We start from the raw sequence: 55359 nt of genomic DNA, 5'->3' as shown, positions 1-55359 counted from the left end.
GACGAACGGAGTTTGACCGACCGTAAAAACCAAAAGAATACCATCGTCCCGATAAACGAGAATACGATTGCTCCCGTCATCCGCATCATGAGCGACGGTGCCGGGACTAACAAGTAGACTGCCAACAACCCGAGACCGGCCCATTCAATCGTGCCGGTCGTCGTCGGTTCAACCAATCGGTTTTGTGTGATCAACTGCATAACGAGCCCCGCCATCGCCATTGCGGCACCGGTCAACATGAGCGCGACCGTCCGCGGGACCCGCGTGATCCAAAACATATCGAAGCCGTCCGCTTTACTGATGTCGTATACACCGGTGAACAGCGACAAGATCGCAAGCATCAGGACGACGAGCAATGCAAAGATGAACGACTTCGTCCAAATTTTAGAAAAGGAGGGTTGAGCACTCGTCCCAACCCTGTTTAGTATTGGATTTTGCACAACGTGGCCTCGTTACTTCGCGAGCGCTGCTGCAACGCCGTCGAAGAACTCCGAGTACGTTTGAATCGATTCGTTTAAGTACGTGTCTTTTGGTGCGTAGACGATTTGATCTTCCTTGACGGCCGTCGTCTTTTGAAGCGCCGGTGCGTTGTCGATGACGTCTTCAGCCGGGACTGCGCCTTCTGCGTCAGCGAGCGGTGCGTCGCGGTCGAGCACGAACAACCAGTCCGGGTTACTCTCGGCGATTGCTTCGACCGAGACTTCGTCCCCTTCATGGTCACCTGTCGTCTTCTCAACTTCTAGCGCTGGCACCCAGCCGAAGATGTCGTACATCGGTCCGAACACACGGCCGCTGATCGGCGCTGAGAACCCGATGTCTCCGCCCGAGACGATGACCGACATGATTGACTCTTTACCGTCGTAAGCCGTTTTCGCGTCTTCGATTGACTTGTCGAGGTCAGCGACCATGTCTTCCGCTTCTTCGGTCTTGTCGAAGATTTGGCCGAGCGTGAGCGTCGTGTCTTCAAGTCCTTGGACTAAAATCTCACCCGGTGTGCCTGAATCTTCCGGAAGTTCGATGTTCAAGTCGATGACGGCCGCATTCGGGACCAACTTTTTGATGTCCTCATAGTAGTCGGCGAAACGTTGACCGACGATGACGACGTCCGGATCGACTCCGGCGATCGCTTCTAAGTTCGGCTCGAAGTGCATGCCGACGTCGACGATGTCCTCGTCTTTGACGTATGGTGACTCAGCCGGCATCAAGCCGACCGGCGCAGCCGCGAGTTCGACGTTCCACTCTGCGAGCGTCTCGAACGTCCGGTTGTCGAGCGCGACGACCGTCTCCGGGTTGATTGGTACTTCGATCTTGCCGTGGGCGTCCGTGATCTCGACCGTCTTCGGTTTCGCTTCCGCTTCCGCGTTGCCCGTATTTTTCGCCTCATCCTCGTTCCCGCACGCCGCGAGCAACAAGACGAGTGATGTCACCATGATTGATGCTTTCAATTTCCCCATTCTTTCCATCTCCCTATATGTATTGAGTACGCTGACAACCTTCTCAGTCGAACGGCATTCCTGTTGTCGATCTTGTCTATGTAGGCAACAGACACCTGTCCTCACTGATAATGATTATCATTGTCGTTTTCATTGAGAAGCATAGCAAACAAAAAAAGGATGCGCAATGCCAAATTTACAAAAAGGGATTGGAAATCTTTTTCCTACTATTAATGCAAAATAAAAAGAAAGTGGCACTCGACCACTTTCTGAAGGGTTAGAATTCAGTTTTGCTTGTCTCGTTTTCGTTTGAGAATGCTGTAGGTGAGAAACAGAATGAACGTGTACGTGAATGAAAAGAGGATGATTTGCAGGAGGCCGTCCGGAAGCAGTTTCACGATAAAAAACAGCGAAAAGATGATGGCAATAATCAGATGAGGACCCCGGATATCCTCCGGCAAATCGCGCCAGTATATCACGACGAGTGCTAACGCGAGCGGTCCGCACAAAGCAAACAAGATGAAGAATGGGATCGGTCGCATCAGAAATGGTACGTCTTGTTTCTGATGATTCATGCTTCCGAAATTCCGTTCGCGAGTAATAACAGGAAAATCCAAATCGATAACGGTACAATCAATCCGATGTTCGCGAAGAGGCTGAATAATCTCACCATCTTCTCCTTCGAGAAAAGTCCCCAGATGAGTGTGGCAAGCAACGCGATATCCAAGGCGAGATACACCCAGATGGCGGTCAGCAAGTCTAAATTCGGAAAGACGCGGCCGTTCAACGTAAACAGTGTTAAGAACGTCAACAAAAAGAGTGCGAGCGTCATATAGAGCGGTGCGTATTGGCGTTGATTCATACAACCATCTCCTTTTCCTAATTATCCCATTCACTTATTCTATCGACAACCCTTATAGATTTTGCTACATTCACAGCAACGTACATGAAGTGATGACATTGAATTCACTACTGACATTGTTGGAGGTCACGGTTATATGGGTTTTGCTTATCTAGTTGCCGCGATTATCGCGGAAGTGTTCGGCTCAAGTATGTTAAAACTGAACGCAACGTCGACGAACCGACTGCCGATCCTCGGTGTCGCGCTCGGATACGTGACCGCGTTTTATCTGTTGTCGCTCGCGCTCTTATCCATCCCTCTCAGTTTCGCCTACGCGTTTTGGAGCGGGGTCGGGACTGCCGCGACGGCATTGATAGGCTTTCTCGTGTTCAAGGAACAAGTTCGAAAACAGACCGTCATCGGCATCGGACTCGTCATCGTCGGGCTCGTCTTGATGAAAATATGAAGGAGGGAAACGTGTGAAAGGGTATATGTTATTACTGGTCTCGATTTCGTTCGAGGTGCTCGGCACATCGATGCTGAAGCTGTCGGACGGCTTCACAAATTTGTTACCGAGCGTAATACTGCTTGCGAGTATCGCTGTTTCGTTCACGCTCATGGGCTTCGTTTTGAAGACGATCCCGCTCAGCATTGCCTATAGCGTCTGGGCCGGTCTTGGCACGGTCGCAACCGGATTGATTGGGGTATTCGTTTACGGTGAGGTGCTCTCGACACTGAATAGCATCGGGCTCATCGTCATCGTGCTCGGTGTCGTCGTCATGAACTTTGGAGGGAATACTACAAATCAGGAGGTCACATCATGAAACAAGCACTGCTCGTCATCGATTTTCAACAAGAGCTCGTCGACGGAAATGATGTTGAACGCGGAGTCGAACGAGGTCCCGAAGTCGCCGCCGTCATCAACAATCTCATTCAACAAGCTAGTTCAAAGCAAGTACCAGTTATTTTCGTTCGTGACTTAGACGTCGCCGACGGAAGAGGCGACGGGTTTGCCGTCCATCGGTCCATCATTGTCCCTGACGATTCCGTCCTATTCGACAAACAAGCAACGAACGCATTTCACGGGACACCGTTATTGTCTTACTTACGAACTCATGCCGTTCAACATCTCGTCATCACCGGTGCCAAGACGGAGCATTGTATCGATACGTCTGTCCGGACCGCTACGGTAAGCGGTTTTGACGTGACCCTTGTCTCTGATGGCCACACAACGAACGGGTCAGACGTATTGACGCCTGAACAAATTATCGATCATCACAATCAAGTGCTGCATGGACACTATAACGTCGAACACTTTGCGATCGCGCGCCCATCAACCGAAGACGTCTTTAGCCCGACGCATGACACGTATCGCTAAAAAACCCGTTTGACTCATACGAGTCAGACGGGTTTCATTTGTTACTAGATCGCCTGAATCATCTCGACCCGATTGCCGAACGGATCACGGAACTCGAACCGGTCAAATCCAGGGATTGGAATCCCTTCAATCCGCTCGATTCCTTCTGCTTCGAGTTTCCGTCCCCACTCCGCTAAACCGGTCACCGTATAGGCGACATGTGCTTTCGTTTTCAGCCGGTCGCCCCCGTCCTCGGTGCCGACATGGACGCTTTGGTCGCCGACTTGAAGCCAAAACCCGCCTCGTCCTTGAAGCGACTCCGGTTTGTCGATTTCATTCAAGCCGAGCACATCGCAATAAAACGCGCGTGCTGTTGCTTCTTCACCTTTTGGGATCGTGATTTGGACGTGATGGATGCCTGTGATCATGTCGTTTTCCCCTTCCGATACGTCAATCCGATGAACTGTAGTTTTTGGTTAAACAAGCGCGGGTACGACATATAGCCGACCATGACGGCTGAGATCGTCGCCGTCGTCAAAATGAGGAACAAGATGAGCAGTTGGTACAACACCGCCTCCATCGGGTCGGCGCCGCCGATGATAAGGCCGCTCATCATGCCCGGAAGCTGGACGAGCCCCATCGTTTTTTGCGCCTCGACGGTCGGGATCATACTCGTCCGGATGGCGTTCTTCAAGCTCCGCTCGATTGCGATTTTCGGTGCCCCGCCCATCGACAGGATGAGCTCGATGACCTCGTCGCTCCGTTCGACCTCGTCTTTGAACTTGTTCAAAAACAGGAGCGATAACACCATACAGTTACCGATGACCATACCGCTGATCGGGATGACTTTCTCCGGCTCGAACGGGATGATGCCGAGCCCGAGCATGAGCCCCATCGTCACCGATTCGACCGTGACGAGCGTGAGGACGATCATCCAGGTGATGCCCGGGATGCCGTCCCCTTTTTTGATGATGTTTTGCGTCGCCGCCCCAATCATGAGGAGGATCATGAGTAGCATGAACACCGGGTTATCACTCTCGAAGACGAACGTCAAAATGTAGCCAATCAACAACAGTTGAATGATCGAGCGTACCGTCGCGATGACGATGTCACGTTCAAGACCAAGCTTCAAGAACAACGCCAATCCGAGCGGGATCGCCACAAAAATCAAGGAAGTCATCAGTTCGATGAACGTCATAGCTCTTCCCCCCTGACGAAACGCCCGATCATCGGATTGTCTGACTCGTCGATGAACGACGCGTCCCCGAACTCGATCAATTCCCCGTTCCGTAAAAACCACATGTCATCACTGACCCGTCTCGCTTGATCGAGGTCGTGGGTAATCCAAATGACGGTCACCCCGAAATCTTTTTGAAGCCGCACGATCAAATGCTCGATCTCTTTCACCGTCCGGTAGTCGAGGCTCGACGTGATCTCATCTAACAGCAAGACGTCCGGTTTATTGACGAGCGTCCGGGCGATGGCGACACGGCTCCGCTCCCCGCCCGACAACGTCTTGATCGGTTGGTCGAGCGAGATGCCGTCCAAGTCGACTTTTCCGAGCAGTTCTGTCGCTTTATCCCGGTCGAGCGTCTCGCCGAAAATCGCTTTCGGCAAATTCAAATTGTCGTACACCGTCCCGTCGATCATCGGGGCGCTTTGGAACGCCATGCCGATTTGTTTCCGGAGCGCGATGACATCGATGTCGCGGATGTTCTCGCCTTTGAAGTAGATGTCGCCCGCATCCGGCGACAATAGCCCGTTAATATGCTTCAGGCACGTCGTCTTGCCGGCGCCGCTCGGTCCGACGAACGTCGTGATTCGGCCTTCGCGGAAGTAGCCGGTGATGTTATGTAGGATGTCGTTATGACTGACCCCAATGAATTCAATGATGTTCATAAGTATCTCCTTCGTTCACGTGCACATTTCATGTTCTAATAGCGAATACATATACAAGTCGTCATAGTTGCCACGCGTGTACTCATACCCTCGAAGCAAGCCTTCGCGTGTGAACAAGTGACGCTCGACTAGACGCTGAGATGCCTTGTTTTCCGGTTCGATCAGCGCCTCAATCCGGTGGAATCCGAGTTCCACGAACCCGTGACGAATCACAGCCTCGAGGGCTTCGCCGGCGATGCCTTGTCCCCAGTAAGCTGAACTGAGTTCAAACCCAATTTCGGTCCGATGATGTTTTGATGATACGTTTAAAAAGCCGCAGCTGCCGATTACTTCATCTTGTCCAGTCAACGTGATCCCCCAACGCATCCCGGTCCCGTCACGAACAATCGCGTCGTACCAGGCGATTTCTTCAAGCGCCTCTTCGACGGTCGTAAACGGCTCAAGCCCCATATGTCGAACGACTTCCGGCTTCGACAAATAGGAGAAGACATCCGCCGCATCGTCTGCCGTAACAGGTCGCAATATGAGTCGCTTCGTTTTTAGTGTAATCACAAACGGTTTCCTTCCACCGGATTGATGACGACTTCCCCATTTACATCTAGCAATGGCGTGATGCCACCGCTCGTGCCGACCCATGTCTGGATGTAGTTGACGCCTGTCTCCAAATCAACAAGGATCGTGATTTGACCGAGTTCCGGCAATTGTTCCGTCAATTTGACTTTGAAACGTTTCGGACCAGCTGCTTCCGCCTCTGCTTTCTTTTTGAATAACATGATATCCCACCTTCCTATAATTCTAACTGTACGCAACATGACCCCTGGTTTCAATGAATGAGCGAGGTGAAATGGGAAATACGAAATTTTACCTTTTTGACACGAAAGATGGAATCAACCTATTTGTTCAGCAAATCCTTAAACCTATTCATTTTTGCTAAAAATGAATAGGTTTACTCGTTTATGAACTAGTTTAAATACGTTATAATTCAAATAAACCTATTCATTTTTTCGAACTATGACTACGTTTAGACCATGATGACTATGAAACGGGGTAGGCAATTTTGAGAAATTATGACTACACATTCTTAACGAATATGGCTCTCCCGATGGAAACCGTTCGCCTCATCGGACGGATCAATGAGTATAAAGGAAAGCAAGACCTTTACAAACAACAAGCGCCTAAAACGTTAAATACGTTGCGCGACGTGGCGGTCATTCAGTCGACGAAAGCATCGAATGCAATCGAAGGTATCTTCGTGACGGAAAGTCGACTTCATACCATTATGGCGAAGACAGCGGATCCAGTCGATCGATCGGAATCCGAAATTGCTGGATATCGCGATGTTCTGAATTTGATTCATGCATCGGCACAGGATATTCCAATCAATCCGAACGTCTTACTTCAACTACACAAAGAATTATATAAATTCGTCCCCGTCGAAGGTGGCCGCTGGAAAAACGTCGACAATGAGATCAGCGAAACGTTTTCAGATGGGACTCGTCGTACACGTTTTGTTCCAGTTCCGGCATTTGAAACGCCTGCTACCATTCAAGAATTATGTGATAGTCTAAAAATACGACGGCAAAAAGAAGATGTCGACCCTCTTATATTGACGAGTCTCTTCATCTTAGATTTTTTATCTATTCATCCATTCAATGACGGTAATGGTCGCATGGCACGTTTGTTGACGTTGTTAATGCTGTATCAACATGGTTTCGAAGTCGGACGCTACATCAGTCTAGAGAAAATTGTCGAGTCTCGAAAAGAAGGCTATTACGAATCGTTGCGGCTATCCTCGATTCACTGGCATGAAAATCGACAAGATCCATTTCCATGGGTCAATTATCTGCTTAGTATTATCTTGTCCGCATATAAAGAACTTGAAGATCGCGTTGGCCTCCTTTCATCCGGGACGGAAACCAAGACCGTCCGAATTCGACGATTCATTGAGGGGAAAATCGGTTCTTTCACGAAAACGGATATCCGAAGCGCACACCCTGATATTAGTGAAGCGACAATCCACCGCGTGCTTCGTGAGTTACGAGATGAAGGGATGATTGTATCAACCGGTTCGGGAAGAAACGCAAAGTGGATTAAACAATGATGTGAGGAAATCCTCCACACTAAAAGCCTTACGTCCATTCGACATTAGAATGGTTGTAAGGCTTTTTTAATTTCAAACAGTCGGTTTTTCATGAGTAGCTCCGCTCGATGACAAAACTTGTCTTGTCCCCTCGGAAATATGAACGCGAGTACTCGATCGTTTTTCCTGACGCGTCCTCGGTCACCGTCTCGATATAAAAGCACGGCGTCCCGAGCGGACAGTCGAGAAGATCGCTTATCCGTTCGTCGGCGAGCGCGATCTCGAGCGCCTCGGTCGTCTTGGCGACGTGGACGTCGTGGACTTCCGCTAGCGTTTGGAACAGAGAATGCTCGGCCTGGTCTTTCGTGATACCCGGCGCGATCTGCCACGGGATGAACGAGACCTCGTACTGCGTCGGCTCCCCGTCGGCGTGACGGATCCGTTCGATCTTTTGGATCGGTGCTTGTTCGTCGACCGTGAACACGTCGGCGAGCTGGGCGTTCGCCGAGACGACCGACAAGTCGATGAGCGACACTTGGCCGCGCTTGCCTTGAACGGCGAGCTGGGCCGCGTAATTGTTCGGCGTATGCGATAACGTCTGCCGGACTTTCTTCCCGGCGACGAACGTGCCGCGCCCTTGCTGGCGGACGAGATAGCCTTCCGTCGTCAACTGGTTTAGCGCGCCGCGGACCGTCGTCCGGCTGACGTCGAACTCTTCGCATAACGCGTACTCGGTCGGGAATTTCTCGCCTTCTGTATAATGTCCGCTCTTGATGCGGGACAATAACTCTTCTTTGATGGCTGTTTGAAGCGTCGACTGCGACATTCTGTCACCCCTTTGTGTCATCCTTCTTTCCTTTATTCTGATACAGCAAACATACAAATGCAAATACAAAAAACAATTTGTATTATTTGTACTTTTTATATTGCGACAAGTTGTACTATTTGTTATATTTGTTACAACAAAAAGAAATCGCTTTCACAAGGAGGAGTTGGCACTATGGCAGTCAAGGTCGTCATCATCGGTGGAGGTTCGAGTTATACCCCCGAAATCATTGAAGGTTTGATCCAGCGGCAAGCGACGTTTCCGGTTCGGGAGATCGTTCTTGTCGACATCGAGGAAGGGAGAGACAAATTAGACATCGTCGGCCGTCTCGCCGAACGGATGATTCAAAAGGCAGGCGCTGACATCAGACTCAGTTGGACGCTCGACCGGAAAGCCGCACTTGTTAGTGCCGACTTCGTCTCGACGCAGATTCGCGTCGGTGGCCTGAAAGCCCGCGCTTTGGATGAACGCATCCCGCTCAAGCACGGCTTCATCGGGCAAGAGACGAACGGTGCCGGCGGCCTGTTCAAAGCGTTCCGGACGATTCCAGTGTTGATTGAGCTCGCTAATGAGATGGCGGAGATTTGCCCGGACGCGTGGCTCGTCAACTTTACGAACCCGGCCGGTATCGTCACCGAGGCCGTCTTGCAACACTCGGCCCACAAGAAAGTCATCGGCGTCTGTAACATCCCGTTCAACATGCGCAACTCGGTCGCTGAGATTTTAGACACGCCGGTCGAACGTGTCGCTATCGAATTCATCGGACTCAACCATTTCGTATTCGGCCGTCACGTCTGGGTCGACGGCGTCGATCGCACGGACGACGTGCTCACGTCACTGAACGCCGGCACCGACTACTCGCCGGCGAACATCGTCGGGCTCGGTTGGAGCGAATCGTTCTTGAAATCGCTCCGCATGTTGCCGAACCCGTACCATCAATACTATTTCCAAACGGCGGACGTACTCGCGAAAGATCTAGCAGCGTATGAACAGAACGGCACGCGCGCCGAGGTCGTCCAGCAAGTCGAGGCGCAACTGTTCGAGAAATACAAAGACGTCGATCTCGACGTGAAGCCTGTTGAGCTCGAACAGCGCGGCGGCGCCTATTATTCCGACGCCGCCTGCAATTTGATGGACTCGATCTACAACGATCGCGGCGATATCCAGACGGTCAACACGTTGAACCGCGGCGCGATTCGCGATTTACCGGACGACGCCGTCATCGAAGTGAACGCCGTCATCACGAAGGCTGGTCCACGTCCGATTTCAATCGGCGCGTTACCGCTCCCGATCAAAGGACTCATCACCAACTTGAAGACGTTTGAACAGCTCGCCATCCGCGCAGCGATGTCCGGCTCATACAACGATGCCTATCTCGCCTGCCTGATGAACCCGCTCATCCAAGATGAGAAGAAAATCGATCCGCTCCTCCGTGAGCTGTTCGATGCGCACGAAGCGTACTTACCACAATTTAAGAAGGAGGTTTACTCATGAACAAGTTTATCGAAATCGCTGGGCGCATCGGTTCCCAGCGACACTTAGTCGCCATCCGTGATGGATTCGTCTCGGTCATGCCGCTCATCATCGTTGGTTCGCTCGCTGTCCTCATTAACAACTTCCCGGCTATCAATTTAGGTGGCCTCTCACTCGACTTCGTCGGCATGATGAACAATGCGTTCGGCGAAGGGAACTGGCAAGGACTCGGCGGCAACATTTGGACGGCCTCGTTCGCCATATTAGGCCTTTTGGTCGCTTTCTCGATCGGGTATAACTTGGCCCGGTCATATGGAGTCGATGGGCTCGCCGCCGGTATTTTATCGGTCGCATCATACATCATGCTCGTGCCGGTCACAGAAGACTGGGGACTTAACTTCGCTTGGCTCGGTGCCCAAGGATTATTCGTTGCCATCATCGTCTCAATCGCAGTCACCGAACTGTTCCGTTACCTCATCAACACGAAATTGACGATCAAGATGCCGGAAGGCGTACCAGGCGGGGTCACCCGTTCGTTCCAAGCACTCATTCCGTCGATGCTCATCTTGACGCTCGTCGCCGGAGTTCAACTGTTCATGACACTCCAAGTCGAGCTCAGCATTTTTGAAGTCATCTTTAAAGTCATCCAGCAACCGCTTCAAGGGTTCGGCGACTCGCTCGCAGCCGGTCTCGTCATCGCTTTCTTGAACCACATCCTTTGGTTCTTCGGACTGCACGGCACGAACATCATCGGTTCGGTCATCGAGCCGATCTATCTCCCGCTCATCGAGCAAAACTTGGCCGCGTTCCAAGCAGGTGTGTCGGCTTACGACGTGCCGTACACGGTGACTAAACCGTTCCTCGACTCGTTCGTCTTCATGGGCGGATCAGGTACGACGTTCGCCCTGCTTCTCGCCATCTTCATCGTCGTCCGCAAACAGCGCAACCACCCGTACCACCAAGTTGCGAAACTGTCGGCTCCGGCCGGACTGTTCAACATTAACGAACCGGTCATCTTCGGTCTCCCGATCGTCTTGAACCCGGTCATGTTGATCCCGTTCATCTTGGTGCCGGTCACGCTCACGATCGTGTCGTACGTCGCCCTCTCAACGGGCATGGTACCGAAGACGGTCGCCATCGTGCCATGGACGACGCCACCGATCATCAGCGGTTACCTCGTCACCGGCGGTAGCGTCCGCGGCGTCTTGCTTCAACTCGTCAACTTGACGATTGCGACGGCGATGTATATCCCGTTCGTCATGGCAGGAGCGAAAGCGATGACGGCCGAAATCAATAAAAATAAAGCAGAAGTCAACGAAGGAGAGAAAATCAGTTGAAGACAGAAAGCATCCAACAATTATCGTTCATGATCATCTTGCACGCCGGAAACGCCCGCTCGTCGGCGTTCGAGGCGATCGCCGCCGCCAAACGCGGCGAAGGTGAACTTGCTGAAGCGAAAATGAAAGAAGCGGATGAGGCGTTTCTAGAAGCCCACAAGCTTCAAACCGAACTGTTGCAAGAAGAGGCACGCGGGGCGACGAGCGACATGAGCGTTTTGCTCGTCCACGCCCAAGATCACTTGATGACGGCAATGACCGTCAAAGAACTTGCGATCGAGATGGTCGATATGATCACTCGACTCAACCAATTGGAGGAATTGAAATGAACATCTTACTTGTCTGCTCGGCCGGTATGTCGACATCGATCCTTGTTGAAAAAATGCGCACCGAGGCTGCCTCACGTGGCTTGGACGCGACAATCGAAGCTATCCCGGAATCACGCTTGAAAGAACAAACGAACGTCGACGTCATCTTGATTGGACCACAAGTCCGCTACCTCGAAGGTAAGATCAAAGCATCCGTCACGGTACCGGTCGCTGTCATCGACAATATGGCTTACGGGCTCATGAAAGGCGACCAAGTGCTCGACCAAGCGCTCGGTCTCGTACAAAATGCATAAAACGCACGTCTTGATCAACGCCGACGACTTTGGACTGACATCTGGTGTGAATACCGGAATCCTCGACAGTCACCTCAAAGGGATCGTCAATTCGGCAACGATGATGATGAACGGCTATGCCGTCGATGAGGCCGTCACGCTCGCAAAACTCCATCCCGGCTTACGTGTCGGCGTGCATCTCGCCTTGACGTGGGGACGGCCGCTCGCAAAGACGAGTACACCGCTCACGAAAGAAGACGGGACGTTCCGCTACACGAACCGGTTTCTGACGGAAGCGGCACCCGACCCTGAGCTCGTCTACCTCGAGTGGAAAGCGCAAATCGAGGCGTTCCGCGCGACGGGACTGTCGCTCCATCACCTCGACAGCCACCATCACGTCCATGGCTGGCCGGCGATCCAAGACGTCATCGTACGCCTCGCCGAAGAATACGACACGACGTTTCGGGCCTTAACGATACTCGATGCACGACGGGACTTGTGGGTGACCGAGCGGTTCAGTGACCAGTTCTACGGCGATGGCGTGTCCAGGGCAACGCTCGACGCAATTCAACCAGGCGACTCGATCGAAGTCATGGTCCACCCGGCCGACATCGATGAGATTTTACCAAGCGTCACGTCTTACCTCGTGCAACGCTTACTGGAAAAGCAGCTATTGATCGACTATGAGCGCCCTGATTGGTGGGTGTAGAAAAAGAGAGTTGTTCACCGTTTACCGGCGAACAACTCTCTTTTCTGTTCGTAGATTAACCAGGTAGACCTCTTTCTTGTCTACTCATGTCTTCAATCACAATATCGTAAATCTCACCTAGCGACGCACAATATTTAACGAGATCCCACGGTTCGTTCGTGTGAAAATGAATCTTGATTAGATTTTCGTCCCCGACTGCCAACAAACAATCTCCCGCGAAGCTTGTGTTGATGTACTCAAATATCGCATCTTCGGACAGTTGCTCCCCTTCGATCAACAGTTGTGTATCATACTTGAATTCTATCATCTTGTTCACCTCCAATTTCAAAGGATAGACTAGACAGAGTGTAATGATTACCATCTAGTGCTAGATTATCTCTTTTAGTACCGATTGGCAAATCAGCCGTCGCTCTTCAAACTTCTAAAGGTTGAACTGGCGTTGAATCTGTCGCGCGACCGTTTCGGCATCAAGGTCCGTGTTATTGATCCGCAAATAGTTGTCGACATCGATCTCTCCATCACGCGAGTTCAAGCGGTACAGCGTCGCCGTCTGCTTCAACTCGGCCTCGGACCAGGCGATATCCCGTTTCGTCGGCTTATGCGCCAGCCGGTTCTCGGTCGTGTTCCGGGCGAGCCGCTCCTCGATGTCCGCTTCGAGCTCGACGTAGTAGACGTCGGCCCCGTGCGACTCGAACAGTTCCGCCACTCCTTCGATATAGGTCCGGTCTTCTTCCATATCAAACGCCCAGACGAACGTGAAGATCAAGCCGGGCTGATCGCTTTTCGCGACCGCTTCGAATAACTCGTGCCGAAATAATTGGACGAGTCGGCGCCCCTCGTCTGTCCCGTAATCAAAGAACGGGCTGACGAGATCGATCGTCATATGGTTATGTAGTAACTTCAATCCTGTCTGTTTCGCTAGCTCCTGGCCGACCGTCATCTTGCCGACGGCTTGTGGACCGATCAGTATGACAAGCTTCATTCCTTCCCCGTCCTTTATCCATTTTTTTCTAGCATACCATACGGCTCGAGTTCTCGAATAGGAACACTGAAAAGCGGGAAAACACGTACCAACGGCTGCTCAGCTTCTAAGGAGGACATTCTCATGCCAAAAGACCCCAAACTCGAACGCTTCGTCTTGCGTGTCTCAGTATTCGGTTCTTTATTCTTCGCCATCGCCGGGATCATCGTCGGTTACGCGTTATCGTCCGCTTTTATCCTGTTCGATGGCGTCTATTCGTTCTTGAGCGTCATCATGAGTTGGATCTCGCTCCGGGCCGGCGTGTTCATGCTGACGTCGGACAAGCGCTTCCCGTTCGGCAAGAGCACGATCGAGCCGTTCATCATCTTGTTCCAATATGGTGTCCTCTTATTCGTCATCGTCAACGCCTTCCTCGGTGCGATCGATGATATCCGCGCCGGCGGCAACGACCTCGTCCTCGGTTGGGCGCTCGTCTATCTCACAATCAGCGGCGCATTGACGTACGGGATCTTCCGCTACTTACGGACGTTCCAGATGAAAGCGAGCTCCGGTCTCGTCAGTGCCGAGATCGTCCAATGGCGACTCAGCTTCATCTTGACCGGTGGTGCCCTCATCGGCTATTTGATCGCCCAAGTGCTCGTCTGGCTATCATTTGACGCCATCTCCCCGTACGTCGATCCGGTCATGCTCATGCTGATCACCCTTTGGCTCGTCAAGACGCCGCTCATCGAGATGTGGGTCGCCATCAAAGAATTGATCGGGATGAACACCGAGACCCCGTACAGTAAACAGATCACACTCACCATCCTCCAAGTCGCCCATCAATACGAAGTCTCGAAAACATACGTCCGGACGACGAAGTCCGGTAATCTTCTGTTCATCGAGATCGACCTCGTCGTGGCGAAAGACTACCCGTATGACAAAATCGCCGAGCAGGACCGGATCCGTCAAAAGATCGAGGACGCGCTCGCCTTCTTGCCGTATGAGAAATGGCTGACGATCTCGTTCACACAAGACAATCGCTGGGCAGAATAATAGCGAGCGACATAACGTCACTCGCTACTTTTTATTGCTCAAACGCCCGGCGCAGAATCTCTTCTTCCTCGGCGTTTCCTAAGTTCCGGTTCACGACGCGCTCGATGTCGATGTCGAGTTCATCTTTCAATAAGTTCGCACTCCGATCTTGCCCGATGATGACGACCTCGTTCCATTTATGTTTCTTGTGTAAGGAACGAATCTCACCGGCGATATCCCGGTAAAACCGTCGGACTTGTTTTTCTTTCCGGCTGTCGAATTGGTCGATTTGGCTGCTTGACGCTGCCTCGCCACCTTTGCCGCGACCTTGGTACCGTCTCCATTGATCGGTGTCTAAATCAAGATCGAACACGACGACGTCCTCAACTTCACCGAGCCGCGTATCGTAGGCGGTGATGCTGTCGAGCTGGGCGAGCAAGATGCCCGTGTTCGGGAATTCGGCGTCGAGTCTCTCGATTTGGTCCAAGTTAGGTTTGTCACCGTAATGGAAGTCGTTCTCGACGTCAAGCTGCAGGAAGTGGAGCTCGAATAAGCCATCATTTCCTTCCGCAAACAAGACGATGCTGCGCAACAGCTTATGCTCGTTGCCCATAATCTCACGCTCGGCCCGTTCCCGGACGCCTTTGAACGCTTTCAACTTCGCCTCGTCTCCGTTCTTGATTTCTTGCTCGAGTCGGCGCAGCTCGTTCTTCAAATGAATCTCCCATTTGTCGCGCTCGCTCGGCTTCGTACTTAAGTAGAGACTCAGTACGCCCGCCTCCGCGTTATGCAGTTGCTTGATCTTTCCGAGTTCTGTTGATAATGCCATCTTGTTCCCTCCTCAGTAAATGAACGCAGCAAGTATCCCTGTGATGAACACAGATGTGATTGTGACCGTCGAGAACCCGGCGACAATCATTTTCGGTAATATTTCATCCTCGATAATATGCACCTCCTCTTCCGTCTCCCCGATATTCTTCGCCGCCTCTTCGCTCAAGATGAGTGTTCCTGGGAAACCATATAACGACGTCAACCCGATCGCCATCGACATCTCTTTCGAGTAGCCGAGGAAGCGGCCGACGAGGAGCGCAAACAACAAAAGTCCGGACACGCCGAGAACGAATGAAATCGTGATCGGCACGATCAAATCGAACAACGCACTCGGTGACAGCGTCGCGAGTGGTCCGAATATGATGAGCAGGATGGCGATCATGATGAGACCGTACGCATCGATCCCGTTCAACGCGTTCGCTTTCAAAACCTTGAAGCGGCGCAACACGATACCGAGGATCAAGGCGATGACGAACGTGTTCAGGTAACCGTTCGTCCATCCGCTGATGACGGTCGAAATCAAGACGACGACCCCCATGACGAACAACGTCCCGGCCGTCGTATGGAACGGCGCCGGCAAAATCGAGTCATCTGTCTCGTCATGGACGACGGCATGTTGTTCAGGCGTGACGAGCGTCCCGTCCCGATGTGCCGTCCGGATGCGGAGTGCCTCTTTCCGTAAGATGATCGACGTGAGCGGAAAACCAATCAGCCCTTGCGTCGCCGCGATCAAGACCGGGAATACAGCGACCGAGACGAGTCCCGCGTTGACGGCGGCGTCTTGGACGAGAATGATCGAGATCGTCCCGCCGCTGATGGCTGCGATGGCACTTAAAATATAGTTCGTATCGAGGAAAAATTGCCCGATCACGTATAGAAAAATCCCGATGCCGAGCACGGCGGAGACACCGATGACGAACGTCTTCCATTGCCGCTTGAACTCGTCGAGACTGATGAGCGTCCCGAGATGGACGATAACGAGTCCGACGACCGTCTGACCGAGGGCTAGTAAAGATGATGACGGTAACAAATCTTCCGGGAACAATCCGGATTTGAAGCCGACGAGAAAGATGACAGACGCGACAAATAGCGAGGACAGCAACGCTTTCGTTTTCTTGGCGACGAAATCACTGATCGTCCAAATGAGCATGACGATTGTGAAGGCGAGTAAGGAGTTCATGAAGGGCTCCCCTTTCCAAAGTTAGACGCGCGGTTGGTAGCTGAATCCTAATCCATGCACATCGGCGACGTTGTAGACGATCATGAACGAGCGTTTATCGATTGCGTCGATCGTTCTGAGTGCCGTCTGATATTCGCCACGTGTCAACACGATCATCAACATTTCCCGATTTTCTCCTTGAAATCCTCCTCTCACGTCAAAGACCGTGATTCCCCGGTCGACGTCCCGATAGAGTGCCTGCTTGATGTCGTCTAGGTGCGACTCGCTCATGATGAAGATGGCTTTTTTCCGGTCGAGGCCGAGCTCGATATACGCCATGACCGCCGACGTCAAAATGATCGAGGCGATTGCGAACAGGAACGATTCGATCCCGAAGACGAACAAGCTTGAGACGACGATGAGCGCATCGGTCAAAAAGAAGCCAATCGCCGTGTTCAACCCGGTGTATTTGTGCAAGATGAGCGGCGGAATCGTCGTCCCTCCGCTCGAGGCACCGATTCGGTACAGCATGGCGACCGCCGCAGCGAACAAGATACTGCCGAACACGACCGAGAAGAACCGGTCTGTCGTGACCATATATTTCGGGACGACGGCGAGAACGAGCGGCAAGAACAGGCTGCCGAGCAGCGTATTGTAAAACACTTTCTTCCCGAGAAAGACGAACGTCAAGACGAGCATGACCCCGTTCAAGACAAAGACGACGATCGAGCGGTCGATGCCGAGCACTTCTTCTAACAAAATTCCGATCCCGGTCACGCCACCGGCAGCAATCTCGTGAGGACCTAAAAACAAGTTGATCGCCAACCCGAGGACGATGATCGAGGCGAGGATGATGCCGACGTCAATGATTCGTTTTCGCACGACAACCCATCCCCTTCCCTCATGCTTTGAACGACTGCATTGTCTCAATCAACCGGAGTACGAACGTCACACTGTCCTCGAGCTCTTTGATCGGGATCGACTCATCGACCGTATGGATCGCGTCGTACCCGATGGAGACGTTGAGTGCGACTTTTCCGAACTCGTTGAACACGTTGGCATCACTCCCACCGCCGCTATGCTCATAACGTACCGGAAACGAAGTATGCGCTAGCGCTGCCGAGACGTGGCGGACGAACGGTTCGTCTTCCTCGAACCGATAGCTCCGGATCATCTGTTGTTGCTTGATGTCGACCGTGCCGCCATGGTTTTGTGCCGCTCGTTCGAACGTCTCGATCATGTGTGCGACTTGTTCGACGCAGGCGTCGTGATCGAGCGACCGGGCCTCCCCGACGAGCGTCGCATGTTCCATGACGACGTTACTGCCGGTCCCTCCCGAGATCTTGCCGATGTTCGCGGTCGTTTGTTCAGTGATGCGCCCGAGTTTCATCTGATGAATCGCCTCGGCCGCGATGACGAGTGCCGAGATGCCTTTCTCCGGTTCGAGTCCGGCGTGGGCCGCCTTCCCGTGGATATCGATATTCAGGCTGAACATACTCGGCGAACTTAAGATGATGCCGCCGACCGGTCCGCCGTTGTCGAGGATGAGCCCGTGCTTCGCTTTCAGTGTTGACATATCGAGCGCTTTCGCTCCGAGCAAACCGACTTCTTCTCCTGGTGTGAGTACGAGTTCGATCGGCCCGTGCCGGGTTCGTCCTTCACGCAACCGTTCCACCACTTCAATCATGATGGCGATCCCGGCCTTGTCGTCGGCCGCTAAAATCGTCTCTCCTTCTGAATAGACAACATCATCCCGAATGACCGGAACGATGCCTTTACCAGGTGACACCGTATCGATATGAGCCGACAGGAATAACGGTGCGATCGAGGCGTCGCCGGCTAGACGGGCAATCAAATTGTTCGAACCGAGACCGGTCTCTGCTGTCGAGTCATCCTCGTCAAGTTCGAGACCAAGTCCATCGAATCGTTCTTTTAAATACTCTAAAAATGGACCTTCGGCATAAGACTCTGAATCAATTTGGACGAGTTCCATGAACGTGTGGGTGATGCGCGAGGACATATTAGTCGCTCCTTTCGATCGGAAGCTTCGACTGTTTGCGTAACGCGTATAGTTTTTGCAAGTTGAGGAATGTGACTTTCAAGACGGCATAGAACGGGACGGCGAGCAGCATGCCGACGATACCGGCGAGGCGTCCCGCGACGAGCAGGACAAGAGTGATGGTGATGGGATGGACACGGAGTGACTTGCCTTGGACGAGCGGTGAGATGATGTTGGCGTCAAGTTGTTGGACGATGGTGATGGCGATGATGACGTAGAGCGCCTTAATCGGTTCGTCGATGAACGCAATCAAAACGGCGGGTGCGGCCCCGAGAAACGGACCGAAGTAAGGGATGATGTTCGTCGCGAAAATGAACAGACCGAGCGGCAGGAAGAACGGGACGTCGAGCAGCCAAAGAGCGATTGTCGCGAAGAAGCCGACGAACGTACAGACGATGAGCTGGGCCCGGACGTAACGTTTGATCGTCTCGTGCATGTCGTGCAAGATGTGACGGGCATTTTGTTCATACGCCTCAGGGATCCACCGCACGATCGCCGTCGCGAGCTTGCCCCCGTCAATGAGCATGAACACGTACAAGAATAGAGCGATGAACAACGTGAACAGTCCAGACACGATCAGCGCGAGCACGCGCCCGAGCGAACCGGCGACAGTACCGATGAGTGCACCGAGCGCGTCGGTCAACTGACGAATCCACGTCTCGATCGATGCCGCGTTCTGCTCGGCATAGTCCCGAAACCACGCGTATTCCTCGAGCCGTCCGTACAGCAACAAAAACTGACGGTAGCTTCCTTCAGCGAAACGTGGGAATGCGTCAAACAAGGCGAGCACCTGCCGGGTGATGAGCGGTCCGAGCGTGACGACGAACAACACGACGAGGGTGAGGAGCAACAGGAACACGCTCAAAATCGCAAGTGACCGTCGCTTCCATTTGATCTCAAGGAAATCGACGAGACCGACCGTCAAATAAAACAAGATGCCGGCGAACAAGAACGGCGTCAGTACGGTCGCGAAAAAGATACCGATCGGATAGAACAAAAATTCGACTTGTTTCGCCATGAAGATGATCGTCAAAATGAGCAGTATCCAAATACCGTTACGAAACGCACGCGTTGTCCAAAAGGGCTGCATGGACGTTTCCCCCTTTTTGAAGGATATCTATTTCTTTCCCGATTTTCGGAAGTTCATTCCCTCCCTGTCTGCTTACCCCGTCAAAATATTGTTTATCCCTGTTCCATTTAAGGTATAGCTAATCATCTATGCATATGAAGGAAGGTGTCACCCTCGTGACTTGTCCACGCTGCGGAACGAAGACCCGCTCAAAAACAACTGCTTGTCCGACGTGTGGCCATCGCCCCCGTCGCTTGAAATGGATTGCCATTTCGACCGTGATTGCACTTATCGCATTCATCTCTATTTTAACAGTCGCCTATTTGAAAGAAGCTCCTCGTTCGACGGATTCACTCGCTGACAAAGTCAACTTGAACATCGCCGAAGACACCGTCTCAGCCGATAACGCTTCGATGATTGATTTGGCGACGCTCGAGAAAAGTCTGTTTTCTGTCGGTGCCGGGACAGGATTTTTAATCAGCCCGCAAGACATTTTGACGGCTGCCCATAACGTTGAAGGTTTGACGACGATGACAATCGACCACGATGGGAAAAAAATTAAAGGGACCGTCGTCGGACGTACCGTCGACATCGCTGTCATCCGGATCAATCAAATGAAAGAGACGCCGTTCATGTTCAGCCACGCGATTGCTGCGGCGGACGAGACGCTCATCACGCTCATGCCGTCTAAACGGATCGAAGGCCAGATGACGTTCAATGAAACCGGGTATGAGCGCGAGTTCGATATCCCGAGACGGGCAATTGGCAGTCCGATTGTTGCTTCAGATGGACGGGTACTCGCCATGCACCTCAAGTCAAAAGCACTCCCGGTCGCCCTGTTCGAACAAGACGTGCTCGCGTTTCTTGAGTCGGACACACCAGCGCCACCGTTAGCTAAACTAGCACCGGTCGCACCAATCACGCCACCTCGAAATGAGCATCCTGTGACGGAACCAGCGCCAGCGCCGCAACCAGAAGCCGAGGCTCCTGCCCCGGAAGCTGCGCCAGAACCGGCCGCACCTGCTGAAGAGCCGATTGAAGACGCACCGGCAACGCCAGAGGAAACGCCAGAGCCTGAAGTCGTTGAACCGGAAGTGCCAGCTGAAGAACCAACGCCGCCTCCCGTCACAGAAGAACCGGTCACACCGGAACCTCCTGTGACAGAACCGGCAGAACCGGTGGCTCCTGAAAAACCAGCGGCTGAAGCGGAGAAACCAGTCAAAAAGCAAGAGACCAAACCGAAAGATCAGCCACAAGAAAAACCGCCGGCTAAACAAGAGAAACCGGTCAAAGAAGAAAAACCGGTTCAAGAAGAACAACCCGCTAAACAAGAAAAGCATGTTGAAAAAGAACAACCCGCCAAACAAGAAAAGCCCGTAAAAAAAGAACAACCTGCTAAACAAGAAAAGCCTGTTAAAAAAGAGCAGCCTGCTAAAGAAGAGAAATCAGAAAAGCCTAAACCGGCTGCCACAGAGCGAGACGAAGAAAGCACGCCTTCCGACTAAATCGGAAGACGTGCTTTTTACTCGCTCTTATTCAATTTGCGTTGCACGTTACCGACCGCGGCCCCGAGTAACAGCAGCAAAATCGATAGCATCCAAAACGGGATTGCGTCTTGCAAGAGCCAGACGAGAAATGCGCTCAGCGCGATGACGCCGCCGAGCCAAAGAAAATTCCACTGTCCCATATGACTCACCTCGCATCCATCATAGCACATCAATCCGGTGCGCCGCCGCCTGGGGTGGCAATGATTTCGTCATCATCTCACTATGCTTGACCCGCACGAATTGACCGACCGCGAGCGTCGATATGTCTCCAATCTGTTCATCTAGATGAAACACGATGCCGTCGAACGGTTCAGCCTCCAAATTTGGTGCGACCCGGATTCGCGCTGCCTCGAGTTCGACGATATAGCCCATGAATGTGACCACATTGATCCCTCCTTCCCCCAAATGCGCTTCCCCTCTTTTCTTTTCCCATTTTTTCAAAAAATGTTACTTCATGAAGCGATTGACTTGTATAATAAAGCGACAATCACAAACGCTGGGAGGGACCTCATTTGAAACACACCATCGACTTACACACCCCAGACTTTCAGCGCACCTTCCTTGAGATGATGCTCCTTGAAGAGTTGATCGACGACTATAACGCCGAGGCCATCGAGACGCTCATCGTCCGCGGCGAGACGGCTTTCCCGAACGACCCGTTCTTCCCGGCGATGCGAGCTTATCCGCTCATCCGCGAAGGCGACTTCAAGACAGCCAGACAAGTGCTCGAAACCGCGAGTACGATGGGTGACCATTACCTCATCCATTGCCTGCACGGCGCCCTCAGCGAAGACGCCGGGTTTACGTTTGAGGCCGAGCAACATTATTGCCGCGCCGTCGAGCGCTATCCGGACGTGCCGATGACTCGGCGCGCCCTTGCCATCCATTACTTCAATCGTAAATTCTACGGCGAAGCGGGCTTACACATCATGCACTACGTCCGTCTCGCCGGTTTCAGCGAAGAGACCGTGCCGATGTTGCTCGAATTCTTCCAAGCGTTCGACGAGATCCCGCTCGAGATGAACGACGAGCTGCTCAAAGCCGCAATCGGCTATTTGAACGCGAATCCGCGAAACCCACGGGCCCATTCGCTCTATGCCTCGATTTGCAGCCACCGCGTCGAGATGCTCGTCAAGCGTTTGCCGGAAGACGGCCAACTCGACGACGAGACGATCGCGACGCTGCTCGAAGTCGAAGAGCACGGCATGTGGAGCGCGACGTACGACGACAGTGAGGACAAAATGTTTCGCGCCATGTTCGCCGACTATATCGATAACGTCGTCTTGCCGAACACGTCCCGAACGTATGTATATCGCCTGCGCCTGCGCTACTGGTATCATCGCCTGACCCACCGCCTGACCGGGGGCTATGCGGATACGATGCGACAATCCTAAACGACAGCCCGAACTCAAAAAGAGTTCGGGCTGTCGTCTGCTTATGGTATTGAACGCTGTCTAACTCACCCCATGTACGGGTGAATCGGTCCGCGCAGTTCAAATGAGTAGTCCTCGTGATTGACGATGCCGACAGTTTGATCGCTCTCAAGCAATTGAACTAAAAACTCGGCCATCTCTTCGGCCGTATGGTACTTCGCGACGTTCTCACTGTAATCAAAGTTCTCTTCCTCGCGGGCCCGGCTCGCAAATCCGGTCTCGGTCGCAGCCGGTGCGAGCACTTTCGCCCGCAACTTGTCGCCGTTTTGGATAAGTTCTTGGGCGAGGCCTTCCGTGTAGGCGCTGACGAAGAACTTCGTCGCGCTGTACGTGACCCCTTTCGCCGCGATGCGGTAGCCGACGACCGAGGCGATGTTTAGGAGTGTCGCCCCTTCGACCTTATGGTAGTCCCGAACGTACAAGTTCGACAAGACGGTCAGTGCCTCGACGTTTAAACGAATCATGTTTTCCATTTTCCCGACTTCGGCGTCTTTCACAAGATTTGAGTCCCCGAACCCGGCGTTATTGATCCACGTCTCGATATCGAGGTCGGCGAGCGACTCATAGAGTGCATAGACGTTTTCACTATATGACAAGTCATTCGTTTTGAGGATGACGTCGCTGTCTGGTGAGATCGACTTGATCTCGTCACGCAATTTTTGAAGCTCGTCCGTGCGACGCGCGACGAGCACGAACGATTTCCCTTGCTTGGCAAGCTGCTTCGCCGCCTCGTAGCCGATGCCTGAACTTGCCCCTGTGATGACCGTATATTTCATTCAAATTCCCCTTTTCCATCTAAAATGCGTTCTATCCCGTCATTCCCGAAACGTAGCATCGTCAATCCTTTGAACGTACAAAAGCCGTCCGAGGACGGCTAAAGTCACGTATTGAATTTTCCGATCAACGTCTGCAGATCTCCCGTCATGTTCCCGAGTGACTCGGCGACGCCGTTCAACTCTTGGATCATCGCGAGCTGTGAATCGGCTGTCTCACCGACCGAACGCATCGTCTCTGCCATCTGTTCGCTCTCGGTCGCAATCCCGAGGGCGGCCGTGGCGACTTGTTTTGTCGTCAAAGCGATCTCGTTTGAGGCGACACGAATATGCAACGTGTTCTCAACCGACGTCTCGAGTTGGACGACGATTTGCTGGAACGCGTTTGTCGCTTTCTCCAACAGTTTTGTATTCGCCTCGACCCGCTTCGCACTGAGTTCGTGCCTTGCGAGCACGGCGTTCGATTGGACTTGGATCGATTCGATCAATCCGGCGATGCGCGCGGCCGACTGTTTTGACTGTTCGGCGAGTTTCCGGACTTCTTCGGCGACGACGGCAAACCCTTTGCCTTGTTCACCGGCCCGGGCCGCTTCGATGGCCGCGTTCAAGGCGAGCAAGTTCGTCTGGTCCGTGATCGACTGGATGACTTCCGTGATCAAGGCGATCTCGTCTGACTGATGTTTCAACGCCGCGATCGATTCCCCGGTCATTCGTGTCTCAGTTGCAAGGGCGAGCACTTCTTGTTTCGCTTGTTGAATCGTCTCGTCCCCTTGTTCAGCGAGCTTTAGACTCATCGCGACGTCTTCGCTGATCGTACCGATTGAACGGGCGATCTGTTCGACGCCTTCATCGGCCGCTGCGACCGCTTTGGCACTGCCCGTCGCTTCTTTCGCTTGTTGAATCGTCTCTTCGACGACCGCCTCGATCATCCGAGTCGTCTCTTCAGTTTGCGACGACATCTCTTCCGTACTGGCGTAAAGCTCTTCCGATTGCGCCGTGATCTCTTGGGCGTTACGGTTCACTTCATTGATCAACTCACGCAAGTTGCCTTTCATTTGGTTAAATCCGACCATGAGCTGCCCGATCTCGTCACGCGTCAGCGCGTCCAAGTCGGCGCGTGTCAAATCGCCATTCGCGACGACGGCGACTTCGTCTGACAACATCCGGAGCGGAACGGTCACCATTTGTTTCAAGGCGTAACCGGCCCCAATTGTCAGGAGCAAGATGAGAATCGCGATTCCTGTGGAGTACAAGACTGCCTTCTCACCTAACTTTTCAAGTCTTCGTTGCTGCTCGAACATCTCCGCCTCTGACTCGGCTTGTAACCGCTCGCCCGTCTCCGTGATTGACGCTGTCACATCCGGCATGAGTCGAAGCGCGAGTCGGTCGATCGATTCTTCGTCCCCGTCATCGATTGCTGCAATCAATTGGGTGGCTAACTCATCATAGCCGGTTGCGTAGGCTAAAAGATTCTCGAGTTCTGTCTGCTCTTCTTTCGTCTCGGCAAGTTCAATGAGTGTCTGAATCGCCTGTTTCTTATCTTCTGACCCGCGTTTCTCTGCTTCGAGACGCGAGTCATCTTGCTCGAGTATGTAACCTCGCAGTCCATACGCCTGACGCGTCATGCCGAGCGACAGGTCGTCGGCCGCCTTCATCTTCATCACGTCCTGGCTAATCATGTCTTCATACTGATTCGTCATATTTTGAAGCGTCCATAAGTTATAACCCATGCCGAACGCGACGAACAATAAAATAAGTCCGATACCACTAAATAATTTTTGCGTTAATGACAGTGTTTTCAATCGTTTCATCTCTTTTGAGGAACACGTCCTCTCCCACCTCTACTTCTCTCTAATTTTGTATTGCCACTCTTATATCGGATAACAAAACCTAATATGTACCAAATAAAAGAAGTCTGACTTCTTATTGACTACCTTTAACAGTTTTATGTTCCAATTTTTGTCACAATAAAAGACCACAGTCGTTTGACTGTGGTCCTGTCTCACAATTTGAACTGTGACACGCGATTCGATAGTTCGGCCGCCCGCTGTTCCGTCTCGTTCATCCGTTGTTGGACATCGTTGAACCGCTCGACGGATAGTTGGACTTTCTCTGAGATTGACTGCGTTCCGTCCGCTCCTTCCGTCACGGTCGTTGCGACTTCTTGGATGACGTGCAAGATGCTGTCAGTCATATGGCGGAGCTGCAACGCGTTCGTCTCGAACGTATTCGCCGTCTTGCCGAATACGGTAGCGTCCTCTTCGTACTGCGTTGCCGATTCCTCGAGCCGGTCGTAGTCGGCGAGCACGTTCGTGTTCAAGAACGTGAGCATATCTGCCGAGCTCGTATTGAGCCGTTCGACCGAATCGATGACCGTATTCGACACCGCTTGAATCTCGTTCACAGTTTGACGCGAGTTCTCGGCGAGCTTACGGATCTCTGACGCGACGACGGCAAAGCCTCGCCCGGCGTCACCGGCCCGGGCCGCCTCGATCGATGCGTTCAAGGCGAGCAGGTTCGTCTGGTCGGCGATTGTGAGGATCGCACTCGTCAAGACGCGGATCTCTTCGACCGACTGGGCACCTTTGATCGCCTCATCGAGCTCGACGCGTTTTTTCTGGATGATGGCGTTCGCTTCCGTCTTCGAGGCGATGGCTTGCGTGCGCATCGCGTGGGCACGCTGTTCGACATGTCCAGCTGTTTTGGCACTATCGTTCGAGAGATCGACGATCGTATCGATCGAGCTGCCCATCTCGGTCGTCGAGGCACTCATCTCTTGCGACGAAGCAGCCGTCTCTTCCATCCCGGCCGTCAGTTCTTCGACCGTACCTGACGTCTCTTCCATATAACGGCTCAATTGGGTCACTTCCGCGGCGACTTCTCGCGACGATGTGAGCACGACTTTTGCCGTCTCGTCGACATCGATCATAATCTCACGAAGCGAAGCGAGAAAAACGTTGAATGAACGGCTCACTTGCGCGATCTCATCGTTCGACGTGACCGGGATCGACACCGTCAAATCGCCGCCTTGCGATGCCAGTTCATCGAATTTCGTCTGAAGCATCCGCATCGGCTTGATGATTGAACGAAGTAGACTCATCCCAAGGAACAAGAGGATCACGATCGCTCCAACCGTCACGGCCAGCAAGGCGATGAGCGCTTGTTGAAACTCGCGCTCCATGTCCGCCCCGACTTGCCGCGAGCCTTCTGAGTTGTAATCGACGAGTTCGGTCAGGCGTTGCGTAAAATTATCATATGTAGACCGGGACTGGGCATCGTAGTACGAGCGGGCCATGCCGTTGTTGCCCGATGTACTAAAAATGAGCATGTTGTCTGACACGCGTTGATACATCTCCCATTGGCGAGCGAAGTTGGCGAACAGTTCTTTATCGGTCTCACCTGACGCTGTCGCCTCATATTTCGGAGCGAGTTCATTGATTTGGGTCCGAATCTCTTTCAGTCTCGCCATCAATTCTTCTTTTCCGGCCGCGTCCTCGGTCACGATATGCTCGAGTTCGAGTGCACGATAGTTCGCGGCGAGCGTGTTCAGTTCGTGGGCGTAGTCGAGCCCTTTATTCCAATTGTTGACGACATCGTCGCCTTGACGGTTCGCGTCGGCGAGTGACAACAGCGAGTAGCCGCCGACACCGGCGACCATGACGAGTGCGAGGATGACGAGTCCCCATAATTTTTTGCGAATCGTCAGGCCTTTCCCCGAAGACGCGGGTACTTCTACTTTTTGTCGTTTCCGTTGTTTCGGTTTCCATGTAAAGCGGCGGACATCGATGCGACGCAGGTTCAATCGGCGTACAGCCGCTGCCCATTTTTCTTTCCATGCCATGTATGTATTCCCCTCTCAAGTACAACGTTTCATTATTTATCGTCTTGAAGTCGAGAAGTTTAAAGTGAATTGACCAAAATAAAAAAAGATGACTGAAAACTCAGTCACCTTCCGGGTTCGGTTATTGGATGTTCAATACAGTCTCCGTACCTTCGATCATCTTGATTTCGGTCCACTTGACGACGTTTTTGCCGAGAGGGTCGTTCGCGACCATGAAGTCGGCGAGCGCTTGCACTTTCGCTGGGTCGACCGGTTGTTTGACGTTGTTCAAACGGAAGCGGGCAACTTTGTTAAACGTGTCCAAAAAGGCAATCTCTAGTTTTGTCTCAGTCATGATTCATTTCCTCCTTAGAATGTGAGTGGATTAGGCTAAGTCGTATTCGCGGACGACCGATACGGTGAAATCTTCATGTTCGAGAAGATCGAGCATGAGCTGACCGTATGAGTCGGCAACATCTGCCGTGAGCGCAGCGCGAATCGGACCGAATCGTTGCGTCTTCTTCGTCGGTTTCAAACTTTCGAGGTCATGGTGCGTCGTCAGGACGAGCGTGGCTTTCTTTTCTGTCAGCTGTGCCATAAGGGGATGGCTCCTTTCGGGGAGTGGTTACGATTCAGATGGATAGGTGGAATCCAGACGTTCGAGCAGCTGAATCATCCGCTCAAGACGTGTCTCGATCCGATGGAGCAGATAGAGCGAGACGACAATCGGGAATCCGAGGTTTGAGATGAGTTCGGGCCAGCTCATGTGACCACCTGCTCATCGTGCCGATTGTGAGCGGCGGGACGAGGGGGTATTAGCATAAGTGGGAGCCTCCAATTTAGACCGTCACGTGGAACTCACGCGACACGACGTACGTAGCGGATTCAACCGCGAGGAACGGGATCAACAAGTCGCCAAACTGTTTGATCTCCTCGGTCTCCATCCGCGCACCGAGCGGACCGAAGCGGACGAGCTGACGTTTTTCCTTGCCGTCAACGAGCCGTTTCGTGTCGAGATAAAAAACGCTTGCATATTCTCGATACACTGCCATATGTCTCACCTCCTTCGCCCTTATTAACCGATGAAGAAACCGTTTTGCTCAAAAATCGTAAATGTTCCAACCGTGACTTTTGAACCACATCGCCAAGCAGTCGCTATGTTTGTCTCAAATCATTCCTATGACTTGCATCACCATACCATTTAGGGTATTTTTATAGACGTTGTGTAAATTTTACAACCGCATCGAAAGTCCCATAAATTCATTGCCACGCTTTCAAAAAATGAACAGTTAAATTTTTGAAAATAGGGTACTATACGAGGGAGGGTACTACTACCCGGCAGACTTGAAGAAGGAGCTAACACTAGATGAACAACTTAGACATCGCACTCGCCACGCCAATTCCTTCCGCTCAATTTGAAGTTGACACGATCGATTTAACGTTCTTTGCGACCGAATGGGATGCATATCGTCCCGAACTAGGTAAACCATTTCAATATAACGGGCGCCATTTAATTGTCTATCCGCTTAAAGAATTGAGTCGCGCCTTCACCGTTGCCGGCATCCCACGCAGCCAGCAACAGTTGATCAAATGGGAGACGGACGGCGTGTTACCGCCGACCCCGTTCACGATGGGACGCAAACGTTTTTATACGGAAAATCAGATCCGGACAATCATCGATATTGCTTTGGAATGTGGATTACGACCACGTACGCACGTCAGAAAGACTAACTTTTCAGATCAAGTACATGTAGAATTGACGTACATACTCCAATACGAATTAGCCGAGCGAGAAAGTTCGCTCGCATGAGTGCACATAAAAAGCCTTTCCCAACGATCAACGTGTCGTTGGGAAAGGCTTTTTGTCAGTCAATGGCAACGGCACGTAAGTATAAGTCGAGCGACTCTTCAACTTCTGCAGAAACGAGTTCGATGAAATCATCATACGTACCGGTCGTATGTGCACGATCCAGTGCGTTGTAGTATGCCAAACGATTTTCAACTCTGATGATGACGGGCGGATATCCTGATTTCATCAATTCCAAATTGAGTAACAGGCGAGACGTTCGTCCATTCCCGTCGATGAAGGGATGGATCCCCACAAACTTACCATGCAACAACGCTCCGCGCTCCACCGGGTGAAGGTTGATTGCTTCTGTTTCGTACCAGTGAATCAGCTGCTCCATTTGTTCTTGAATCATATACGAAGGTGGCGGCGTATGGACAGCCCCGGCGATGAACACTTGTTGATCGCGGTACACACCTGCATACGCATCATCAATTCCTTTCAAAACCAACCGATGCAAGTTTTTGATTTGCCATTCTGAAAACGGTTCTTCCCGACGAACGATTTCTTCTACGTAGACAATCGCCTCTTGGTGATTGATAACTTCTAGATGTTCTCGCATCGTCTTCCCGCCAACCGTTATGCCTTCTAGGACAACTTTTGTCTCATTGATTGTCAACGTGTTGCCTTCGATGGCGTTCGAATTATACGTCCACTCTAAAAATAGTTTCTCTCTAAGACTTCGGAGTGTATACACTGGTAACGGCCGCTTTTGATCCAACTCCATTTTTTTTATTGTGATCCGTTCAAACATTCGCACCGTCTCCTTTCATGTACGCTTCTTGTTTGGTGGTAAATTAATTGTAGCATCAACGAGCTAAACGTACTTATCTCGATTTGAAATAAGTACGCGCAGCTCGTTGATGCTCTTCCTATAGTTGCTCCCGGGCCGCCTTTGGAATATCTGCGCCCGTTACTTCATCGTAAGACGTGACGACGTCTTGATCCTTCACATATAACTTCAAGTATGCCCCGCTTCGAAGCTCCTTCGCTGCCGTGAACGTGACTGTCTGCGGATCACCGTCTTTCGTCAGCGCTGGCATCGTATACTCGTAACGCCGGACGACGTCACCCGATTCGAGCGTCGTCTCCTCAACGTTTGTCGCTGCCCCGACTTGCACGTAGAGCGCTTCTTTCCCAAGCCGGTTCCAGTCAATGTTCACAAGCCCGAACGCCACGATGACGAGGGCGAAAGCCGCAATTATTAGTTTCTTCATAATATTCTCTCCTTCAGATAACGTATTTCGTAAACCGTCGAACCGTCAACACGTAATACAGGGCATAAATGGCAGAATAGACCGCCATCCAGACGAGCACCGGTACCGTGAAGTCCATAACGAGCAAGCGCGAGAACGCGAAGAGCGCGACCGAGGCATGCAAAATCCCTAACGAGAATGGTGCGAGGAACACGACCGCGATTTGTTGACGGATCGTGCGTTTAATGTCCCGCTTCGATATCCCAACTTTTCGTAGCACCGCGTACTTCGAACGGTCCTCCTCAGCCTCAGTCATCGTCTTGAAGTAGATGATGCTGCCCGTTGCGACGAGGAAGACGAGTCCGAGAAAACTGCCGACAAATAAGAGCGCTCCGTGTATCGCCATCGTCTCAGCGTATAACGCTGTCGCACTCGAGAAGTTTACTGCTACCGACAACCGGTCCGACAAGGCGGTCTGTTCTTTATAATCAGCGACGGACGCGACTTGATACATCGTCTCTTCTTCTGACAATGTCTTGAAGACGTCATCCGGTGTGACCAGCAACAGCCCGCCAAACGTCATGACGTTGAGCGGTGTCTCGTCATAGCGGGATGCGACTGCGTACGTCGCCCCGTTTAGCGTCACATCGTTCACATCTTCCGAGAAGCGTTCATCATAAAACGGATCAATCAAGAAGACGTCTTGCTCTTGGAGCGGTTCCGGCTCAACCCATCCTAAGCCTGAGGCGAGTCGTTGGAACGTCGTCTCGTCGATGACGCCATATTCCCGCTCTCCCATTTCACCAGCGACACGAACCGTCTTTTGCATGACGGTCGTCTCCGCCAACACGTCGGCGTCAATGTCTTGTTTGTCGCCTTGCCAGGCGAACGTATATGGAGCGTACGAAGTGACTTGTTGTTCCGCGTAATAGTAGACGCTGAAGATGGCCCCGCCGGCCGTGATCGCCGTCGCACTGATGATACTGATGAGCGTCAACGTCTTCGCGTTGCCCCGAATCCGGTACAACAGTTGTGACGTCGTCAATAAGTTGAGCCGGCGCCACGCCCAACGCTCGTTTGCTTTTAGGCGGGCGAGGATAAAGATGAGGACGCTATGGAACAAAAGACCGGAACCGATGACCGTAAGACCGATGATGAGGAGCGGCATCGCCGCCGCAAGATAACCCCAAAGCGGTGACGTTGCGAGGTCTTGCAGCGCAAGCGTGTAAGCCGTACCGAGGGTGAGGACTCCGATGAGCGCCATGAGCGGGCTCGCCTTCGGCACGTCCTCGCCTTTTTTGTCGGCATGGAACAGTTCGATTAATTTGAAGCGATAGATGACCCGGTAACCTTGGAACGATGTGAATAAAAAGATGGCGAGGAAGACGAGCGTCGTCTCGACGAGCGCCGAGGTCGAGACCGTGAACCCGATCGACAAGCCACTGTTCATCAAGTTGAGCAGCAGCCGCAACAAAAAGTTCGACCCAATCAAACCGAGCCCGATCCCGATCACGAGCGATACCGCACCGATGACGAGGTTCTCAAACAACAGGATGAGACCAATCTGCTTTTTCCTTACCCCGAGAAGAGAATACAGTCCGACTTCCCGCTTACGTCCTTTCAAGAAAAAGGCGTTCGAATAAGCGATAAACAGGGCGACGAAGATGAGCAGGATGAACGTCGAGGCGTTCATAAGACCGCTGATCTGCCCGGACGTCTCGGCGAGGGCACTGATCTCCCCGCTGTGTTTGAGCGTCGCGAACGTCATGTAGATGATGATCGAGAAGATCGTCGTCCCGACGTAGAGCGCGTACCGCGATAGATTGCGGGCGACGTTCTTCTTCGCCAAATCAAATAGCGTCATCGGTCGCACCGCCTTTTGCGAGCTCATCCAAAATCGCTTGATAAAACACGTCGCGCGACTTGCTGCCTCGAATCAACTCGTGCGATAGCTTTCCATCTTGAATATAGAGGACCCGGCGACAAAAGCTTGCGGCATAGGCATCGTGCGTCACCATCATGATTGTCGTCTCAGCCTCGTTCAGCCCGGCGAGTGTCTGTAACAGGTCGGTCGCCGACTTCGAATCGAGCGCACCGGTCGGCTCATCGGCGAAGATGAGTTTTGGATTGGCAACGAGCGCCCGGCATACGGCCGTCCGCTGTTTTTGTCCGCCCGAGATCTCGTACGGATATTGGTCGAGTATTGGCGTGATGCCGAATCGATTGGCGAGTGCATCGACTTTGTCGCGCGTCTCGTGGACCGGTGTCTTGGCGACGGCGAGCGGCAGCAAGATGTTCTCCCGGACCGTGAGCGAGTCGAGCAAGTTGTAGTCTTGGAAGATGAAGCCGAGATGATCGCGACGGAAGTCCGACAGCGATTCCTCATCGAGCTTGGCGATGTTTTTCCCTTCGACGAGGATATCCCCCGCGGTCGGTGTATCAATCGTCGCGAGCACGTTCAACAGTGTCGACTTTCCGGCGCCAGATGGTCCCATGATGCCGACAAATTCGCCGTGTTCGATCGTGAATGATACATCGTTGAGCGCCTTGAACGTTGTGTTGCCTTTCCCATATGTTTTTTCGATTGCGTTGACTTGTAATAATGATTCCATGAATAGCACCTCTTTCTAAACACTACGATACACGCGCCACCTTAACTGAAAATCACGCGTACCTTACGAAATCCTTAAATGATATGCTACAAGGAGAGGTGATTTCATTGGACCAACCACGTATTTTAATCGTCGACGACGAAAAAGACTTATGTATACTCATTCAAAAAGCGCTTGAGCGAGAAGGATTCACACAAATCGCGACCGCCCACACCGTCAAAAGCGGCTTGGAGACGTTCCAGACGTTCGCCCCGCACATCGCCATCCTCGACGTCATGTTGCCGGATGGTGAAGGCTATGACCTGTGCCGCCAAATCCGCGACACGTCGAACATTCCAATTTTGTTCTTATCCGCGAAGTCGGACGAAATCGACAAGATCCTCGGCCTCGCCATCGGCGGCGACGATTACATCACGAAGCCGTTCAGTCCGAAAGAAGTCGCCTTCCGCATCAAGGCGCAGCTTCGCCGTGTCTCGATGTACGACGCACCAGCACCCGTCGATACAATCGTCGGGCCGTTCCGGTTGAATGTAGACGAGACAGAAGCGTACAAAGACGGTGTCCGGCTCGAACTGACGGCGAAAGAAGTCGGCCTGCTCGCCTGCTTCATTCGTAATCCGAACCGGATTCTCAGTAAAGAAACGTTGTTCACCCGCGTCTGGGGCGAGGACTTTTACGGCTCTGACAATACGGTCATGGTGCACATGCGCCGGCTCCGCGAAAAAATCGAACCGAACCCGTCACAACCGATCTATATTAAGACGGTCAAAGGGCTCGGCTATAAGTTTGAGGCATAGGGGGCGTTTGAATTGAAATGGAAATTGACCGGACGTTACTTGGTGTCGATTCTTGCCATCGTTGCCATCGTCGTCATCTTGAACGTCGTCATTCTCGTCACGTTGCTCGTCAACGACCGGACCGGGATTGATGACGTCGAGAGCAACTCCGGAGAGACGTTCACCCGCACGTTCAACCAATACATGTCACTCGAGGACGGCGCGCCGGTCGTCAACGAAGACGGAATAACCGCCCTTGAGGAGTTCGGGGCGTTCATCCAAATCCTCGATGCTTCAGGTGACGTGGTGAGCGACGTCGGTGCGCCCGTTGACGCACCCGATGCCTACTCCCCAATCGAACTGATTCAGATTTATAAGTATAAAGACGACGACCTCGTCCTCTACTTCGTCGGTGAATTTGAAACGTATAGCTACTTGATCGGCGTACCAGACGCCAAAGAGGACCGTGCCCTGTTCATGCTCGATCCCGAGGCAATCTTCGCTTACGTGTCGCGAGCGACAGTCATCTTACTCATTGTCGATCTCGCCGTCGCCGCACTGATCGGGCTCGCCTTCAGTTCGATTTTGACACGCCCTGTCTATCGTTTGACCGAGCGGATCGCTCAGCTGAAAGCACGCGACTTCTCGACCGTCGAACCGAAACGGCCCGGCATGTACCGACCCGTGTTCGCAAACTTGAACGATGTGTCACAGACCCTGACGACATATGAGTCAGAACGGGAACAACTCGAGCGCCGCCGTAAAGAGTGGATGAGCAACGTGTCCCATGACTTGAAGACACCGCTCGCCTCGATCCAAGGCTACGCCGAACTGCTCGAGGATACAGGAATCGACGAGACGGAACGGCGCCAGTACGCTGAAGTCATCGAACGGCAAGCGCTCTATATGAAAGAACTACTCGATGACTTCAACTTGACGATGCGGCTGCAGCACGGTGATTTCCCGCTCAAACGCGAGACGACCGGGCTCGAGCCGTTCGTCCGCGAGCTCGTCATCGACGTCTTGAACGATCCACGATTTGCGACGCGCGACATCACGTTCTCAAGCACAGACGCCGCGTCACGTGACGTCGACCGTCATTTCATGAAGCGGGCTTTGCTCAACTTCATCTATAACGCCCTCCTCCATAACGACGAGTCAGTTACAGTATGTGTCACGGTCCTAGGCGGGACGATTATCGTGCAAGACGACGGGAATGGCATTGATGAAGCCGATCTGCCATATATTTTCGAACGTTATTACCGAGGGACGAATACGACCGACGCGCTCGGCAGTGGGCTCGGGATGGCGATTTCCCGGGACATCATCAAGGCACACGGGGGCACGGTCACCGTGACGAGTGATCTCGGTGTCGGGACGACGATTCAGATTGATCTGCCGTAATGAAAACAAGGATTCGCTCAACGGAGCGAATCCTTGTTTTCATTGTTATAAGCTTCAATCCATACCTCAAGCTCATCAATCGCGAGCGGACGCGAGAAGTAATACCCTTGCATCTCATCACAACCGAGCAAACGGAGCGTGTCGTGCTGCTCGGTCGTCTCGATGCCTTCGCAGACGGTCTTTAAACCGAGGCCGCGGGCGAGCTCGATGATCGATTGGACGATGACGTTTCCGGTAGGGTCGTTCTCCGTCGCTTGGATGAACTGACGGTCGATTTTGATCTCATGGATCGGATAATGCTTTAAATAGACGAACGCCGAGAAACCTGTCCCGAAGTCATCGATCGAAATCGAAAAGCCTTGCTTGCGGAAGGCGATGAACCGTTCGATGACGTGCTGTTGATTCTCCATCCCGACGCTCTCCGTGATCTCAAACGTCAAATAGTTCGGGCAGACACCCATTCTTTCAACGACACGGGCGAACTTCTCGACAACGCCTTCTGATAGGAAGTGACGGGCCGACAAATTGAGCGCCAAGTGATATGTCCGGCCAGAGGCGTGCCAGGCGTTCAATTGGCGGCATGCCTCCTCGAGCGCCCACTCCTCGAGGGCGATGATGACACCGGTCGACTCGGCGAGCGGGATAAAGTCGAGCGGCGGGATCAGCCCTTTTTCCGGATGGATCCAACGCATGAGCCCTTCAAAACCGTTGAGCCGTCCGGTCGACCCGTCAATTTTCGGCTGATAGTAGAGCGCAAACTCGTTCAATGCGAGCCCTTTGCGCAAATTCATCTCGAGCGTCAATCGGGCTGTCGCCTTCTCGCTCATCTTCTCTTCATAGAAGATGATGCCACCGCGTTGGACATGATGATGACTAGCGGCGATCCGTGTCGTGTGAATCATCTCGAGCGTCGAGCGCGCCTTATCCTCAATCGAGATAAAGGCACTCATCGTCAGGACGACATCCAGTTCATCGACGGTAAACGGCTCGTTCGTCACCGTCTCACAAAGCATGTCGGCAATCCCGTACGCTTTGATCCGGTCGCCGTACGGTGTCCATACGACGAAGCCGGATTGAGAACTCCGGGCGAACATCGCCGGATCGACGACGAGACGGAGCCGATTTGCGATTTCCTGGATTAATTGATTGGCCTTCTCGCTGCCGAGCGCGTCCTCGACAGAGCGGAACTCGTCGATTCTCACGTAAATGAGTGACCCGAGGTGATGATCGATTTCGTCCCGCATCCGGTCGACTCGTTCGATGAACGCGTTCTTATTCATCAGTCCTGTCAATTCATCCGTATAGGCGAGCCGGGCGATGTGTTGTTCGACCGACTGACGTTCGAGCCGGCTATATAAAATAGCGACAAAATCGGCGAGCGTACTCACGATCAGCTCTTCGACATACGTCCACTTCCGAAGCTCGTACGTCTCGCAGCAGATGACACCGCGGGCTTGTCCGTCCGCAATGATCGGCGCGTCAAGCATCGAGTAAACCCGCTGTCCTTCGACGAAGTATTGTTGATATAAATTTTTCACCCATTCGTGCGTCCGGACGTTCTCAAACAGGAGGACACGATTCGTGCAGAGCGCATCAAAATAGACCGGTGCATCCTGACGATAGACCGTTAATGCCGGCTTGCTGATGCCTTTATCTTTTGAATATGCGACTTGACAACTGATCGAGTGTTGCGCCTCATCGAAGTGCCAGATTGATACGGTGTCGACTTCGAGCATATCCGCGACGACTTCGCACATGTAGCTGATCGCCTGCTCGACTGTCGCGTCAGACACGTCCGGCATCCGTACGAGTTCGAACAGTTTCTCTTGATGTTTACGGTATGTTTGTGTTGAAAAGTTCCCCTCGATCATAGTCCCCTACCTTCGTTCAAACAGTTTTGCCTTAATGATAGCATGAAGCACAAATACGAGACCTTCCAAAATTCAACAGAAAGTCAATTTTTAATTTCCCTCTTTTTAGGAGTCATCTATCTGATAGACCTACCAAAAAATATTGACCTGCTTTTCAAGGAATCTCGTTCGAATGAGTCCTTTCCACCATTGCTTCCCGGTTTCTCGGCACCGTACAATAAACGTGTATCGTTACCCGTCATGAATGACTCCATTACCCTTAAAGGAAGTGACTCCATGGATCACAAGTCCGGCCTCATATATTCATTCGCCGCATTCGCCGCTGTAAGCGTCATCGCCCAGGCCGATGAAGTATCCGCCGCTAGCACCCATATCGTCCGTACCGGCGACACACTTTGGTCAATCAGCCAACAACATCACATCCCGCTCGCGACACTCAAGTCGATGAACAACTTGACGACCGACCGAATCGCCATCGGACAAACACTTCATTTGGCCGGATCACCGACCGGGCTTACGAAAGCGAGCACGGCGGTAAGCAAAAATCGAGTGACGACCGCTTCTCTCAACCTTCGAAAAGCCGCCGGCACATGGCACGACGTCCTCTTGACGATTCCGAAAGGTCAAGTGCTCACGCCACTCCGGACGAACGGTGCGTGGTCGCAAGTCACCTTCAACGGGAAGATCGGCTGGGTACATAACGATTATCTCGGTACAGTCAAGGCAGCAACGACTAAGCCGACGGCATCAACGAGCACCGTCAGCCCGGCCGCCCAATCGACGTCACAGACGACCGTCAACTTGAACCTCCGGGCTTCGAAATCGACAAAGGCGAACGTACTCGTCACGATCCCGAAAGGAAAAACGGTCACGATCCTAAAAGTCGAAGGTTCGTGGTCGCACATCAAATACGGTTCGACGACAGGCTTCGTCGCCACTACATACTTAAAGAAAGCCGCCGCAACGCCTTCACCGAGTCAGCCGGCGACACCGGCAGCGCCGAAAGAAGAGAGCGTCAATCAAGCGTTCGTCACGACGGCGAACTTGAACGTGCGAAAAGGAGCAGGCATCGGTTTCGCGCTCGTCACGACGATCCCGAACGGCGCGACCGTGCAAGCGACGAAACAGAGCGGCACTTGGTACTACGTCACGTATAACGGAAAGAGCGGTTACGTCAGTGCCGGCTACTTGAAACAGACGACGACCGCACCGAGTGCACCGGTCGCCCCGAACTTAGGCGACGCCGGGGCTGGGAACACTTCGGTCGATTACGTCGTCAACACCCCGTCCTTGAACGTCCGTGCTTCTGCGTCGACGAGTTCCGCCATCGTCGGTAGCGTCAAAGCCGGACAGACGCTCCGCGTCGTCCAGACGGCAAACGGCTGGCACCAGATTTATATCGGCAACACGACCGGCTTCGTCGCAGCGTCGTTCGTCAAAGAAGTACCGAAAGGCTCAACGACGGCACCAACATGGGTCAGCGGGTCGTTCGACTCACATACGTTCTATACGGCAAGTCCGGCCGCGATCCGCGCCCAAGCAAACGATTCAAGTCAGGTCGTCGGGTCGACGCTCCGCGGCGGACTGTTGAACGTCGTCGGCGAGACGGCGACACACTACCGTGTCAACGAGAACGGGACGCAAGGATTCGTCGCCAAAGCGTTCGTCACCCAAGTCAACGGACAAACCGCCCAAGCAACTCGGCTCGCGACGATCGCCGTCGCTAAGAAATACGTCGGGACGCCGTACATCTGGGCGTCGTCTAGTCCGGTCAACGGTGGCTTTGACTGCTCAGGCATCATCTATTACGCGTTCAACCAAGCAGGTGTCTCGATTCCACGGACGAACGTCGCCAACTATTGGGCCGGGTCTTACTTCGGTCCGCAGCTCGACAAATCGTTCGTGCCTCAGGCCGGCGACCTCGTCTTTTTCGAGAACACGTATACGGCCGGCCCGTCCCATATGGGCATCATGGTCGACGCCGATACGTTCATTCACGCCGGGACGTTTGGTCTCGGCTACAACCAAATCAGCAAAGAGCCATATTGGAAATCACGCCTCATCGGCTACAAGCGACCGTGACCTTTGACGCATTTGAAAACCCGACCTTTGTCGGGTTTTTTTTCAGTTAGCAGGATTTCACTTGAAAGACTCGAAATGCGATATAAGATAGGAAAGGTAGAAAGGGAGTGTACGATGGGAAGCAACCGATTCGCCAAAATTCCGTACCGGATCTATACGATGGTACTTGCTGTCGCCTGCCTCGTCGGTGTGTTGTTATTCGGTCTCGGATTAAGCTATTACTGGAAAGAGAAGCATGTCAGCGTCGATCAGTCCGTGACGAATTTGAACCATGCATCCGATCTTGCCGGCGTCGAGTCTTACCTTGTCCTCCACCAGGCCGCGAAACTGTACGAACTGAACTCGGGCCAGCCGACAGCATTGTTGTCCTCGCCTTATCGCGAACGCGCGCTCCAGTATAACACCCAGCTGCTCGATGATTTCGAGACCGGGGTCCACGAACGCGAACGGGATGCCCTCCTCGCTTTTTCTGAACGACTAGAAGAGACGCTCGACGGCGAGTTGAGCGAATTCGACAACGTCCCGTTTGACGTCATCGAATCGATTGACCGGCGCTGGCTCTACCAAGGCTTAGAGCGGACCGCGCAAGCGAACACGGCCTACGAGTTGACCGATGCCGTCATGCGGATGCAGATGACATTCATCCAAAACGTGACAAACTTGCTGGCGGAGACGCCGGACCGAGAAAAACTGGAAGTCGAACTCGCCTCCATCGCCACTGAAGCGCGTTTACTTGAAGAGATTATCGCGACGAATCCTACTCTCCAAACGAAATCGACCGCTGATTTAACGGAGAGCGCCCTAGCGTTGGGACGACTGGCTTCGGCCGGCTCGACGCTCGAGGCGCGTTACGTCAACGGGACCAAGTTTTACGAAGACTCGCATGAAGTGCTCCAGACCATCCGCTCGTCGACCGAGTCATTGCTCCTAGAGGAACGAAACCGATACGGGACGCTCGCCGTCCTCGTCCTGCTCGCGACGCTCGTGCTTTCGACCGGACTCTTGGCCGCGCTTTGCTATACACGTAAAATGTATGCCCATGATTTAAGTCATTTGAAAGCCCGTGCGCTCGCCATCGACCCGAGCACTGAACCGGTCGAGGCGTCATTCCCGGCCAGTCATGACTTCCGCGGCATCGAAGACGAGCTTCGAGAGATTGCGGTGAGCGTCCATTCGACCGTCAACACGCTCGAGACGCAATCGAACGACCTGCTTCGCTATCACGAGCGTTGGTCGTCCCTGTTCTCAGAGACCGGTCTCGCCATCGCGTTGATCGATGACGCCTATAACTTCATCGAACGGAACGATGTGTTCGATCAGTTCTTCGGCGAACGGAACTTGTACGAAATCAACCAGCTGTTCACCAACACAGGTCGTCGCCTGTTCCAAGAAGCACTTGAAGGTGTGACCGAGCATGGGACGAGCGCCCAATTCATTTTGCATTTAAAAGGAGAACATGCCCGCTTCTTGAACGCGAAAATCATTCCGCTCAAGCGCGGGGGAACGCTCACGTATTATTTGATCCTTGAAGATGAAACCGAACGCGTCGAGCGTGAACGGAAAGTCGATCGTCTCGTCCGATTCGACCTCGCGACCGAACTGTATAATGAGTATGGTTTTATCCGAGCCTGGGAAAAACAAGACATCGACGGAACGTTCCTCTTAATCAAGTTGAACGATTTCCATCATCTCGTCGATTGGTACGATACGATTTATGCTGACCTGCTCATGACTAAGTTCGCCCGTCACGTCGAGGAACGACTCGAGAAGTATGCGCATCATTTGTTCGGCCGCTATCGTGACGACACGCTCATGCTGTACGTCAAAGGGTTTAACACGCTCGACGAACATGAGCTGATGGAGCTGTTCCCGACTGAACTGTTGATCAATCAAAAACGGCAGACCGTCCACGTTCAAATCGGGGTGGCACACACGACGCCGAACTATACGGATTGTCTGTTCGAGGCGACGCGAGCACTCCAACACGCCAAAGAAACGCGGACGCCGTTTGTCTGGTATGACGCGAGCATCCTCGCCCAGCTACAGTGGGCCGCCTTGATCGAACAGGCGCTCCCCGAGGCGATCGAGCAAGGACACATCACCGTCGCCTATCAGCCGCAAGTCGAATTGACAACCGGACGCGTCGTCGGGGCCGAGGCGCTCGCCCGTTGGCAGCATCCGGATATCGGTCACGTCCCGCCGAACGAGTTCATCCGGATCGCCGAACGGTCAGACCAGATTTTATGGTTGTCACACTCGATCCTTGACCAAGTCATCAACCAGCTCGTCGCTTGGCGCGATACATCATTCTCCGACGTCTCGTTGTCGTACAACTTGTCCGCGCACTCGGTCGACCCGTCGATCGTCACGAAGCTGCGTGATTTGATCGAGACGTACCCGTGGCTGCCGGACCGCTTGAAAATCGAATTGACCGAGTCGGCCGACATCATGTCACATGCGAACGAGCTCGATCGGCTCGAGGACATCGCCGACCTCGGCTACTGCTTGTCGATCGATGACTTCGGCACCGGCTACGCCTCGTTCGAAGCGATTTGGCACTTGCCGATTCAAGAAGTGAAGATTGACCGGATGTATGTCAGCGGGAAAGCGAAAGACAGCACATCATTCCTCCGTGCCGTCTCACGTTTCGCGAGCGAGCAGGCGCTCACATCCCTCGCCGAAGGTATCGAGACGAAGGAAGACCTTGAACGGATGATCGCCGAAGGAGTCGAGCTCGGACAAGGCTATTACTACGCCCCGGCGCTCAAACCTGACGCATTCGAGGCTTGGGTGAACGAAAAAAAAGGACGCCCTGAGTGAGCGTCCCGATCGGCTGACGTCTAGCACGTCAGCCTTTTTTTCGTCCAATCACGTTCAGTACGAGCTTTAAGGCGATCAAGCCGAAAATGATCGGCAAGATGACTGGAAGCGTGCCGCGCGGCAATAGACCGAACACGATGAACACCGTCATCCCGACCGCGAAAAACAGTTTGATGCCCCGGTCTGTCGTAAATTTGTCCCATTGCCAGACGAGCAAGAGCAGCGCGAGCGGCGGAAAGAAGAACGTCAGGAAAAAGAACGGCATGTTGCGCGCGTACCATGGACTCATCGAGTGATCACCTCCTCATATAATTGTTCCGTTGCTTCGTTCGTTTCAAGATTTAGATAGATCGGTTTTCCGCTCCAGTCGATGCGGATGGCGGCTGTGGTGTCACGGTTGATAAAGAGAAGCACGTCTTCCTTATAAGTCGTTCGAAAGTGTCCTGTCAGTTGTGAGCTTGTAGCGGCCCCGTTCGTTCGACGCTCGACGTCCGGGACGTTGGTCAATATGACATCAACAATCTCGTCATACGGCACGGTTTGCCCGTAACTGCCTTCGATGACGAGTGCCGTATCGGTGAGTGTCACCTCGGTCGGTTGAGAGAACCAAATCAGGATTCCCGGCACGACCGTGAGCAAGAGCACAGAGACGAGGACGATCGGGATGAGTTTCTTCTTCCCGCCCGGACGAAGCCGTCCCGTGTCGTCAAAAATATTCCCGTCATACTTTTGGGCGCGCCAAAGGATGACGACGATGAACAGGATGAGCACGATAAAGAGCGGCTCGATTGGGACGACGAGCCCGAACCAATCAATGAGGCCGACGATGAGAAAGATGAAGCCGATGCCGTAACACATGATACCGATCAACCGTGCGACCGGTTTGATGTCGACGTGTGCCTTGTCTGCTTCGTTCATCGTGTTATAGCCCGAGATGAGAAAGTGCCACCCTAACTTGTGGACGGCGAACCCTAGGACAAACATGAGTAGTGCTGCAAATATAAGAATCCACATGAACAAGTCCCTCCTATCTCCTTCATTTTACGGGAAAATCGACCGAAATGTTTCACCGAATCATCAGACGTGCGCGAACGAAAGGTGCATGCGTATACTAGCGGTAGAATACGCAGAAGGAGGTAGTCTTATGTATCGCACCGCTAACGACTTCAAACAGGATTGGATAAAATCATCGACCGGCACGCTCGACGTGCTCCGTGCCATGACCGATGACGCACTCGGCCAAAAAATCGTCCCCGACCATAACTCACTCGGTTGGATCGGCTGGCACGTCACGACCGCCCTCGGCTACTTCACGAACTTGCTCGGCTTCCGTCTCTCGGCTTTGAAGAGCCTGACCCAGCCCGATCAAGCGGGCCTGATCGCCGACCAGTACGAACGATACGCGCAAGAAATCTCAAGCGCCGCTGACGGTTTTACAGATGACTACTTGCTAGAAGAAGTCGATGTCCACGGGAAGATGACGCCGCGTGGTGCCGTCCTCCGCATGATGATCGACCATCAGACGCATCACCGTGGTCAGATGACGGTACTTTTACGCCAAGCGGGACAACACGTCCCCGGTGTCATGGGCCCGACAAAAGAACAGATAAACCGCTAACCGCCGTCGCACTCAGCACTTATGTTATGGACCGCAACGAAAAAGACGAGACCTGTTGAACGGTCTCGTCTTTTATCATTTTGATGACGGTGTGTTCGTCTTGCCCTGCATACGACCGACGCCCTCGTACTCGACGTCTTCTGGGTCACGTGCATACTTCCATGCGTTGCGTGCGTCAATCAACCGTTTCGTCCGCATCCCAGCGAACGCTTCCGGCTTCAAGTTGACGAGTTCGTCCCATTCTGTGACAAGAATCGCCACGTCGGCCCCTTTGAGTGCCTCTTCCGGTGTCAACGCTTGACGGTACTCCCATTTCGCGAGCGGATCGTAGCCGACGACTTCGACTTCACGTAACCGTAAGTGATTGGCGAGTGTGATCGACGGTGCGTCACGCATATCGTCCGTCCCTGGTTTAAAGGCGAGACCGAGGAAAGCGACACGCAGGTTCGGACGGTGTTCGATCTTCGACGCGACGTAGGCGATCTGTTCATCGTTCGCTTGAATCGCCGCACGGATGACCGGCAAGTCGAGTTCGTTCTCGGCCGCGACGTTCAAGAGCGCGTTCATATCTTTCGGGAAACACGAGCCGCCGTAACCGAGACCAGCGTTTAAGTAAGAACGTCCGATGCGCGGATCAAGCCCCATCCCGTCGGCAATCGTCGCGATGTCGGCGCCTGCTTTATCCGCGAGGCGTGACAAGTCGTTCATGAAACTGATCTTTGTGGCGAGAAATGCGTTCGAGGCGTACTTGATCAGTTCGGCGTTGATCGGTGTCGTGCAAACAATCGGCACACCGAGACGGCCATAAATGCCGGCGAGTTCTTCACTGATTTCAAGATTTTCGCTGCCGATGACGACGCGGTTCGGTTTGAGGACATCGGCGAGCGCCCGCCCTTCTTGTAGGAATTCGGGTACGATTGCGAACGTGTGGGATGGATACATGATACTAAGTAAGTCGGTCGTCCCCGGTGGCACAGTGCTGCGGATGACGATTTTTTGCTTCGTGTTGATCTCAGACAAAGCGGCATCGACGAACGTCATGTCGCAGCTGCCATCTTCCTTGCTCGGCGTACCGACAGCCAAGAACAAGTAATCGACATCATTTGTGTCGGCGGTGTTATCCGTAAGTGTGATCGAGTCTGCATAGTCTTGGAGCACCTCCGACATACCCGGCTCGTGAAACGGTGCGTGGCCGCTCATGAGGCGGCGCAGTCTCGGTTGGTCTTTCTCGACACCGATGACTTCATGTCCCGCTTTTGCAAGACCACACAGGGTGGCTAATCCGACATATCCTAAGCCGATGATTCCAAATTTCACGCTAGTTCCTCCTTAGATAATCTATCTTCAACTGTAGCGAAAAGTCGTCTTAAAGGGAACCCTCTAACACTCTCGCAATGTTGTCTGCTATAATTGGTCAAAATGATGCTAGAAAGGAATAACCGCATGGGCTTGCTCGCTTTCTTTTTGATCACGTTATTCATCTATTACTGGTTTCCGGTCCGGGGGGGGCTGCGAACCTTGTTGCTCATCCTCGTCATGATCAGCGGATGGCTATCCATCTTTGAAATTGTTGCGATTCTCGAAGCCCGTCCCTGGGTGGTCGCTCCGATTTTCCTCGTCCTCGGTCTCGTGATTTGGAAATGGCGTAAAAATCAACAGCTTGAAGACAAGAAGAGCGTTTGACGACAGTCGAGCGTTTTTTCTTTTTGTCTTATTCCACGAATGCCCCGAAATTCCTGCTTCCCGATTATGTATACAGTGTGAACATCTGCGGGTATGATCGCGTTTCGGCATCCAAGTGTTGCTTCGATTTCCTGAAAGTATGCTCGCTTTGTCACTTCATTTTCGAGTCAAAACAGGAATAGTCAAAGAGAGTCTAGGAAAAGAGGGGTGTCTATGACAATCATGACGTTCATCACGGCCGCGTGCGTGGCGAGCACGCTCAGCCTCGTGTTCATCTGGTTCGCCGAACATCCGGTCGAGCCGATCAAACTACAAGTCTTCGCGACCGTCTTATATTTACTGCTCGTCGGCTCGAGCGTCTACTACTACAACTTGGAACAAGACAAGCTGCACGTCAGCTCCGACTTAGCTGAGGTCGAGGCGAGCTACGACGAATCCCTGCTCGCCCTCGAGGAACAACATACCGACGCCCTCGCCTGGCAAGCGATTCAAATCGAACAGGAAGTGACCGAGAAACTCGAGGCACGTCTTGCCGCCCGCGAAGACATGATGCAAGACAACTTGTTTCAAAAAGTATTCGATTTAGAAGAAGTCATCCAGACGCAACGGACTGAAATTTATGCGCTCGAAGACAAGTTGCGGGAAGCGAACGCCTTGACCGAACAACTTGCAAATGAACTGACCAAGCTTCAAGACGACGCGATTGCCGCGACTGATGAGACGGACTCGTTCTTCGAAGTGTACGGCTCCTGCACCGATTTGAACGCGGTCTACCCGGACGGTGTCCCACTCGAGCACGACGCCTATTTGCTATCGTTCGACACTGACCTTGACGGCATCGCCTGCGGACAGAGCGACACCCAGTAGACGTGAGGGTGTCGTTTGTTCATTCTTCAGGCATCTCGACTTGTTCCCCAGCCTCAATCTCGCCAGACATGACCCGCTCCATCTCCTCTAAGCTGAACGCGTCGAGCAACTTGATCCCGTTCACGTACACGGTCGGCACGTATTCGACGCCGAGGTCACGCGTATAGAGCCGTGCGTTTTGAATCCCCGCATCGACTTGCGGCGCGAGCAGAGCTTCCGCGTCCACACCGAACGTTTCCGCGAGCCGGTGGACGTACGCCTCCGTGCCAAAGTCCGAGACCGTCTCGGCGTCGAGCCCGACGTGGCGTTGCAACGCATAGTACCGTTCCGGCATCACTCGTTCCGCATTCGCATCGACACTAGCGAGCAGTTGCGACCGCTCATTCAACAAGACAAGCGGCTGTCCTTTGAACGTCGCCTCTCCCGTCTCGATCCACCGCGACTCGACCTCTGGCAAGACGCTCTCCATCCATTTTTTGCACCATGGGCAACTGTAGTCAAAGACGAAGACGATCTCGTGCGAACCATCGCCGAGCGCGACTTTATCTTCGAGCGGGAGCTCATACCTCGTATATGTAAACTGCTCTCCTCGTTCATCCGCCTCGCTCTTCCCGCAAGCGGCTAGTACGATCATCAACCCAATCAACATCCATGCTTTTCGTTTCATCCTTCATCCTCCATTCGTTCAATCCTTCACATATTTATGTTATACCAACACCCCCAAAAAATTCGAGTGACATTCTGTTGACGAATCGCGGTGACGACAAAAAGAAGCGCTTCGATTCTATTCAGAACCTTCACGCTTCGCGCTCCATAATCACATCGTTCCCCGCTTGTCCCGTCCCGATGAAGCCATGCTTTCTATAAAATGAAATGGCGTGCTCATTCGTCTTCTCGACGTGAAGCCGGATCAACTGCTTATGTTGCCGCGCCGCTTCATCGCACAGTCTGACCAACAAGTCATGCCCGCTCCCTTTCGGCGCCTCCGGCAAGACGCAGATATGACTGATGAAGGCGACATCCGTATCAAAATAGACCGCGAGGAGACCGATCAACCGGTCGTCGTCCCACAGTTCGAACGATGTCGCCTGGTCATGCAGCTTGCGCGCATATTCGTGCAAGTCGATCCGTTCCGACAATGCCGTCGGGAACAACGCATCACACGCCTCGAGGTGGGCCTCGTAGTCGGCGACCGACCCGCGGCCGAGCGTGATCATACGTCCTCCAAGACGGCGACGCCAAAGCCGTCGCGTCCGAAGGCGTTGCCGTTATACAGCAAATACTGCCGCCCGTTCATCTCGAACACGTGCGGGTAACATTCCATTGCTGAATCCCACCCCGAGTCGCTCCGTTCAAAACCGAGTGAGGCGTCGTCGCGCGTCCACTGCATGAGGTCGTCGGAATAAGCGTAACCGAGCCGGTAGCCGCGCGTCGGGTCGTCCCGGAAGCCGAACGTGTCCCGGAAACAGAACACCATGTGATAACGGCCACCCGCCTCGAACACGGTCGGGAGCGCCTGGCTCTCGTCTGGAATCACATCAGCGACGATACGGCCGTGCCGGGTGAACGTGCGCCCGTCCTCGGACGTCGCGAGCGCGATTTTGTACGTCCGTTCGGCGACACCGTCCGGTCCCGTCTTCCACGTCGTACCGTAAATGTAGTACATATACTGCTTGTCTTTCGTGAAGACGAACGGGTCCCCTACGAGGAACGGCTCATCGACACTCGCTGATAGCACCGGCCCGTCACCGAGCCGCTCGAACGTATGCCCGTCGTCATGACTGACCGACAGGCCGATCCCCGTCTCGACCGACACCGACTCGCGTCGGCTCCAGCCGCTCGTATATCCGTACAGGCCCGCGTCCGTCCGCGTGACGTGGAAGGGGAAGATGCCGTGCTCATCGAACGTGCCCAGTTTTCCGAGCGGGATGACCGGGTCGTGAGATACGGCGATCACTTCGAACGACGGTGTCATATCGACGTAACGGATATGGCTCTTGAACGTCCCGTCCGTATCCGGCTCCCGGGTCGAGAAGTAGATGCGGACAAAGTCGTCGAAGACGAGTGCTTGCGGTGATTGAGCGAACGCTGAATAGTCCCCGAAAAAGCCGTGCGGCTTGGGATCGAAAATATGCCCGAGTTTCCGCCACTTCATGTCGTTTCCTCCTTCCGCTCGGCGATGCCGAAACCGGCCCGTCCGACCTCGTTGCCGAGATAGAGCAGATAACGCTTCCCGCCGACGACGAACGTGTGTGGATAGGCGACCATCTCGTCGTCAAACCCGACGTCTAAGCGGGTGAAGCGCATGACGTCATCGTCGCGCGTCCAGTTCAACAAGTCCTGAGACGACGCATAGCCGAGTCGATACGTCCGTTCGGGATTCTTCCGGTAATCGGTCGCGTCGCGATAACAGAAGAACATATGATACGATCCGTTCTCATAAAACACGTCCGGGCTCGCCTGCGCCTCGTACGGGATGATGCTCTCGATCAAGTCGCGCTCTTGTTTCACCCAGTTCACGCCGTCGGCTGACGTGGCGAGACGGATCTTGTACACCGGTTCCGGTTTGCCCTCGTGCATGAGCCACTCCCGGCCCGCGATATAAAACAAGTACCACGTGTCATTAAAACGTCGGATTTTTGGCCCGCTCAAGACGAACGGTTCATCGAGCGTATACGACAAAACCGGTCCCGGCCCGATCCGCTCGAACGTCTTGCCACCGTTTTGACTCACTGCTTTACCGACATTGACGTTGAACGGGACCGACGTACAACGTGTCCAACCCCCGTAGTAGGCGTGTACCTCGTCACCGACGTCGATCGCCGAGAACGGATAGATGCCGAACTCGTCGAACGTGCCCCGCTCCCCGAGTGCAAGCACTGGCTGTTCGCTCACACGTAAAATCGAAAAGTCTCGTTTATCGACGTCGACGTAAGCGCTATAGCTGACGTAGCGACCATCGATTGGTTTCGGCCGGCAACTGAAATAGATACGTAAATACGTATCGCGCTCGAGCACGGACGGCGCTTGCGCGAATGCATCCATCCAATCGATGTCGGTATCCCGTTGCGGACTGAACAGCAAGCGCCGGTTCGTCCATTCGTACGTCGTCTTCGTCGTCTCAGCCATTCCCCGTCACCCTTTCGCGTACATCTTGTCGTAGTAGTGTGCATAATCCCCGGAAACGATGTGGTCGATCCAATCAGGATGCGTGACGTACCAGTCGACCGTCTCCCGCAAGCCTTGGTCGAACGTGTAGGCCGGACGCCATCCGAGCTCGGTCGTTATCTTCGTGTTGTCGATCGCGTAGCGGCGGTCGTGCCCGGGCCGGTCGGTGACGAATGTGATCTGCGCGTCATCTTTACCGAGCAGTTCTAAAATCAAGCGGACGATTGTCACGTTCGCCTGTTCATTGTTGCCACCGATGTTATACACGTCGCCGTCGCGTCCCCGCTCAGCGACCGTCCAAATCGCCACGCAATGGTCTTTGACGTGGAGCCAGTCACGGATCTGTTGTCCGTCACCGTACACCGGGAGCGTCTCCCCGCGCTCGGCACGTTGGATCATGAGCGGGATCAGCTTCTCAGGGAATTGGTATGGCCCGTAATTGTTGCTGCAACGCGTAATATTGACCGGGAGGCCGTACGTCTCGTGATAGGCCCGGACGATGAGGTCGGAGCTCGCTTTCGAGGCCGAGTACGGACTGTTCGGGGCGAGCGGGGTCGTTTCGGTGAAGAGCCCGTCTGGCCCGAGCGTCCCGTACACCTCGTCGGTCGAGACGTGGACGAATTTGACACCTTCCGAATAGTCACGTGAGTGTTTATCGTCAGGACGCAAATTCCAGTGCCGCTTCGCCGCGTCTAACAGCACTTGTGTCCCGAGCACGTTCGTCGTCAAGAACACGTCCGGTTCGACGATGCTCCGGTCGACGTGCGACTCGGCCGCGAAGTGGATGACGCGCGTCACGTCATACGTCGCAAACACGCGTTCGACCGTCTCGCGGTCCCGGATGTCACCTTTGACGAACACGTAACGCGGGTCGTCGATGTCTTGCAACGTCTCGAGGTTACCGGCGTACGTGAGCGCGTCAAGGTTGACGATACGCCACTGCTCGTTTTCCAGAAGCATCTTTATGAAGTTTGATCCGATGAACCCGGCTCCGCCAGTTACGAGTAAAGTCTTCATCTTCGACACGCTCCTCTTCAAGAAGTGATAGGATATACTGCCCGTAATCCGTCATCTTTAACGTTTGGCCGATATCGCGGAGTTCGTCTGACGTGATGAACCCGCGGCGCCAGGCGATCTCCTCGAGACAGGCGATATAGTAACCTTGCCGTTCTTGCACCGTCTGGACGAACACCGACGCCTTGATCATCCCTTCTGGCGTCCCCGTATCGAGCCACGCCATCCCGCGTCGGAACAAGACGACGTTCAAATCACCTGCCTCGAGGTACATCTGGTTGATCGAGGTGATCTCGAGCTCGCCGCGCGGGGACGGCTGTACTTGTCTCGCGTACTCGACGACACGGTTGTCATAGAAGTAGAGACCAGGCACGGCATAATTCGACTTCGGCTGCGCCGGTTTCTCTTCGATCGAGATGACGCGGCGATTATCGTCGAACTCGACGACACCGAACGCGCGTGGGTCCTTGACCGGATAACCGAACACGGTCGCCCCCGTCTCGCGTTGTTTCGCGTCACGTAAGAACTGCGTCAAATCCTGTCCATAAAAGACGTTATCGCCGAGGATGAGGCAGACCGAGTCGTCACCGATAAAGTCCGCACCGAGGATGAAGGCGTCGGCGAGACCGACCGGTTTGTCTTGCACTTTATACGTGATCGACAACCCGAGCTGATGTCCATCCCCGAACAACCGCTCATAGCCATTGATGTCTTTCGGTGTCGAGATGAGCAGAATGTCTTGGATCCCAGCGAGCATCAAGACCGACATCGGATAGTAGATGAGCGGCTTGTCGTAAATCGGGAGCAACTGTTTCGAGACGGCTTTCGTCATCGGATAGAGCCGTGTCCCATTACCGCCTGCTAAAATGATTCCTTTCATGTCCGGTTCCCTCCTTCAATAATCACGTCACAAATCCGGTCGACCATCTCGAGCGTCATGTCCGGGTAGAGCGGCAGCGTCAAAATCCGATCCGATACGTACTTCGCGTTCGGCACGCGGGCGTCGAACGCGTAACAACTAAAATCGGTGACGAGCGGATAAAAGTACTTCCGGGCGAAGATGCCGTGCTCGGCGAGCCAAGACATCATCTCGTCGCGGCGGCGCCGGTCGCCTTTGAACAACACCGGATAGTAGGCGTAGTTCGAGACGGTGTCCGTGCCTCGGCGGTTCAAGCGAATCGTCGGGATTCCCCTGAGCCGTTCGTCATAGCGTTCGACGATAGCACGCCGTTTCATGACGTCGTGCTCGAAGCGCGGCAAGTTACAGCGCCCCATCGCCGCCTGGAACTCGTTCATCTTGGCGTTGCCCCCGACCGATTCGATTGCTTCGGGTCCGGTGGTGCCAAAGTTGACGGCCTGTTCGATGGCGTCTTGGTAACTCGCTTGATTGTAAGCGAGCGCACCGCCCTCGATCGTATGGAATACTTTCGTCGCATGGAAACTGAACATGCTCATGTCTCCATATGTGGCGATGCTCCGTCCTTGATACGTGACCCCGAACGCATGGGCCGCGTCGTACAGCACTTTCAACCCGTGCCGTTTGGCGATGCGGTCGATCTCGTCGATGTGGCAGACGTTGCCGTACACGTGCACCGGAAGGATGGCCGACGTCTTGTCGGTGATGAGCGACTCTAGCTGCGAGACGTCTAGCGTATAGTCGAGCGGATTGATGTCACAAAAGATCGGCGTCAGCCCTTTTCGGACGAGCGCATGCGTCGTCGAAGCGAACGTGAACGGTGTCGTGATGACCTCGCCCGAGAGTCCGAGGACGTCGATTGCCGTCTCGAGCGCCAAATGTCCGTTCGTCAGGAGCGAGACGTGCTCTGTACCGAGCAATTCCGTCAATTCTTCTTCGAGTGCGCGGACGTGTTCGCCGCGATTGCTGAGCCAACGGCTGTCCCAGAGCGGCCGGATCATCTCTACGTACGCCTCGAACTCAGGCATCGCCGGACGTGTCACGGGGATTGGCGGCGACAAATCGTGTTTCGGTAAGTTCATCTAGTCCCTCTCCTTCTGTTAAGTCAAACTAGCGTGTAGGCGTTCAGCAACTCGCGGACTTTCGGTTTCGAATTGAACATGAGCACATCGATGATCGACAAGTTCGGTGTGAACGGTTCATTGAATTGCCGGTATGTGACCGGGTCCATCTTAATGAAGTCGAGCTTGACCCCGGATTCGGCGAACATCGCTTTATCGTATAAGGACGTGCCCCCGATCGCGTTGATGTAATGGTCCGCATTTAAATGTTCACAGATGGATAAAACAAGGTGCTCACATTTCGCATCTTTGTCGTTCGTGAGATCAGACGAATAGAGGATTGATGTGTCGAGTCCGATATAGTCACGCACCTCACTCAAGAGACACCCTAAGTAAGCGGCGACGTTCCGCTCCTCGTCTTTCATGATCCGCTCGACCATCGGCATGACGTCGTCAAAGTAAGGAGCACGCTGATAGGCGTGACGGATGAGACGTAACTGGGAGTGCCGCTGCTTCGCATCAAGCACACGGTCATGCTCGTTGATCAAACGCAGTTGGGACATGTGCTCGATCGGCATTAAAATCGGCTTCGTTTTACCCTCGAGCAGGATCGTGTTGCGATGGATCCAGCCCCCTTTAATGAACTGGACATCGTCAAGGATGACGAACGTGTCGACCGCGGCCATGAGTTGGAAGTAACCGAGGTATGGAAAATAATAAGGTTGCATGATCGCCAGTTTCACATTCGTCGCCCTCCTTACGTCGCCCGTAGCGACCGAAGCCGAATCAACAGTTCGGTGACAATCGGATGACGCACCATCAAATAAGGACGAATCCGCTCTTTGCCGATGAAGCGGTCAAGGTAGCGGTCGTACCGTGGTGATTTCAAAGCGGCATAGTCTCGTCTCAGCCGGTGTAACCCGACCTCGAACGAGATCCGTGAAACCTCCATCTCTTGACGGTACTGTCCTTTCGAATACGCATCGAACGTGTCAATGAAGCGGATGAACGCCTCGTGACGCGCGATATCCCGCTCAAGGTTCCCTTCGTTCCAAAGCGTCGTCGCCGAACCTTTGACGCCGAACCGATAGACGCTCATTACTTCCGGCATATAGTAGGCGTAGCCATGACTCGCGACGTACAGTTTCATCGATCCGTCACTCGCCGGCGTATCGCTCAGCCAGTCGGGTCCGTTCACGATCAGCCCGTTCGGATACATCATCGACATCGTCGGGATGAACCCGAGCAGTTGCAGCTCACCGGCGTTATACGTCCGCGCTTCAGACGATGCGTACTTCCGGTTCTCAGGCAGCCATGGAATGACGCGCCAATCTGTATGCAACGTGTCGTCCGTCTCGACGTAGGCGTCGTGGAAGCAAAGCGTGCAGTCGGGATTTGCTTCCATATAGTCGACTTGTTTTTGCAGCTTGTGCGGGTCGGTCCAGTAGTCGTCACCGTCACAGAGGGCGACGTATTTGCCGCGGGCCCGCTCTTCGTTCAACAAGTTGATGAACACGCCTTTTGAGTACTGGTTCTCCGTCTGATAGATGACCCGGATCTTGTCGGGATGAAGACGTTCGTAACTCCGGACGATTTCAGCCGTCCGGTCCGTCGACGCATCCTCATGAATCAGGATCTCGAAGTCAAAGTCTGTCTCCTGCATGAGGAATCCTTCGATCGCCTGACCGATATACGCCTCATGGTTATACGTGATGCAGTTGATACTGACCATGATCATCGCGTTTCCTCCTCACAGCACTTCAGTTTCAGTTCGGGCGACGGTGCCTGAGTACGTGTCGGGCTGGCCCGGGTCGAACGGTTCGTTCACCCACATGAGGGTGACGAGTTCGGTCGTGCCGACGTTCTCGATGTTGTGGACGTATCCAGGCGGGATCTCGACGACTTCGAGCGTTTCCCCGCTCACATGGAACGTCATGACTTCGGTCCCGTCGACCTCGCGGAGCCGGATGACCCCTTCCCCGCTGACGACGAGGAATTGCTCATGCTTCGTGTCGTGCCAATGTTCCCCTTTTTTGACGCCGGGCTTGGCGACGTTGACCGACACTTGCCCCCGGTCCGGCGTCTTCAAAAACTCGGTGAACGAGCCGCGCGCGTCACGGTGCATCAGGAGCGGAGTCACCATCCGCTCTCTCGGTAAGTAACTTGTGTACGTACTATACAGCTGTTTTGTGAACGCGTCCGACAAGTCCGGTACGCTGTGCGCCACTCGCATCGCCTCGAACGCCTCGAGCGTCCGGACGACGTCGAGCAGGCAGATTTCATGCGCCGGGACGGTCGGATAGAGCGAGACGTCCGTCGTCAACGTGTCAAGAAACGAGGCGACGACATCATCGACGTGGGCGAGTGTGAGCAACCGGTCCGGATCGTTCACCGTGACCGTCTCGCCGCGCGAGATCTGATGACAGAACGTCGTGACGGCGCTGTTATAAAATGGACGCCCCCACTTCCCGAACACGTTCGGCAAGCGGAACAAGTGGACCCGCGTCTCCGATCGTTCACTGTAGACGACGAGCACGTTTTCCGCGTCACGTTTGCTGCGGCCGTAGTCGTTGTCTTGCGTCGCCTGGATCGACGAGGCGAACACGAGTGGGACCGGATTGTATGACAACAGCTCCGTCGCGATGACCTCGGTCAAATCGACGTTACCGGTGATGAATTCGTGCGGGTCTTCCGGTCGGTTGATGCCGGCGAGATGGAAGACGAAGTCGGCCGCTCGGAGCATCCGGCTGCGTTCAGCGAAGTGCGTCTCCCGCGTGACTTTAAGGACGTTGTGCCCGTCCTGTTCAAGTGCGTGCGTGAGGTGTTTTCCTAAAAAGCCGTTTGCTCCGGTGACGACGATGTCCATGATAATCCCTCCTTCCGTTGAATAGCCGGCGTGACGTGAAGCGTCACCCATTTGTCCGGATGATCGAGCAAGCGGAGCATCGTCGGCACGTCTTCAAACCGAAGGATGAGACTGCCGAGCGATTTGTTCGCCCCTTCGAAGCGTGGGATATCCGCACCGATCGCGTAGGCCAAATTCGATTTGACGATTGTGTACCCTTGGGATGCGAACGTGAGTCCGATAAAACGGCCTGGGATCTGACTGCCGAGAATGAAGTAACTCGACGGCGTCGTGACACGTTTCATTTCCAATTCGACCGGGCGTCCGAGCGCGAGGT

At 53.5% G+C, this 55359-nt stretch carries 65 protein-coding genes (2 of these 65 only partly in view); 20 read left to right on the top strand and 45 right to left on the bottom strand.

What is annotated here, in order from left to right; translation table 11 throughout:
• The 4 genes from EVJ22_RS07940 to EVJ22_RS07925 all read right to left on the bottom strand — a co-directional run.
• Positions 1-440 carry the 5' portion of an ABC transporter permease gene (locus tag EVJ22_RS07940; protein WP_084812953.1) on the bottom strand. The gene continues 565 nt to the left of window position 1, outside the view, so only the first 440 of its 1005 coding nucleotides appear in the window; the start codon lies at positions 438-440; its stop codon lies beyond the left edge, outside the window.
• A gap of 12 nt (positions 441-452) precedes the next feature.
• Complete coding sequence (locus EVJ22_RS07935) at positions 453-1463, bottom strand: siderophore ABC transporter substrate-binding protein (RefSeq protein WP_071398166.1); 1011 nt, start codon at positions 1461-1463, stop codon at positions 453-455.
• A 254-nt stretch (positions 1464-1717) separates the two neighbouring features.
• Entirely contained in the window at positions 1718-2008 is a 291-nt protein-coding gene (locus EVJ22_RS07930; protein WP_071398193.1) for a hypothetical protein, read from the bottom strand.
• Positions 2005-2295 carry a hypothetical protein gene (locus EVJ22_RS07925; protein WP_071398167.1) on the bottom strand — a complete coding sequence of 97 codons (291 nt, stop codon included), beginning with the start codon at positions 2293-2295 and terminating at the stop codon, positions 2005-2007. The genes EVJ22_RS07930 and EVJ22_RS07925 overlap by 4 nt, the downstream gene beginning before the upstream one ends.
• A 136-nt stretch (positions 2296-2431) precedes the next feature.
• Between EVJ22_RS07925 and EVJ22_RS07920 the strand changes: the two genes are divergently transcribed.
• The 3 genes from EVJ22_RS07920 to EVJ22_RS07910 are packed head-to-tail and all read left to right on the top strand — an operon-like array spanning position 2432 to position 3652.
• Positions 2432-2740 carry a DMT family transporter gene (locus tag EVJ22_RS07920; protein WP_070328504.1) on the top strand — a complete coding sequence of 103 codons (309 nt, stop codon included), beginning with the start codon at positions 2432-2434 and terminating at the stop codon, positions 2738-2740.
• Between the two features lie 25 nt (positions 2741-2765).
• A complete protein-coding gene (locus tag EVJ22_RS07915) occupies positions 2766-3098 on the top strand; it encodes a DMT family transporter (RefSeq protein ID WP_233589651.1) in 333 nt (110 codons plus the stop codon).
• Complete coding sequence (locus tag EVJ22_RS07910; RefSeq protein ID WP_071398169.1) at positions 3095-3652, top strand: isochorismatase family protein; 558 nt, start codon at positions 3095-3097, stop codon at positions 3650-3652. The genes EVJ22_RS07915 and EVJ22_RS07910 overlap by 4 nt, the downstream gene beginning before the upstream one ends.
• A 44-nt stretch (positions 3653-3696) precedes the next feature.
• On the opposite strand, the gene EVJ22_RS07905 is transcribed toward EVJ22_RS07910, so the two are convergent.
• From EVJ22_RS07905 to EVJ22_RS07885, 5 genes are read right to left on the bottom strand one after another with little or no spacing between them, the layout of a single operon-like run.
• Positions 3697-4059, bottom strand: a complete 363-nt coding sequence (locus tag EVJ22_RS07905; RefSeq protein ID WP_071398170.1) for a VOC family protein — start codon at positions 4057-4059, stop codon at positions 3697-3699.
• Complete coding sequence (locus tag EVJ22_RS07900) at positions 4056-4829, bottom strand: ABC transporter permease (RefSeq protein ID WP_071398171.1); 774 nt, start codon at positions 4827-4829, stop codon at positions 4056-4058. The genes EVJ22_RS07905 and EVJ22_RS07900 overlap by 4 nt, the downstream gene beginning before the upstream one ends.
• The gene (locus EVJ22_RS07895) at positions 4826-5530 is read right to left on the bottom strand and encodes an ABC transporter ATP-binding protein (protein ID WP_131443642.1); all 705 of its coding nucleotides are present in this window, start codon (positions 5528-5530) and stop codon (positions 4826-4828) included. The genes EVJ22_RS07900 and EVJ22_RS07895 overlap by 4 nt, the downstream gene beginning before the upstream one ends.
• Before the next feature lie 15 nt (positions 5531-5545).
• A complete protein-coding gene (locus tag EVJ22_RS07890; RefSeq protein WP_233589650.1) occupies positions 5546-6082 on the bottom strand; it encodes a GNAT family N-acetyltransferase in 537 nt (178 codons plus the stop codon).
• Complete coding sequence (locus EVJ22_RS07885) at positions 6079-6303, bottom strand: DUF6440 family protein (protein ID WP_131443640.1); 225 nt, start codon at positions 6301-6303, stop codon at positions 6079-6081. Before EVJ22_RS07885 ends, EVJ22_RS07890 begins: the two co-directional genes overlap by 4 nt.
• Positions 6304-6587: 284 nt before the next feature.
• Here EVJ22_RS07885 and EVJ22_RS07880 point away from each other — a divergent pair, with 284 nt between their 5' ends.
• A complete protein-coding gene (locus EVJ22_RS07880) occupies positions 6588-7631 on the top strand; it encodes a Fic family protein (RefSeq protein ID WP_233589649.1) in 1044 nt (347 codons plus the stop codon).
• Positions 7632-7719: 88 nt separating this feature from the next.
• Here the strand turns inward: EVJ22_RS07880 and EVJ22_RS07875 are convergent, their stop codons facing one another.
• Complete coding sequence (locus EVJ22_RS07875; RefSeq protein WP_131438913.1) at positions 7720-8436, bottom strand: GntR family transcriptional regulator; 717 nt, start codon at positions 8434-8436, stop codon at positions 7720-7722.
• Positions 8437-8610: 174 nt separating this feature from the next.
• Here EVJ22_RS07875 and EVJ22_RS07870 point away from each other — a divergent pair, with 174 nt between their 5' ends.
• The 5 genes from EVJ22_RS07870 to EVJ22_RS07850 are packed head-to-tail and all read left to right on the top strand — an operon-like array spanning position 8611 to position 12556.
• Positions 8611-9930, top strand: coding sequence for a 6-phospho-beta-glucosidase (locus tag EVJ22_RS07870; protein ID WP_131443639.1), 1320 nt, complete (start codon positions 8611-8613; stop codon positions 9928-9930).
• Positions 9927-11246: a PTS cellobiose transporter subunit IIC gene (celB, locus tag EVJ22_RS07865; protein ID WP_131443638.1), complete on the top strand. Its 1320-nt coding sequence runs from the start codon at positions 9927-9929 to the stop codon at positions 11244-11246. The genes EVJ22_RS07870 and celB overlap by 4 nt, the downstream gene beginning before the upstream one ends.
• A 29-nt stretch (positions 11247-11275) precedes the next feature.
• A complete protein-coding gene (locus tag EVJ22_RS07860; protein ID WP_035386318.1) occupies positions 11276-11575 on the top strand; it encodes a PTS sugar transporter subunit IIA in 300 nt (99 codons plus the stop codon).
• Positions 11572-11868 (top strand): PTS sugar transporter subunit IIB, encoded by a 297-nt coding sequence (locus EVJ22_RS07855; protein ID WP_071398177.1) that lies wholly within the window; start codon positions 11572-11574, stop codon positions 11866-11868. The genes EVJ22_RS07860 and EVJ22_RS07855 overlap by 4 nt, the downstream gene beginning before the upstream one ends.
• Positions 11861-12556, top strand: coding sequence for a carbohydrate deacetylase (locus EVJ22_RS07850; protein ID WP_131443637.1), 696 nt, complete (start codon positions 11861-11863; stop codon positions 12554-12556). The genes EVJ22_RS07855 and EVJ22_RS07850 overlap by 8 nt, the downstream gene beginning before the upstream one ends.
• A gap of 55 nt (positions 12557-12611) precedes the next feature.
• Here the strand turns inward: EVJ22_RS07850 and EVJ22_RS07845 are convergent, their stop codons facing one another.
• Together EVJ22_RS07845 and EVJ22_RS07840 are read right to left on the bottom strand one after the other, a co-directional pair.
• The gene (locus EVJ22_RS07845; RefSeq protein ID WP_035386313.1) at positions 12612-12863 is read right to left on the bottom strand and encodes a dihydroxyacetone kinase; all 252 of its coding nucleotides are present in this window, start codon (positions 12861-12863) and stop codon (positions 12612-12614) included.
• Between the two features lie 114 nt (positions 12864-12977).
• On the bottom strand, positions 12978-13538 hold the full coding sequence (locus EVJ22_RS07840) for an AAA family ATPase (protein WP_070328491.1): 561 nt from the start codon (positions 13536-13538) through the stop codon (positions 12978-12980).
• Positions 13539-13661: 123 nt separating this feature from the next.
• Between EVJ22_RS07840 and EVJ22_RS07835 the strand changes: the two genes are divergently transcribed.
• Positions 13662-14573: a cation diffusion facilitator family transporter gene (locus tag EVJ22_RS07835; RefSeq protein WP_071398179.1), complete on the top strand. Its 912-nt coding sequence runs from the start codon at positions 13662-13664 to the stop codon at positions 14571-14573.
• A 31-nt stretch (positions 14574-14604) separates the two neighbouring features.
• On the opposite strand, the gene EVJ22_RS07830 is transcribed toward EVJ22_RS07835, so the two are convergent.
• Genes EVJ22_RS07830 through EVJ22_RS07810 form a run of 5 tightly spaced genes read right to left on the bottom strand, consistent with a single transcriptional unit; the run spans position 14605 to position 19691 of the window.
• The gene (locus tag EVJ22_RS07830; protein ID WP_131438921.1) at positions 14605-15381 is read right to left on the bottom strand and encodes a VLRF1 family aeRF1-type release factor; all 777 of its coding nucleotides are present in this window, start codon (positions 15379-15381) and stop codon (positions 14605-14607) included.
• 12 nt (positions 15382-15393) lie between these two features.
• Positions 15394-16563, bottom strand: a complete 1170-nt coding sequence (locus EVJ22_RS07825; RefSeq protein WP_071398181.1) for a hypothetical protein — start codon at positions 16561-16563, stop codon at positions 15394-15396.
• A 21-nt stretch (positions 16564-16584) separates the two neighbouring features.
• A complete protein-coding gene (locus tag EVJ22_RS07820; protein ID WP_131443636.1) occupies positions 16585-17424 on the bottom strand; it encodes a YitT family protein in 840 nt (279 codons plus the stop codon).
• 19 nt (positions 17425-17443) lie between these two features.
• Positions 17444-18562 carry a M20/M25/M40 family metallo-hydrolase gene (locus tag EVJ22_RS07815; RefSeq protein WP_131443635.1) on the bottom strand — a complete coding sequence of 373 codons (1119 nt, stop codon included), beginning with the start codon at positions 18560-18562 and terminating at the stop codon, positions 17444-17446.
• Position 18563: 1 nt separating this feature from the next.
• On the bottom strand, positions 18564-19691 hold the full coding sequence (locus EVJ22_RS07810) for an AI-2E family transporter (protein ID WP_131443634.1): 1128 nt from the start codon (positions 19689-19691) through the stop codon (positions 18564-18566).
• Between the two features lie 155 nt (positions 19692-19846).
• Between EVJ22_RS07810 and EVJ22_RS07805 the strand changes: the two genes are divergently transcribed.
• The gene (locus EVJ22_RS07805; RefSeq protein ID WP_131443633.1) at positions 19847-21175 is read left to right on the top strand and encodes a S1 family peptidase; all 1329 of its coding nucleotides are present in this window, start codon (positions 19847-19849) and stop codon (positions 21173-21175) included.
• A 17-nt stretch (positions 21176-21192) separates the two neighbouring features.
• Here the strand turns inward: EVJ22_RS07805 and EVJ22_RS15555 are convergent, their stop codons facing one another.
• On the bottom strand, positions 21193-21357 hold the full coding sequence (locus EVJ22_RS15555) for a hypothetical protein (protein WP_173647375.1): 165 nt from the start codon (positions 21355-21357) through the stop codon (positions 21193-21195).
• A gap of 19 nt (positions 21358-21376) precedes the next feature.
• Entirely contained in the window at positions 21377-21601 is a 225-nt protein-coding gene (locus EVJ22_RS07800; RefSeq protein WP_131443632.1) for a DUF3221 domain-containing protein, read from the bottom strand.
• A 128-nt stretch (positions 21602-21729) separates the two neighbouring features.
• Here EVJ22_RS07800 and EVJ22_RS07795 point away from each other — a divergent pair, with 128 nt between their 5' ends.
• Positions 21730-22611: a tetratricopeptide repeat protein gene (locus tag EVJ22_RS07795; protein ID WP_233589648.1), complete on the top strand. Its 882-nt coding sequence runs from the start codon at positions 21730-21732 to the stop codon at positions 22609-22611.
• A gap of 65 nt (positions 22612-22676) precedes the next feature.
• Here EVJ22_RS07795 and EVJ22_RS07790 read toward each other — a convergent pair whose 3' ends face one another.
• The 7 genes from EVJ22_RS07790 to EVJ22_RS07760 form a co-directional block, all read right to left on the bottom strand.
• Positions 22677-23426: an SDR family NAD(P)-dependent oxidoreductase gene (locus tag EVJ22_RS07790; protein WP_070328482.1), complete on the bottom strand. Its 750-nt coding sequence runs from the start codon at positions 23424-23426 to the stop codon at positions 22677-22679.
• 104 nt (positions 23427-23530) lie between these two features.
• Complete coding sequence (locus EVJ22_RS07785; protein WP_131443631.1) at positions 23531-25234, bottom strand: methyl-accepting chemotaxis protein; 1704 nt, start codon at positions 25232-25234, stop codon at positions 23531-23533.
• A gap of 191 nt (positions 25235-25425) precedes the next feature.
• On the bottom strand, positions 25426-27264 hold the full coding sequence (locus EVJ22_RS07780; RefSeq protein WP_131443630.1) for a methyl-accepting chemotaxis protein: 1839 nt from the start codon (positions 27262-27264) through the stop codon (positions 25426-25428).
• 121 nt (positions 27265-27385) lie between these two features.
• Positions 27386-27598, bottom strand: a complete 213-nt coding sequence (locus EVJ22_RS07775; RefSeq protein WP_071398188.1) for a DUF2922 domain-containing protein — start codon at positions 27596-27598, stop codon at positions 27386-27388.
• 30 nt (positions 27599-27628) lie between these two features.
• Positions 27629-27841 carry a hypothetical protein gene (locus EVJ22_RS07770; RefSeq protein WP_071398189.1) on the bottom strand — a complete coding sequence of 71 codons (213 nt, stop codon included), beginning with the start codon at positions 27839-27841 and terminating at the stop codon, positions 27629-27631.
• A gap of 27 nt (positions 27842-27868) precedes the next feature.
• Positions 27869-28009, bottom strand: coding sequence for a YvrJ family protein (locus tag EVJ22_RS07765; protein WP_016510821.1), 141 nt, complete (start codon positions 28007-28009; stop codon positions 27869-27871).
• 73 nt (positions 28010-28082) lie between these two features.
• Positions 28083-28295, bottom strand: a complete 213-nt coding sequence (locus tag EVJ22_RS07760) for a hypothetical protein (RefSeq protein WP_071398190.1) — start codon at positions 28293-28295, stop codon at positions 28083-28085.
• A 314-nt stretch (positions 28296-28609) separates the two neighbouring features.
• Between EVJ22_RS07760 and EVJ22_RS07755 the strand changes: the two genes are divergently transcribed.
• On the top strand, positions 28610-29053 hold the full coding sequence (locus EVJ22_RS07755; protein ID WP_071398191.1) for a MerR family transcriptional regulator: 444 nt from the start codon (positions 28610-28612) through the stop codon (positions 29051-29053).
• Positions 29054-29108: 55 nt separating this feature from the next.
• Here the strand turns inward: EVJ22_RS07755 and EVJ22_RS07750 are convergent, their stop codons facing one another.
• The 4 genes from EVJ22_RS07750 to EVJ22_RS07735 all read right to left on the bottom strand — a co-directional run bounded on the left by EVJ22_RS07750 (position 29109) and on the right by EVJ22_RS07735 (position 32897).
• The gene (locus EVJ22_RS07750; RefSeq protein WP_071398196.1) at positions 29109-29843 is read right to left on the bottom strand and encodes a Fic family protein; all 735 of its coding nucleotides are present in this window, start codon (positions 29841-29843) and stop codon (positions 29109-29111) included.
• A gap of 118 nt (positions 29844-29961) precedes the next feature.
• Entirely contained in the window at positions 29962-30306 is a 345-nt protein-coding gene (locus EVJ22_RS07745; protein WP_071398197.1) for a YxeA family protein, read from the bottom strand.
• Positions 30307-30319: 13 nt separating this feature from the next.
• Positions 30320-32149, bottom strand: coding sequence for an FtsX-like permease family protein (locus EVJ22_RS07740; protein WP_071398198.1), 1830 nt, complete (start codon positions 32147-32149; stop codon positions 30320-30322).
• Complete coding sequence (locus EVJ22_RS07735) at positions 32136-32897, bottom strand: ABC transporter ATP-binding protein (RefSeq protein ID WP_131443629.1); 762 nt, start codon at positions 32895-32897, stop codon at positions 32136-32138. Before EVJ22_RS07735 ends, EVJ22_RS07740 begins: the two co-directional genes overlap by 14 nt.
• A 107-nt stretch (positions 32898-33004) precedes the next feature.
• Between EVJ22_RS07735 and EVJ22_RS07730 the strand changes: the two genes are divergently transcribed.
• Both EVJ22_RS07730 and EVJ22_RS07725 read left to right on the top strand, forming a co-directional pair.
• The gene (locus EVJ22_RS07730; protein ID WP_131443628.1) at positions 33005-33694 is read left to right on the top strand and encodes a response regulator transcription factor; all 690 of its coding nucleotides are present in this window, start codon (positions 33005-33007) and stop codon (positions 33692-33694) included.
• Between the two features lie 12 nt (positions 33695-33706).
• Complete coding sequence (locus tag EVJ22_RS07725) at positions 33707-35077, top strand: HAMP domain-containing sensor histidine kinase (protein WP_131443627.1); 1371 nt, start codon at positions 33707-33709, stop codon at positions 35075-35077.
• Positions 35078-35094: 17 nt separating this feature from the next.
• Here the strand turns inward: EVJ22_RS07725 and EVJ22_RS07720 are convergent, their stop codons facing one another.
• A complete protein-coding gene (locus EVJ22_RS07720; protein ID WP_071398202.1) occupies positions 35095-36948 on the bottom strand; it encodes a sensor domain-containing phosphodiesterase in 1854 nt (617 codons plus the stop codon).
• A gap of 276 nt (positions 36949-37224) precedes the next feature.
• Between EVJ22_RS07720 and EVJ22_RS07715 the strand changes: the two genes are divergently transcribed.
• A complete protein-coding gene (locus tag EVJ22_RS07715; RefSeq protein WP_233589647.1) occupies positions 37225-39030 on the top strand; it encodes a C40 family peptidase in 1806 nt (601 codons plus the stop codon).
• 114 nt (positions 39031-39144) lie between these two features.
• Positions 39145-41850, top strand: coding sequence for an EAL domain-containing protein (locus EVJ22_RS07710; protein WP_131443626.1), 2706 nt, complete (start codon positions 39145-39147; stop codon positions 41848-41850).
• Between the two features lie 28 nt (positions 41851-41878).
• On the opposite strand, the gene EVJ22_RS07705 is transcribed toward EVJ22_RS07710, so the two are convergent.
• Together EVJ22_RS07705 and EVJ22_RS07700 are read right to left on the bottom strand one after the other, a co-directional pair.
• Entirely contained in the window at positions 41879-42139 is a 261-nt protein-coding gene (locus tag EVJ22_RS07705) for a hypothetical protein (RefSeq protein ID WP_131443625.1), read from the bottom strand.
• Positions 42136-42864 carry a DUF3784 domain-containing protein gene (locus EVJ22_RS07700; RefSeq protein WP_131443624.1) on the bottom strand — a complete coding sequence of 243 codons (729 nt, stop codon included), beginning with the start codon at positions 42862-42864 and terminating at the stop codon, positions 42136-42138. The genes EVJ22_RS07705 and EVJ22_RS07700 overlap by 4 nt, the downstream gene beginning before the upstream one ends.
• 130 nt (positions 42865-42994) lie before the next feature.
• On the opposite strand from EVJ22_RS07700, the gene EVJ22_RS07695 reads away from it, so the two are divergent.
• On the top strand, positions 42995-43468 hold the full coding sequence (locus EVJ22_RS07695; RefSeq protein WP_131443623.1) for a DinB family protein: 474 nt from the start codon (positions 42995-42997) through the stop codon (positions 43466-43468).
• A 75-nt stretch (positions 43469-43543) separates the two neighbouring features.
• On the opposite strand, the gene EVJ22_RS07690 is transcribed toward EVJ22_RS07695, so the two are convergent.
• Positions 43544-44785, bottom strand: a complete 1242-nt coding sequence (locus EVJ22_RS07690; protein WP_131443622.1) for a UDP-glucose dehydrogenase family protein — start codon at positions 44783-44785, stop codon at positions 43544-43546.
• 126 nt (positions 44786-44911) lie between these two features.
• Here EVJ22_RS07690 and EVJ22_RS07685 point away from each other — a divergent pair, with 126 nt between their 5' ends.
• On the top strand, positions 44912-45151 hold the full coding sequence (locus tag EVJ22_RS07685) for a hypothetical protein (protein ID WP_071398208.1): 240 nt from the start codon (positions 44912-44914) through the stop codon (positions 45149-45151).
• Positions 45152-45364: 213 nt separating this feature from the next.
• Positions 45365-46018, top strand: coding sequence for an excalibur calcium-binding domain-containing protein (locus tag EVJ22_RS07680; protein ID WP_131443621.1), 654 nt, complete (start codon positions 45365-45367; stop codon positions 46016-46018).
• A 19-nt stretch (positions 46019-46037) separates the two neighbouring features.
• Here the strand turns inward: EVJ22_RS07680 and EVJ22_RS07675 are convergent, their stop codons facing one another.
• The 11 genes from EVJ22_RS07675 to EVJ22_RS07625 all read right to left on the bottom strand — a co-directional run.
• Positions 46038-46685, bottom strand: a complete 648-nt coding sequence (locus EVJ22_RS07675) for a DsbA family protein (protein WP_131443620.1) — start codon at positions 46683-46685, stop codon at positions 46038-46040.
• A 130-nt stretch (positions 46686-46815) separates the two neighbouring features.
• The gene (locus EVJ22_RS07670) at positions 46816-47235 is read right to left on the bottom strand and encodes a GNAT family N-acetyltransferase (protein WP_131438952.1); all 420 of its coding nucleotides are present in this window, start codon (positions 47233-47235) and stop codon (positions 46816-46818) included.
• Positions 47232-48173, bottom strand: coding sequence for a glycoside hydrolase family protein (locus tag EVJ22_RS07665; protein ID WP_131443619.1), 942 nt, complete (start codon positions 48171-48173; stop codon positions 47232-47234). Before EVJ22_RS07665 ends, EVJ22_RS07670 begins: the two co-directional genes overlap by 4 nt.
• Positions 48170-49147, bottom strand: a complete 978-nt coding sequence (locus EVJ22_RS07660) for a glycoside hydrolase family protein (protein WP_131443618.1) — start codon at positions 49145-49147, stop codon at positions 48170-48172. The genes EVJ22_RS07665 and EVJ22_RS07660 overlap by 4 nt, the downstream gene beginning before the upstream one ends.
• A gap of 6 nt (positions 49148-49153) precedes the next feature.
• Positions 49154-50203, bottom strand: a complete 1050-nt coding sequence (gene rfbB / locus EVJ22_RS07655) for a dTDP-glucose 4,6-dehydratase (protein ID WP_131443617.1) — start codon at positions 50201-50203, stop codon at positions 49154-49156.
• Positions 50106-51080: a glucose-1-phosphate thymidylyltransferase RfbA gene (gene rfbA, locus EVJ22_RS07650; RefSeq protein WP_071398215.1), complete on the bottom strand. Its 975-nt coding sequence runs from the start codon at positions 51078-51080 to the stop codon at positions 50106-50108. The genes rfbB and rfbA overlap by 98 nt, the downstream gene beginning before the upstream one ends.
• Positions 51077-52198 carry a DegT/DnrJ/EryC1/StrS family aminotransferase gene (locus tag EVJ22_RS07645; protein ID WP_131443616.1) on the bottom strand — a complete coding sequence of 374 codons (1122 nt, stop codon included), beginning with the start codon at positions 52196-52198 and terminating at the stop codon, positions 51077-51079. The genes rfbA and EVJ22_RS07645 overlap by 4 nt, the downstream gene beginning before the upstream one ends.
• Before the next feature lie 23 nt (positions 52199-52221).
• A complete protein-coding gene (locus tag EVJ22_RS07640) occupies positions 52222-52920 on the bottom strand; it encodes a WbqC family protein (RefSeq protein ID WP_233589646.1) in 699 nt (232 codons plus the stop codon).
• 14 nt (positions 52921-52934) lie between these two features.
• Positions 52935-53915 carry a glycosyltransferase family 2 protein gene (locus EVJ22_RS07635; protein ID WP_071398218.1) on the bottom strand — a complete coding sequence of 327 codons (981 nt, stop codon included), beginning with the start codon at positions 53913-53915 and terminating at the stop codon, positions 52935-52937.
• Positions 53916-53927: 12 nt separating this feature from the next.
• On the bottom strand, positions 53928-55043 hold the full coding sequence (locus EVJ22_RS07630) for a polysaccharide biosynthesis C-terminal domain-containing protein (RefSeq protein ID WP_131443615.1): 1116 nt from the start codon (positions 55041-55043) through the stop codon (positions 53928-53930).
• On the bottom strand, positions 55007-55359 hold the final stretch of the coding sequence (locus EVJ22_RS07625; RefSeq protein ID WP_131443614.1) for an ATP-grasp domain-containing protein. The gene runs 907 nt beyond the window's last position; only the last 353 of its 1260 coding nucleotides appear in the window; its start codon lies off the right edge, out of view — the gene reads right to left on this strand; its stop codon occupies positions 55007-55009. The genes EVJ22_RS07630 and EVJ22_RS07625 overlap by 37 nt, the downstream gene beginning before the upstream one ends.

The organism is Exiguobacterium sp. SH0S7 (genome assembly GCF_004337195.1).
GTDB classification, from domain to species: domain Bacteria; phylum Bacillota; class Bacilli; order Exiguobacteriales; family Exiguobacteriaceae; genus Exiguobacterium; species Exiguobacterium aurantiacum_A.
This window is presented reverse-complemented; position numbering and strand designations above follow the sequence as displayed.

Excerpts from the sequence above, each read along its gene's own strand:
- EVJ22_RS07935 (WP_071398166.1), bottom strand. The coding sequence starts at position 1,463 with ATGGAAAGAATGGGGAAATTGAAAGCATCAATCATGGTGACATCACTC.
- EVJ22_RS07930 (WP_071398193.1), bottom strand. The coding sequence starts at position 2,008 with ATGAATCATCAGAAACAAGACGTACCATTTCTGATGCGACCGATCCCA.
- EVJ22_RS07925 (WP_071398167.1), bottom strand. The coding sequence starts at position 2,295 with ATGAATCAACGCCAATACGCACCGCTCTATATGACGCTCGCACTCTTT.
- EVJ22_RS07920 (WP_070328504.1), top strand. The coding sequence starts at position 2,432 with ATGGGTTTTGCTTATCTAGTTGCCGCGATTATCGCGGAAGTGTTCGGC.
- EVJ22_RS07915 (WP_233589651.1), top strand. The coding sequence starts at position 2,766 with ATGTTATTACTGGTCTCGATTTCGTTCGAGGTGCTCGGCACATCGATG.
- EVJ22_RS07910 (WP_071398169.1), top strand. The coding sequence starts at position 3,095 with ATGAAACAAGCACTGCTCGTCATCGATTTTCAACAAGAGCTCGTCGAC.
- EVJ22_RS07905 (WP_071398170.1), bottom strand. The coding sequence starts at position 4,059 with ATGATCACAGGCATCCATCACGTCCAAATCACGATCCCAAAAGGTGAA.
- EVJ22_RS07900 (WP_071398171.1), bottom strand. The coding sequence starts at position 4,829 with ATGACGTTCATCGAACTGATGACTTCCTTGATTTTTGTGGCGATCCCG.
- EVJ22_RS07895 (WP_131443642.1), bottom strand. The coding sequence starts at position 5,530 with ATGAACATCATTGAATTCATTGGGGTCAGTCATAACGACATCCTACAT.
- EVJ22_RS07885 (WP_131443640.1), bottom strand. The coding sequence starts at position 6,303 with ATGTTATTCAAAAAGAAAGCAGAGGCGGAAGCAGCTGGTCCGAAACGT.
- EVJ22_RS07875 (WP_131438913.1), bottom strand. The coding sequence starts at position 8,436 with ATGTCGCAGTCGACGCTTCAAACAGCCATCAAAGAAGAGTTATTGTCC.
- EVJ22_RS07870 (WP_131443639.1), top strand. The coding sequence starts at position 8,611 with ATGGCAGTCAAGGTCGTCATCATCGGTGGAGGTTCGAGTTATACCCCC.
- celB (WP_131443638.1), top strand. The coding sequence starts at position 9,927 with ATGAACAAGTTTATCGAAATCGCTGGGCGCATCGGTTCCCAGCGACAC.
- EVJ22_RS07860 (WP_035386318.1), top strand. The coding sequence starts at position 11,276 with ATGATCATCTTGCACGCCGGAAACGCCCGCTCGTCGGCGTTCGAGGCG.
- EVJ22_RS07855 (WP_071398177.1), top strand. The coding sequence starts at position 11,572 with ATGAACATCTTACTTGTCTGCTCGGCCGGTATGTCGACATCGATCCTT.
- EVJ22_RS07850 (WP_131443637.1), top strand. The coding sequence starts at position 11,861 with ATGCATAAAACGCACGTCTTGATCAACGCCGACGACTTTGGACTGACA.
- EVJ22_RS07845 (WP_035386313.1), bottom strand. The coding sequence starts at position 12,863 with ATGATAGAATTCAAGTATGATACACAACTGTTGATCGAAGGGGAGCAA.
- EVJ22_RS07840 (WP_070328491.1), bottom strand. The coding sequence starts at position 13,538 with ATGAAGCTTGTCATACTGATCGGTCCACAAGCCGTCGGCAAGATGACG.
- EVJ22_RS07835 (WP_071398179.1), top strand. The coding sequence starts at position 13,662 with ATGCCAAAAGACCCCAAACTCGAACGCTTCGTCTTGCGTGTCTCAGTA.
- EVJ22_RS07830 (WP_131438921.1), bottom strand. The coding sequence starts at position 15,381 with ATGGCATTATCAACAGAACTCGGAAAGATCAAGCAACTGCATAACGCG.
- EVJ22_RS07825 (WP_071398181.1), bottom strand. The coding sequence starts at position 16,563 with ATGAACTCCTTACTCGCCTTCACAATCGTCATGCTCATTTGGACGATC.
- EVJ22_RS07815 (WP_131443635.1), bottom strand. The coding sequence starts at position 18,562 with ATGTCCTCGCGCATCACCCACACGTTCATGGAACTCGTCCAAATTGAT.
- EVJ22_RS07810 (WP_131443634.1), bottom strand. The coding sequence starts at position 19,691 with ATGCAGCCCTTTTGGACAACGCGTGCGTTTCGTAACGGTATTTGGATA.
- EVJ22_RS15555 (WP_173647375.1), bottom strand. The coding sequence starts at position 21,357 with ATGGGACAGTGGAATTTTCTTTGGCTCGGCGGCGTCATCGCGCTGAGC.
- EVJ22_RS07790 (WP_070328482.1), bottom strand. The coding sequence starts at position 23,426 with ATGAAATATACGGTCATCACAGGGGCAAGTTCAGGCATCGGCTACGAG.
- EVJ22_RS07785 (WP_131443631.1), bottom strand. The coding sequence starts at position 25,234 with ATGAAACGATTGAAAACACTGTCATTAACGCAAAAATTATTTAGTGGT.
- EVJ22_RS07780 (WP_131443630.1), bottom strand. The coding sequence starts at position 27,264 with ATGGCATGGAAAGAAAAATGGGCAGCGGCTGTACGCCGATTGAACCTG.
- EVJ22_RS07775 (WP_071398188.1), bottom strand. The coding sequence starts at position 27,598 with ATGACTGAGACAAAACTAGAGATTGCCTTTTTGGACACGTTTAACAAA.
- EVJ22_RS07770 (WP_071398189.1), bottom strand. The coding sequence starts at position 27,841 with ATGGCACAGCTGACAGAAAAGAAAGCCACGCTCGTCCTGACGACGCAC.
- EVJ22_RS07765 (WP_016510821.1), bottom strand. The coding sequence starts at position 28,009 with ATGAGCTGGCCCGAACTCATCTCAAACCTCGGATTCCCGATTGTCGTC.
- EVJ22_RS07760 (WP_071398190.1), bottom strand. The coding sequence starts at position 28,295 with ATGGCAGTGTATCGAGAATATGCAAGCGTTTTTTATCTCGACACGAAA.
- EVJ22_RS07755 (WP_071398191.1), top strand. The coding sequence starts at position 28,610 with ATGAACAACTTAGACATCGCACTCGCCACGCCAATTCCTTCCGCTCAA.
- EVJ22_RS07750 (WP_071398196.1), bottom strand. The coding sequence starts at position 29,843 with ATGTTTGAACGGATCACAATAAAAAAAATGGAGTTGGATCAAAAGCGG.
- EVJ22_RS07745 (WP_071398197.1), bottom strand. The coding sequence starts at position 30,306 with ATGAAGAAACTAATAATTGCGGCTTTCGCCCTCGTCATCGTGGCGTTC.
- EVJ22_RS07740 (WP_071398198.1), bottom strand. The coding sequence starts at position 32,149 with ATGACGCTATTTGATTTGGCGAAGAAGAACGTCGCCCGCAATCTATCG.
- EVJ22_RS07735 (WP_131443629.1), bottom strand. The coding sequence starts at position 32,897 with ATGGAATCATTATTACAAGTCAACGCAATCGAAAAAACATATGGGAAA.
- EVJ22_RS07720 (WP_071398202.1), bottom strand. The coding sequence starts at position 36,948 with ATGATCGAGGGGAACTTTTCAACACAAACATACCGTAAACATCAAGAG.
- EVJ22_RS07715 (WP_233589647.1), top strand. The coding sequence starts at position 37,225 with ATGGATCACAAGTCCGGCCTCATATATTCATTCGCCGCATTCGCCGCT.
- EVJ22_RS07710 (WP_131443626.1), top strand. The coding sequence starts at position 39,145 with ATGGGAAGCAACCGATTCGCCAAAATTCCGTACCGGATCTATACGATG.
- EVJ22_RS07705 (WP_131443625.1), bottom strand. The coding sequence starts at position 42,139 with ATGAGTCCATGGTACGCGCGCAACATGCCGTTCTTTTTCCTGACGTTC.
- EVJ22_RS07700 (WP_131443624.1), bottom strand. The coding sequence starts at position 42,864 with ATGTGGATTCTTATATTTGCAGCACTACTCATGTTTGTCCTAGGGTTC.
- EVJ22_RS07695 (WP_131443623.1), top strand. The coding sequence starts at position 42,995 with ATGTATCGCACCGCTAACGACTTCAAACAGGATTGGATAAAATCATCG.
- EVJ22_RS07685 (WP_071398208.1), top strand. The coding sequence starts at position 44,912 with ATGGGCTTGCTCGCTTTCTTTTTGATCACGTTATTCATCTATTACTGG.
- EVJ22_RS07680 (WP_131443621.1), top strand. The coding sequence starts at position 45,365 with ATGACAATCATGACGTTCATCACGGCCGCGTGCGTGGCGAGCACGCTC.
- EVJ22_RS07675 (WP_131443620.1), bottom strand. The coding sequence starts at position 46,685 with ATGAAACGAAAAGCATGGATGTTGATTGGGTTGATGATCGTACTAGCC.
- EVJ22_RS07670 (WP_131438952.1), bottom strand. The coding sequence starts at position 47,235 with ATGATCACGCTCGGCCGCGGGTCGGTCGCCGACTACGAGGCCCACCTC.
- EVJ22_RS07665 (WP_131443619.1), bottom strand. The coding sequence starts at position 48,173 with ATGAAGTGGCGGAAACTCGGGCATATTTTCGATCCCAAGCCGCACGGC.
- EVJ22_RS07660 (WP_131443618.1), bottom strand. The coding sequence starts at position 49,147 with ATGGCTGAGACGACGAAGACGACGTACGAATGGACGAACCGGCGCTTG.
- rfbB (WP_131443617.1), bottom strand. The coding sequence starts at position 50,203 with ATGAAGACTTTACTCGTAACTGGCGGAGCCGGGTTCATCGGATCAAAC.
- rfbA (WP_071398215.1), bottom strand. The coding sequence starts at position 51,080 with ATGAAAGGAATCATTTTAGCAGGCGGTAATGGGACACGGCTCTATCCG.
- EVJ22_RS07645 (WP_131443616.1), bottom strand. The coding sequence starts at position 52,198 with ATGAACTTACCGAAACACGATTTGTCGCCGCCAATCCCCGTGACACGT.
- EVJ22_RS07635 (WP_071398218.1), bottom strand. The coding sequence starts at position 53,915 with ATGATCATGGTCAGTATCAACTGCATCACGTATAACCATGAGGCGTAT.
- EVJ22_RS07630 (WP_131443615.1), bottom strand. The coding sequence starts at position 55,043 with ATGGACATCGTCGTCACCGGAGCAAACGGCTTTTTAGGAAAACACCTC.